Here is a 55236-nt window from a genome sequence, read left to right as displayed (position 1 = left end):
GGTCGGGGCGGGGCGGGTGGGCCGGCAGGGCTGGGAGCGGACGGGAGCGGGATCGCGCGGGACCGGTGGGGTGTGGCGGTCGCGAAGGAGGGGGCCGGGGCGGCCGGGCGGGTCGGCCACGTGCTGCGGCCGGGAAGGTCTGCCGGGCGTCGCGAGCCGGTGAACCTTCCCGGTCGCAGCACTCAGAGCTGCGAACACGATGGGCGCCCGGCTCTCGATGCCCGGCACGCACGCTCGCGGACGCCGCGAGCTGATCGGACTCCCATTCTGTTCGCAGCTCCTAGCCGGGCGGCCCGGTGCGGGACGAAGCGCTGGGCGGAGGCATGGTCCGCGAGGGCGGGGCGTACGTGGCCGGTGGGGGACTCCCGGCCGGGCCCCGCGCGCCGCCCGTCCCGGTCGTCTCCGTCCCGGCCGTCCCGCTCCCTGCCTTCCGCGTCCCTCCCGTCGCCTCGGTCGTCTCCGCCGCGCCCGGCGGCCCGGCGGGGGACGTCGAGGCGGTCCGGCCCGTCGGCGGCGGAGAGGACGGGCCGCCCGGGGTGAAGCCCGGTGCCGGTGACGTCCCCTGGAAGGAAGGCGAGGGCAGCGGGCTGGAGGCCGGGCGCGGCACGGGCGCGGCGGGCTCGACGCCGGCGCGGGTGCCGGGCAGCAGGAAGACCCCGACGCCGACACCGGCGACCGCGAGCAGCGACCCGACGGCCCGTTGCGCCGCCCGGGCCCGGCGGCGGGCCCGCACCCCCGCCCACAGGCGCTCGCGGTGCCGGGCCTCGAAGGGAGTGTGCTCCTCGGCGGCGCGCATCATCCGCGTCAACTGCCGTTCGAAGTGGTCCATGTCTCTCCTTCAGCCCACCGGCTCGCTGACGTCGTCCAGGAGCTGCCGCAGACGGGCCACTCCGCGCGCGGCGTGCGACCTGGCGGTGCCCACCGGGCAGCCCAGCGCGTCCGCCACCTGGCTCTCGGAGAGGTCCTGGTAGTAGCGCAGCACCACCACCGCCCGCTGCCGCGCCGGCAGCCGGGCCAGCGCCGCTTCCAGGCGCGAGCGCTCCGCGACGGTCGCGGACACGTCCCCCGCCTCCGGCAGCTCGGGCACCTGGTCGACGGGACGCTCCCCCCACCAGCGCCGTCGCGCCGAGCGGGCCGCCGCGCGCGCCATCACCGTGCGTACGTACGCCTCGGGCGCCTCATGGGCCACTTTCGGCCACACGAACCAGAGTTTGACGAGCGACTCCTGCACGAGGTCCTCGGCCCGGTGCCGGTCACCGCCGGTGAGCAGCCGGGCGAGATGGAGCAGGACCGACCAGCGGGCCGCCACGAACTCGTCGAACTCACCGCCCTGAGCCTGCCGCATCCACACCGTCCCCGTTCCCGCCGGTCGCCTACACCCGGGGAAAGACTGTGGCAGGCGCCGTTCTATGCACCGATCCGCTGTGATCCGGATCACTGCGGCTGCGGCCCGGTGACTCATCGGGCGGGAACGGCCGCTGGAAGGGTGGCCGCAGCGAGGCCTGACCGTGCCCCACGGCCGTCGATCAGCCGTTGCCCGCGACGACCGCGCGCGGCATGGCCAGGCGGAGGAGATCGCCGTTCAGCGGCTGCCACTGCCCCGGCCCCGTTCGCGTGCCCGGTCCTCGGTCCGGCCACGGCCCGGCAAGCGGTAGCCGGCACCCCGTCAGAACGGACGGGACCCCAGCTCATCGGTGCTCTGAGCTGGGGTCCGGCCGGTAGGCCCTGTGGGACTCGAACCCACAACCAATGGATTAAAAGTCCACTGCTCTGCCAATTGAGCTAAGGGCCCGGGCGATGTTGCATCCCTGAGCATAGCCGTAGGAGGCCGCGTCGCCGATCGGGTATCGGGCGGCGCGGCCGGAAGTGTGGCGTACGGGCGGCGCGCGGGCGGGCTCGTGGGGCGCCCGGGGCCAAAGGGCGTTCAGCGCTGCCGGACGGGCGGTGGCGGGGTGGTGGTGCCGTGGCGGGGGCGGCGGTCGGCGCGGGCCGGGTCGAGGAACCAGTGGCGGGCCGAGGCGAACCACCACAGCGCGGCGAAGCCGAGGACGACCAGGACGGCGGCCGGGGCGTAGTTGAAGGTCTGCCAGGTGACCGGGGAGACCTGGGGCAGCATGAAGAGGACGGTGATGACGCCGACCCAGACCACCGCCACGATCCCGATCGGCCGCGACCAGCGGCCCAGGTGCCAGGGGCCCCGCTCGAAGGCGTCGCCCTTGCGCACCCGCAGCAGGGTGGGGATGACGTAGGCGATGTAGAGGCCGATCACCGCGATCGAGGTCACGGCGGCGTACGCGGTCTCGTTGATCAGGTAGGGCAGGCCGAGGACCAGCGCGCCGAGCGCGGCCAGCCACACCGCGGCCACGGGGGTGCGGGTGCGCGGGCCGACCGTGTGCCACAGGCGGGAGAAGGGCAGCGCGCCGTCGCGCGAGAAGGCGTAGATCATGCGGCTGTTGGCCGTCACGGACGCCATGCCGCAGAACAACTGCGCGCCGATCACCACGAGCAGCAGCAGCTTGCCCGCGCTCGCGCCGAGGGCGTCCAGGAGGATCTGCGCGGGCGGCGCGCCGCTCGGGGAGTCCAGCTCGCGGCCGTAGTCCTGGATGGCGTAGGTGAAGCCGAGCAGCAGGACGAAACCGGCTATCCAGGAGGTCCAGATGGAACGGACGATGCCCTTCGGGCCGGCCGTGGACGCGTCCCGGGTCTCCTCCGTCATGTGGGCCGAGGCGTCGTAGCCGGTGAAGGTGTACTGCGCCATCAGCAGGCCGAGCAGCACGACGTACACCCCGCTGCCCCAGCCGGTGTTGTTCACGTAGTGGGTGAGGACGAAGGACGTCGAGCGGTGGCGGTCGGGCACGAAGGCCAGCGCGGCGACGATCAGCGCCACACCCAGCACGTGCCACCACACGCTGACGCTGTTGAGGAAGGCGACGATGCGCACGCCGAAGGTGTTCAGCAGGCCGTGCAGGAGCAGGATCGCCGCGAAGAGCAGGACCGTGCGGCCCGGGGTGACCCGGAAGCCGAACTGGAGGTTGAGGTAGGCCCCGAGGAAGGACGCCGCGCCGAAGTCGATCCCGGCGGTCACCGCCACCTGTCCCAGGACGTTGAACCAGCCCGTGAACCAGGCCCAGGCGGCCGCCGAGCGCGGTGGCGCCAGCCGGTGCGCCCAGAAGTACAGGCCCGCGGAGGTCGGGTACGCCGAGCAGATCTCGGCCATCGACAGGCCGACGAACAGCGTCATCAGGCCCACGCCCACCCAGCCCCAGGTGATCACGGCCGGGCCGCCGGTGTTCATCCCGAAGAGGTACAGCGTCAGGCAGCCGGACAGGACGGAGATGATCGTGAAGGAGACCGCGTAGTTGGCGAAGGCCGACATGCGGCGGGCGAGGACCTGCGTGTAGCCGAGCTGGGCCAGCCGCTCCTCGTCCGACGGCCCGGCGTTCCCTGGCATCGGCGCCGGCGCTCCGGCGGCACCCTCGTCATCTGTCATGCCCCCAGCAATTCCCCTCCCGGGGGTGTGACATGCATCACGCGGCAACTCGAAAGGGCCCGTACGACGGGTGTCGTACGGGCCCTCTCGGATCAGCTCGCAACAGGCTGTCCGCCGTTGCGCCTCAGCTCACAGGCTGGCTCGAAGGAGCGGGGAGCGCGGTCACCACGGTCCCGGTCGCCGCCGAAGGAACGGTCCCGGTCGTCGCGGCGGAAACCGCCCCGGTCGTCACGCCGCTCGAAGGAGCGGGGAGCGCGGTCACCACGGTCCCGGTCGCCGCCGAAGGAACGGTCCCGGTCGTCGCGGCGGAAACCGCCCCGGTCCTCACGCCGCTCGAACGAACGGCCACCACGGTCACGGTCCCGGTCGAAGGAACGCTCGCGGTCGTCCCGCCGGAAACCGCGCTCGCCCCGGTCACCCCGGTCGTCGCGGCGCTCGCGGCGGTCGTACGACGACGAACCCGCCGTACGCTCCTCGCGCTCGCCCCGTCCGGCGTGCTCCGCCCGGTCGGCGTCCTGCGCCGCGGACTGCTCCGGCAGCGACACCTCGGCGGTCCGCTCGGCCACGGCCTGCGCCTCGGCCACCGCCGCCTCCGGGTCCTCGCCGCGCTCGCGGGCGACCCGGGCGACCAGCCGGTCCGCCTCCTCGCGCAGCTCGGTGGCACGCCGCTGGGCGCGCTCCAGCTCCTTGGTGAGCTGGGCGACCTCGCGCTCGGCCTGCTGCGCGGCGTTGCCCGCGGACTCGGCCTGGACCTCGGTCATCGACCGGGCACCGGTGATCTCGGCGACCTCCGGCTCGAAGGCCGCGCCGCCCTGGATGATGTGGCGCGTGGCGTCGACGCCCGCGTCCTCCATCAGCCGGAAGATCTGACGCCGCTGGTGCGGCAGGGAAAGGGAGACGACCGTGCCGGTGCGGCCGGCGCGGGCCGTGCGGCCGGCGCGGTGCAGGTAGTCCTTGTGGTCACCGGCCGGGTCCACGTTCAGCACCAGGTCGATGCCGTCGACGTGGATGCCGCGCGCGGCGACGTCCGTGGCGACCAGGACGTTGACGTAACCGTCCTTGAAGTCGGCCAGGGTGCGGGTGCGGGCGCCCTGGGTCATGCCGCCGTGCAGCGCGTCGGCCTTCACACCGGCGTCGCGCAGCTGCTCGGCCACGCGGTCCGCGCCGAGCTGCGTGCGCACGAAGATGATGGTGCGGCCCTTGCGGGAGGCGATCGCGGAGGTGACCGGCGCCTTGTCCTTGGGCTTCACGACCAGGATGTGGTGCGACATGGTCGTCACCGCGCCCTGCGCCGCGTCCACCTCGTGGTGGACCGGGTCGGTCAGGTAGCGGTCGACGAGGGTCTTGATCTCGTTCTCCATGGTGGCGGAGAAGAGCATCCGCTGACCGCCCGCCGGGACCTGGTCCAGCAGCTCGGTGACCTCGGGCAGGAAGCCCAGGTCGGACATCTGGTCGGCCTCGTCGAGGACGGCGATCCGCACGTCCTCCAGGGAGCAGGCGCCGCGGTTGATGATGTCGCGCAGCCGGCCCGGGGTGGCGACGAGGATGTCGACGCCCTTCTCCAGGGCGTAGATCTGGTTGCCCATGGACGTACCGCCGCAGACGACCTTCATCTTCAGGCCGAGGACGTCGCCGTAGGGCTGGAGCGCGTCGGCGACCTGCATCGCCAGCTCACGGGTCGGGGTGAGGATGACGGCGCGCGGCTTGTGCTTCTGGGTGCGGCCGCCGGCCAGGGTGGCCAGGGTCGGCAGACCGAAGGAGAGGGTCTTGCCGGAGCCGGTGCGGCCCCGGCCCAGGATGTCCTTGCCGGCCAGGGCGTCCGGGATGGTCGCGGCCTGGATCGGGAAGGGGGTGGTCACGCCGTTCTGCGCGAGCTTGCGCACGACGCCCTCGGGCAGACCGAGGTCGGCGAAGGTGATCTCGGGGGCCTGCTCGGTGCGGTCCTCGGCCGCCCCGGTGACCTCCTCGACGGCCGGGGTCTGCCGGCCGGTCAGGTTCTCGGGGGCGTCCTCGGTGCTCTCGGGCACGACGACGTGATCAGTACTGGCAATGGACATGCGAATGCGAAACCTTCCGGAGTCTCGTCGGCACGCGCCCGTCAACTCCGTGTTTCGCACCACGACCGCCTCGATGCGGTCCGCCACGGCAAAGGAGAGTACGCGCCACACGGCGCGCTCTGCGTGGGCGCCGGGCAAATGGGATCAAACGATCTACCACCATACGCACCTACCACCCCTCAAGGCAAACCGACGCCGTAAGCGCAGGTCAGGACCGTGCACCGGCGGGGCGGCGCAGCCTGCCCGGCTCGGGCGCCGGTTCCCACCGCTCCAGCTGCGGCCCCGGACCCTCGTGCGCCGAGGACGACGGCTCGGCCGGTGTCGGGTCGGGCGAGGCCGGGGCCGTGGGCGTCGAGGGCGGCGGCTCCTGCGGCGGCGCGGAGGTCTGCGGCGGCACGGGCACCACCTCCGTCGGCGTCGGGTCACCCGCCTGGGGCGGCTTGCCCGGCCCGGCCGGCGCCACGGCCGACGCGCTCGGGGCGGCCGAGGGCGGGGCCGAGCCCGACGGCGACCCGCTCGGCGCGCCCGCGTCCTTCCTCCCGCGCCCCCCGTGCCTGCCGTCGCCGGCACCGCCGGCCCGGTCCGCGACACCGCCGGACACCACCGCGCCGCCGTCCGCGGCCTCACCGCCGCCCCGCTGCGCGGAGTGCGACGGCCGGGCCCCGCCGCCGGAGTCCTCCCCCACGCTCACGCACCCGGCGGTGGCGGCCAGTGCGGCGACCGCGGCGGCGAGACGGACGGATACGTACAAGGGGCGCACGGGAGCCACCTCCGGGAGGGAGAAGTCGCCGTGCCCAACTCCTCGCGCCCGCAAGAGGACACGCCGGTCTCCCCGGCCGGTCCTCAGCCGTAGCCCAGGGCGTGCAGCCGGGCGTCACCGATCCCGAAGTGGTGGGCGATCTCGTGCACCACCGTCACCTCGGTCTCCGCGACCACGTCCTCCCGGCTCTCGCACATCCGCAGCGTCGGCCCCCGGTAGACCGTGATCCGGTCGGGCAGCACGCCCGCGTACCACTCCCCGCGCTCGGTCAGCGGCGTGCCCTCGTACAGCCCGAGCAGCTCGGGATCGTCGGCGGGCGGTTCGTCCTCGACGAACACCGCCACGTTGTCCATCAGCCGCGTCAGCTCCGGCGGGATCCGGTCGAGGGCCTCGGCGACCAGTTCCTCGAACTCCTCGCGCGTCATCTCCAGCACAGCCCCATTGTCCGGCACCCGGCCCGTCCGGCACCCCGTCCGCCCGCCCCCTGGGGCCGCCCGGTCCCCCTGCGGAACACGCATGTCCGGCGCCCCCGGCGGGCATACGCGCCCAATGGCTCGCGTCCGCCTCGCCGACCTGAACCTCCTGAAACGCCCGCGCCGGGACGGGACCCGCCCCGGCGGTGCCCCGCGCGGCACCACCCGCGACGGGGACACCGGCCGCAGGACCGTGCGCTCCCGCAGGGCGCTGTCCTCGCGCGGGGCAGTGCGCTCCCGCCGGGCAGTGCGCTCCCGCGAGGAGCCGCGCCCCCTCGCCCTCACCCCCGAACCGCACCCCTGGGTCCGCGCCCTGGGTCTGGTGGCCGTCGTGGTCGCCGGCGCCTGGCTCGGCCTGCTGATCGTCGGCAACGTACGGGTCCCGGTCGGCCCTGTGAACACGACGATGGCCCTGCGCCCCTCCCTGAGCGGCGGCACGAAGATCGACATCGCGCCGCTGGGCGCCCTCGGCCTGGACAGCCACACCGCCCCCGTACGCCTCGACGTGAACGTCGACCGGCTCGACCCGGAACGCGCCCAGGCCCTCGTGGACCACCCCGAACGGCTCTCCGGCCTCCAGGACGAGGTGGTGCACGACGTCGAACACGGCACCCTCGACCTGGCCGTGCGGTCCTGCGTCGCGGTGGTCTTCGGCGCCACGGCCCTCGGCCTGGCCGTCTACCGCCGCCCGCGCCGCGCCCTGGCGGCGGGCGGGCTGGCCCTGACCCTGCTCGCCGCGTCCGGGGCCACCGCCTACGCCACCTGGAACCCGAAGTCGGTGCTGGAGCCCCGGTTCTCCGGGCTGCTCTCCTCGGCGCCCTCGCTGGTGGGCAACGCGCGCAGCATCGTCACCGAGTTCGACGTCTACCAGAGGGAACTGGCCCGCCTGGTGACGAACGTGACCAAGCTCTACGACGTCACCTCCACGCTCCCCGCCTACCAGCCGGACCCGACGACCCTGCGCGTCCTGCACGTGTCCGACATCCACCTCAACCCGGCGAGCTGGAAGATCATCGCCTCGCTCGTGCGGGAGTACAAGGTGGACGTGATCGTCGACTCCGGCGACACGATGGACCACGGCACGGCGGCGGAGAACGGCTTCCTGGACCCGGTGGGCGATCTGGGCGTGCCCTACGTCTGGGTGCGCGGCAACCACGACTCGACGGCCACCCAGCACCGCCTGGAGCGCATGAAGAACGTGCACGTGCTGGACGACGGCCGGGCCGAGACGGTGGCGGGCCTGCGCTTCGCGGGCATCGGCGACCCGCAGTTCACGCCCGACCGTGCGGCCGCGCCCGGCGGCGACGCGGCCGAACGGCTGGCGGGGGCCCGCCTCGCCTCCTCCCTGCGCGACCAGCAGTCCAGGGGCACACCCGTCGACATCGCCGTCGCCCACGAACCGGTGGCGGCCCGCGAGACCGACGGCGCGGTGCCGCTGGTCCTGTGCGGCCACCTGCACCACGAGGGCACGGAGATCCTCAAGTACGGCACCCGGCTGCGCATGGAGGGCTCCACCGGCGGCAGCGGGCTGCGCGCGGTCGAGCACGAGCACCCCGCCCCGGTCGAGGCGTCGGTCCTCTACTTCGACCGGGACAGCCGCCGCCTGCAGGCCTGGGACGCGATCAGGCTGGGCGGCCTGGGCCAGACGACGGCGGAGGTCAGCCGCCACCTGGCCGAGGACAACCGCCCGGGCGCCTCTCCCACCCCGTCGGCACCGCCTTCTCCCGCCACGTCTCCGCCGCTCCCGGCCCGCTCCCCCTCGGGCTCGTGAACGGTTTTGGCGATACCCCCCGCCATCCCATATGCTTCTCACGTCCCCGACGCGCTGAGAAGCGCCCAGGCGGGCCGATAGCCCTCATCGTCTAGCGGCCTAGGACGCCGCCCTTTCAAGGCGGTAGCACGGGTTCGAATCCCGTTGGGGGCACGCAGTACGGTGTGTAAGACTGACTCTCGTCGGTACACATACCGCCACATGGTCCTGTGGAGCAGTTTGGAGTGCTCGCCACCCTGTCAAGGTGGAGGCCGCGGGTTCAAATCCCGTCAGGACCGCTGAGGTTTCACGTGAAACCTCGTGGCTGGGTAGCTCAGTTGGTACGAGCGATCGCCTGAAAAGCGATAGGTCGCCGGTTCGACCCCGGCCCCAGCCACAACCGCCCCCACCAGGGCATCGAGCCCCTCTCCGAGTCATCTCGGAGGGGGGCTCGTTCGTGCGCGAGGAGCCCCGACCGGTGTGAAAGCCCTGCACCCCATCGACCCGACCTTGCCGGCCGACGCCGCCCCGGAGCAGGTCTGGTACACCTCCTACGGCTCGAACATGGACCTCGGCCGGCTCGCCTTCTACCTGCGCGGCGGCCGTCCTCCCGGGGCCGCCAGAGCCACCCCCGGGTGCCGCGACCCCCGGATGCCCGCCCGCTCGGTCCCCGTCGAACTGACCGGCGCCCTGTACTTCGCCACCGAGTCACCGGTGTGGGGCGGCGGCCGGGCCTTCTACGACCCCCGCGTCCAGGGCCGGGTCCTGGCCAGGGCGCACCTGCTGTCGGCCGAACAGTTCTCCGACATCGCCGCCCAGGAGATGTACCGGGAGCCCGGCGGACGGCTCGGCCTGACGGACGTGCTCAGCAGCGGCCGGGCCGTGCTGGGCCGGGGCCGCTACGAGACGCTCGTCTGCCCCGGCCAGGTGGACGGCCTGCCCGTCCTCACGTTCACCGCGCCCTGGGGCCTGGACGACGTGCCCTGGAACCCGCCGTCCGCCCCCTACGTCCGCTTCCTGGGCGGCGGGCTGCTGTCGGCCGGTGTCTGGGACACCGACGCCGTCGCCTCCTACATCGCCGCCTGCCCCGGCGCGACGGGACACTGGTCGCAACCGGCCGTCGCGGACCTGCTGCGTCCCGGGGGGTGACCCCGCCGCCCCCGCCCCTCGCCGCCACCGCGAGCCGCTCCCGGCCGCGACGCCGGGCGACCACCGCGAGCCACCCCACCGCCGCCGCGCCCCCGTCTTTTCCCCTCTCACCGCGCCCGCCGTCACCGGGGTCCGCAGGCCCGGCAGCCCCGCCGGGCCCGGCCCGGTCAAATCATTCGCGCGAGATTTCCCCGAGGTGAGATCCTGGGATGCGTATGTCTACGCATCCCGCCCCCGCCCTGGGCTCTCTCGCCGCCCGTCTGACCGAGCTGTCGCTGCGTGACGCGCACCGGCTCGGGCGCAGACTCGAAGGCGCGCGCAAGATCCGCAAGCCCGAGGCGCGCGCCGCCGTCCTCGCCGAGATCGAGGCCGAGGCCGACAAGGCCGCGCACCGCATGGCCGACCGGCGCGCCCGTGTGCCCGCGGTCACCTACCCAGAGCAACTGCCGGTCAGCCAGAAGAAGGACGAGATCGCGGCGGCCATCCGCGACCACCAGGTCGTCATCGTCGCCGGTGAGACCGGATCCGGTAAGACCACGCAGATCCCGAAGATCTGCATGGAGCTGGGCCGGGGCGTGCGCGGCATGATCGGGCACACCCAGCCGCGCCGGATCGCGGCCCGCACCGTGGCCGAGCGCGTCGCCGACGAGCTGCGCACTCCGCTCGGCGAGGCCGTCGGCTGGAAGGTCCGCTTCACCGACCAGGTGGACCCGGACGCCACCTTCGTGAAGCTGATGACGGACGGCATCCTGCTCGCCGAGATCCAGACCGACCGCGAGCTGCGCGCCTACGACACGATCATCATCGACGAGGCCCACGAGCGGTCCCTGAACATCGACTTCCTGCTCGGCTACCTGGCCCAGCTGCTGCCCAAGCGTCCCGACCTGAAGGTCGTCATCACCTCGGCGACCATCGACCCCGAGCGTTTCTCGCGCCACTTCGGTGACGCGCCGATCGTCGAGGTCAGCGGCCGGACGTACCCCGTGGAGGTGCGGTACCGGCCGCTCCTCGAAGAGGACTCCGAGGACGCCGACCGGGACCAGATCACCGCGATCACCGACGCCGTCGAGGAACTGATGGCCGAGGGCCCGGGGGACATCCTCGTGTTCCTCTCCGGTGAGCGGGAGATCCGGGACACCGCCGACGCCCTCACCAAGAAGCAGTACAGGTCCACGGAGGTGCTGCCGCTGTACGCGCGGCTCTCGCACGCCGAGCAGCACCGCGTCTTCCAGCCGCACACCGGCCGCCGGATCGTGCTGGCCACCAACGTCGCGGAGACGTCGCTGACGGTCCCCGGCATCAAGTACGTCATCGACCCCGGCTTCGCCCGGATCTCCCGCTACAGCCACCGCACCAAGGTGCAGCGGCTGCCCATCGAGCCGGTCTCGCAGGCCAGCGCCAACCAGCGCAAGGGCCGCTGCGGCCGTACGTCGGACGGCGTGTGCATCCGGCTCTACAGCGAGGACGACTTCCTGGCGCGGCCGGAGTTCACCGACGCGGAGATCCTGCGCACCAACCTCGCCTCGGTGATCCTGCAGATGACCGCGGCCGGCCTCGGGGACATCGAGAAGTTCCCCTTCATCGACCCGCCGGACCACCGCAACATCCGCGACGGCGTGCAGCTGCTCCAGGAGCTGGGGGCGCTCGACCCGGCGCAGAAGGATCCGCGCAAGCGGCTCACGCAGACCGGCCGCAAGCTGGCCCAGCTGCCCGTCGACCCCCGGCTGGCCCGCATGGTCCTGGAGGCCGACAAGAACGGCTGTGCGCGCGAGGTCATGGTGATCGCCGCCGCGCTGTCCATCCAGGACCCGCGCGAGCGCCCCGCCGACAAGCAGGCGCAGGCCGACCAGCAGCACGCCCGCTTCCGGGACGAGACCAGCGACTTCCTGGCCTTCCTCAACCTCTGGCGCTACCTGCGGGAGCAGCAGAAGGAGCGCGGCTCCTCGTCCTTCCGCCGCATGTGCAAGCAGGAGTACCTGAACTTCCTGCGCATCCGCGAATGGCAGGACATCTACTCCCAGCTGCGCACGGTGGCCAAGCAGATGGGCATCCACCTCAACGAGGAGGACGCCCCGGGCGACCGCGTCCACGTCTCCCTGCTGGCGGGTCTGCTCTCGCACATCGGCATGAAGGACGTGAAGGACGGCGCCAAGAACGAGTACCTGGGCGCCCGCAACGCCAAGTTCGCGATCTTCCCGGGTTCGGCCCTCTTCAAGAAGACACCGCGTTTCGTGATGTCCGCCGAACTCGTCGAGACGTCGCGGCTGTGGGCGCGGGTCAACGCGAAGATCGAGCCCGAGTGGGTCGAGCCGCTCGCCGGACACCTGCTGAAGCGGACGTACAGCGAACCGCACTGGGAGAAGGACCAGGCCGCGGTGGTGGCGTACGAGAAGGTGACGCTGTACGGCGTGCCGATCGTCGCCCAGCGGAAGGTCAACTACGGCCGGATCGACCCCGAGGCCAGCCGGGAGCTGTTCATCCGCAACGCGCTGGTCGAGGGCGACTGGCGCACGCACCACAAGTTCTTCGCCGACAACCGCAGGCTGCTGAGCGAGGTCGAGGAGCTGGAGCACCGGGCGCGGCGCCGGGACATCGTCGTCGACGACGAGACGCTGTTCGACTTCTACGACCAGCGGGTGCCCGAACACGTCGTCTCCGGTGCCCACTTCGACTCCTGGTGGAAGCACAAGCGGCACGAGCAGCCGGACTTCCTGGACTTCGAGCGGGAGATGCTCGTCCGGGAGTCGGCCCAGGCGGTCACCAAGGCCGACTACCCCGACTCGTGGCGCCAGCGGAACCTGAAGTTCCGGGTGACGTACCAGTTCGAGCCGGGCGCGGACGCGGACGGTGTGACCGTCCACATCCCGCTCCAGGTGCTCAACCAGGTCACCGACGAGGGCTTCGACTGGCAGATCCCGGGCCTGCGCGAGGAGGTCGTGACCGAGCTGATCCGCTCGCTGCCCAAGCCGGTCCGCCGCCACTACGTGCCCGCGCCGAACTACGCGAAGGCGTTCCTGGAGCGGGCGGTGCCCCTCCAGGAGCCGCTGACGGTCACGATGGCGCGTGAGCTGAGGCGCATGGTCGGCGTGCCGTTCGAGGCCGAGGACTTCGACTGGGCCAAGGTCCCCGACCATCTGAAGATCACCTTCCGGATCGTCGACGAGCGGCGCCGCAAGCTGGCCGAGGACAAGGACCTGGAGGCGCTGAAGCTCAGCCTCAGACCGAAGGCGCGCAAGGCCCTCTCGCAGGCCGCGGCGGCGACCGCCGAGCGCGCCGGAGGCGAGTCGCTGGAGCGCAGCGGGCTGACCGACTGGACGATCGGCTCGCTCACCCGGGTCTTCGAGACCCGCAGGGCCGGTCAGCCGGTGAAGGCGTACCCGGCCCTCGTCGACGACGGGCCGGCGGCGGACACCGTCTCGGTACGGCTCTTCGACACCGAGGCCGAGCAGGCCGAGGCCATGTGGAAGGGCACGCGCCGGCTGATCCTGCGCAACATCCCGGTGAGCCCGGCGAAATACGCCAGTGATCACCTGACGAACCAGCAGAAGCTCGGCCTGTCGGCCAATCCGCACGGTTCGGTCCAGGCCCTGTTCGAGGACTGCGCGACGGCGGCGGCGGACCGGCTGATCGCGGACTTCGGCGGGCCGGTCTGGGACGAGGAGTCGTACCGCAAGCTCTACGACAAGGTCCGGTCGGAGATCGTGGACCTGACCGTACGGACCGTGGGCCAGGTCCAGCAGGTGCTGGCCGCCTGGCAGGCCTGCGAGCGCCGTCTGAAGGCCGTGCGGAGCCCCGCGCTGCTGGCGAACCTGGCGGACGTACGGCAGCAGTTGGACGCGTTGGTGAAGCCGGGCTTCGTCACGGAGGCGGGGATACGGCGGCTGCCCGACCTGATGCGCTATCTGGTCGCCGCGGACCGGCGGCTCCAGCAGATGCCGACCAATGTCCAGCGGGACACGACGCGCATGGAGAAGGTCCGGGAGATGCGCGACGAGTACGCGTGGCTGCTGGAGCAGATGCCGCAGGGCCGGCCGGTGCCGCAGCAGGTGCGGGACATCCGCTGGATGCTCGAGGAACTGCGGGTCAGCTACTTCGCCCACGCCCTGGGCACGGCGTACCCCGTCTCGGACAAGAGGATCGTGAAGGCGATCGACGCGGCGGCCCCGTGACCGTGGTGACGGAACCGGCACCCTGAGTGAGTTCGACCAGGCGGCCCGCCTCCTGTAGAGTCTCTTCTCGCAGCGCAACGCAAGATCAGCGCCGCGAAACCAGGTCCTGTGGAGCAGTTTGGAGTGCTCGCCACCCTGTCAAGGTGGAGGCCGCGGGTTCAAATCCCGTCAGGACCGCAAGTGAAGGCCCGCATTCGGCAACGGACGCGGGCCTTTCCCGTACCCGCCCCCGATCTCACCCACCGAGGCCGGCCGGGCCCCCGCCCGAGGACGCGCACCGGCCGCGCCCGCGGCGGCAGCCGCCGTCGGACACAGCAAATCCCGTCAGGACCGCAAGTGAAGGCCCGCATCCGGCAACGGACGCGGGCCTTTCCCATGCCCGACCCCCGTCCCCCGACACCAGCACACGAACCCACGCCACGCCGCCCCCCACCTCACCCACCGAGGCCGGCCGGGCTCCCACCCAAGGACGCGCACCGGCCGCGCCCGCGGCCTCTCGCGTGCCGGTCCCTCCGTCCGCTCCCGGTCCCTTGACGGCGTCACATTCCCTCGGTACCCCAGAAGCAGGGCCCGTTCGGGCGCGGCCCGCTGGAGGTGGCGTATGGCGGCATCGGCCAGGCACGAGACGCGGGCGCTGCTCCGCGCGCACCTCGCGGCCGCCTCGTCGTACGGCCATCTCACCAGTCGCTGTCCCGCCTGCCACCGCCTGCTGCGGCTGGCGATGGAGGCCGCCCCCCGCCCCGTCCCGGCCGCGGCCGCCCCCCAGGCGCCGTGCGCCGGACAGGGGGCGCTGAGCGGCGCTGTGACGGCCCGGGAGCCGCTCGGGGTCCTGGACGTGCCGGAGACCGTGGACGGGGAGCAGCCGTCGACCACGTGAGCGCGCCACCCGGATCCCGAACTCCCGTGTCTGCAGGGGCCGATGGAAGCGCAACCTCCTTTAGCGCACGGCAGCGGCAGGCAACAAGCATCGCGCCATGTGACGGGTGTCACCGCACGAGTTTTTGAAAGCCCTCCCCTTACACCTCTCCTACACGCAGTCAATTTAATATGTGCAATTGCACTGGTCTTCACGGTTGTTCACAGGGGATCCGACACCCCTCCCCAGGCTCGGACAAGCCCGCTCACAGAGTCACCCGCCGGCCCCCGCCGAGCGCACAAAAAAGATCGCGCTGGACCCGGCGGAGTCCAGCGCGATCGACGACGCACCCTGTTCACTTGCCTGCGAAGCTCTGACGGCTTGGGCGTGGGGCCTGTTGGGGCAGGACCCGCGTCGCTTGGAGCTAGGGGTTCGGGCATCCTGGCCGGTTGGGGGACCAGCCGGTTTGCCCGGTTATGGAGTTGTTCAGGCCTCGCTGCGCTGCTGCGGGATGCCCGCGAGCAGAGCGCGGACCTCGGCCTCGCGGTAGCGGCGGTGCCCGCCGAGCGTGCGGATCGACGTGAGCTTGCCGGCCTTCGCCCAGCGCGTGACCGTCTTCGGGTCGACGCGGAACATGGTGGCGACCTCAGCCGGGGTCAGCAGCGGCTCGGCATCAGGGGTGCGAGCGGTCATGAGCGGCCTCCTCGGGAGAACCGAACCTTCTCGGTTCTTTCCTCTAAATTCTGCACCTTGACCCGCGTTGCCCGAAATGGCGGACGCGAGTCGAGTCGGTTATAGGACGAACGGCTTGTCCTCGGCACTACAACTACACCATCTGTCCAGCCGCGTCGGCCAAACCGATGGAATTGCCCTCCCAGGTGTTCATCAGCGACGGAAGCCGATGGACCATGCCATAGCGGACAGTCACACCACTGTGACGATCAGTCACAGGGCGATCAGGAAGTCACCAGACCCCCCAAAGCGTGCAATGCTGAGATTCCGCCCAACATGGAGCATAAGCGGGCGGAAGGAGCCCTCCCCGGACTCCTTGTCCTATTTTGGCATGAGGAGGGGCAAGCAAGGCAAGGGTCTGGTAAGTGCAGTCCATCACCCTTGACACATACGCCCGGATCGGGTCCCTATGTCCCCTCAGCTCCGCAAAGGACGCTTGACCGTACGCTGTTCGACGCCGTTCGAGCCGTGACGCAGATCACTCACTGACGAATCGTCACCACATCGTCAGTTGGCCGAGCGTCGCTCCCGCACCCCGCGCCAGCGCTCCACGAGCCGCCCGTAGGCCTCCGCCGCAGCCGTTCCGTCGCCCTGGCGCAGCGCCTCGATCCCCTCGGCCACGTCGGCCGCCGAATGGTCGCCCTCCAGCTCGCCGGCCGGCAGTACGTGCACCAGTCCGCCGTAGTCCAGCTCCACCAGGGAGCGCGGGTGGAACTCCTCCAGCCAGCGGCCGACGTCCACCAGGCCGTCGACCAGCGGGCCCTCGTCGACGGCGTCCCGCAGCGCGCGCAGGCCCCGCGCCACCCGCCGCCGGGCCTGCACCATCGGCGTCCGGTACCGCAGCGAGGGCGGCTCGTCCCCGAGGCCGCCCGCGGCGCCGAGCCCCTCCCCGGCGGCCGAGTCGCCGCCGCCCTTGCCCGCCGCACCGGCCGCGGCGGCCCCCACGCCCCGGACGTACTCCCGCTCCTCGTCGGAGACGAGCACGAACCAGTTCAGCGGCACCTGCCAGGTCGCCGTGCGGATCCAGGGGCGGGCGTCCGGGTTGCGGGCCAGCCAGCGCTCGTAGTCCTGGGCGGCCTGACGCCGTACGACCGGGGGCAGCACCGCGTCCAGGACCACCGCCGGAAGCTCCTCGGCGAGATCGTCCAGCGCCTGCCAGCCGCGCAGCCGGGTGCGCCAGGGGCAGACGCAGACCACCCCGTCGACGTCGAGCACGAACGCGTCCCGGCTCTCGTGCACCGGGACCACCACCGGCGGGGTGGGCAGCAGGTCGGCCAGCGAGCGGCGCAGTTCGTCCTGGTAGGAGGGGCGGCCCGGACGGCGGGCGTAGCGCGCCCAGTGGCTGCGCTCCGGCTCCGGGAAGGCGGCCAGCGGCTCGTAGACGCGCAGATAGGCCGCGTACGGGACGACCACCGAGGACACCTTGGGCACGCCTGCTCCCTCCCCACCGGACCGGGCCCGAAACCCGCCCGGCCCGCGCCCGGACGGACGGAAAACCACTGCAGATCGTCGCATGGGCGGGCAGGAAGGTACTCCTTGGGAGGGTGATCCGGACCACCGCACCCCGGGCGGACGGGGTCAGGGTCTAGTCTCCTGCCACGGCCCCGCCACCCGCACGGGGACGACACACCACCCGCCGCTACTTACCTGGGAGTCACCACCGTGACCGACGTAACCGGCGCGCACGCTGACGTACTGCACACCCTGTTCCGCTCGGAGCAGGGCGGCCATGAACAGGTCGTGCTCTGTCAGGACCGCGCCAGCGGCCTCAAGGCCGTCATCGCCATCCACTCCACCGCCCTGGGGCCCGCCCTCGGCGGTACCCGCTTCTACCCGTACGCGAGCGAGCAGGAGGCGGTCGCCGACGCGCTGAACCTCGCCCGCGGGATGTCGTACAAGAACGCCATGGCCGGCCTGGACCACGGCGGCGGCAAGGCCGTGATCATCGGCGACCCGGAGCTGGTCAAGTCCGAGGAGCTGCTGCTCGCCTACGGGCGGTGCGTGGCCTCGCTCGGCGGGCGCTACGTCACCGCGTGCGACGTCGGCACGTACGTGGCCGACATGGACGTCGTGGCCCGCGAGTGCCGCTGGACCACCGGCCGCTCCCCCGAGAACGGCGGCGCGGGCGACTCCTCCGTGCTGACCGCCTTCGGTGTCTACCAGGGGATGCGGGCCTCGGCCCAGCACCTGTGGGGCGACCCGACGCTGCGCGGCCGCAGGGTGGGCGTCGCGGGTGTGGGCAAGGTCGGGCACCACCTCGTTGGGCACCTGCTGGACGAGGGCGCCGAGGTCGTGGTCACGGACGTGCGCGAGGAGGCCGTGGACCGCGTGGTCGCCGCGCACCCCGCCGTGCGCCGGGCCGCCGACACCGACGCGCTGATCCGCACCGAGGGGCTCGACATCTACGCCCCCTGCGCGCTCGGCGGCGCCCTGAACGACGACACGGTGCCGGTGCTGACCGCCGGGGTGGTGTGCGGGGCGGCCAACAACCAGCTCGCCCACCCCGGCGTCGAGAAGGACCTCGCCGACCGCGGGATCCTCTACGCGCCGGACTACGTGGTGAACGCCGGCGGGGTCATCCAGGTCGCCGACGAACTGCACGGCTTCGACTTCGACCGGTGCAAGGCGAAGGCCGCGAAGATCTTCGACACCACGCTCGGGATCTTCGCACGTGCGAAGGCGGACGGGATTCCGCCGGCCGCGGCGGCGGACCGGATCGCCGAGCAGCGGATGGCGGAGGCGCGCGCCGCGCACACGCGGTGACGCGCGCGGTGAGCCGCGTGCGCGCGGGGGCCGGCGCGCCCCTCGCGTGATGTCTGACCGGTACCTGCCGGTGGGCAGTTGGAGAGAACTCTCACTTCCACCGGCGGGTCGCTCGCCGATAAGTGGTTAAAATCGCCACTGACCAGCGAGGACAGGGCGCCTCGAAGGCACTGCGCACACGCGCGTCCTACGGGCGACGTACCGTATGGCCGCGGGCTCAGGTACCGTGGAAGCCCTACGGACCGGTCTCTCCGCGGAGAGCCCGTGCCGGATCATGAACGCGTGTCAGACTCTGGGGCCGTTGAGCCCCGTCGTTGAGGGGGTCGAGCCATGGGGCGCGGCCGGGCCAAGGCCAAGCAGACGAAGGTCGCCCGCCAGCTGAAGTACAACAGCGGTGGGACTGACCTCTCACGCCTGGCCGAGGAGCTGGGCGCATCGACGTCGAATCCGTCGCCGACCAACGGCGACCATTTCGAGGACGATGAGCAAGACGACGACCTGTACGCACGGTACGCCGACCTCTATGAGGACGACGACGAGGACGAGCAGGACGGCTCCTCCTCACAACACCGTCGCGGCGCCTGACACCAGCGGCCGGCTCTGCCGTCCCGCGCGCGTCGCAAGGTCCTCCACTTCACCCGGTCCGGTGCTTCCAGCGCCGGACCGGGTTTCGTGCTGTCCTCACCCACACCTCACGCGTGGTCGCCCACCAGGGCCGCTCCCGCGGTGTGCGCGCCGCGCGCGGTGATCTCACCGGCGACCCAGGCGTCGACCCCGCGGTCGGCCAGGGTGGTGAGGGCCGCGTCCGCCGACTCCTGCGGCACGATCGCGATCATGCCGACGCCCATGTTGAGGGTCTTCTCCAGCTCCAGCCGCTCCACGTCACCCGTCCGGCCGACCAGGCCGAAGACCGGGGCCGGGGTCCAGGTGGAGCGGTCGACCACGGCATGCAGGGTGTCCGGGATCACACGGGCCAGGTTGGCGGCGAGTCCGCCGCCGGTGACGTGGCTGAAGGCGTGGACCTCGGTGGTGCGGGTCAGCGCCAGGCAGTCCAGCGAGTAGATCTTGGTCGGCTCCAGCAGCTCCTCACCGAGGGTGCGGCCGAAGTCCTCGACGTGCGCGTCCAGGGACAGGCCCGCCCTCTCCAGCAGCACGTGCCGCACCAGCGAGTACCCGTTGGAGTGAAGACCGGAGGACGCCATGGCGATCACCGCGTCACCCTCGCGGATGCGGTCCGGGCCGAGCAGCCGGTCGGCCTCCACCACGCCCGTACCGGCGCCGGCGACGTCGAAGTCGTCCTCGCCGAGCAGACCGGGGTGCTCGGCGGTCTCACCGCCCACCAGGGCGCAGCCGGCCAGGACACAGCCCTCCGCGATGCCCTTGACGATGGCGGCGACCCGCTCGGGGTGCACCTTGCCGACGCAGATGTAGTCGGTCATGAACAGCGGTTCGGCACCGCAGACCACGATGTCGTCCATGACCATGGCGACCAGGTCGTGGCCGATGGTGTCGTACACGCCCAGCCGGCGGGCGAGGTCGACCTTGGTGCCGACGCCGTCGGTGGCGGAGGCGAGCAGGGGGCGCTCGTAGCGCTTGAGGGCGGAGGCGTCGAAGAGGCCGGCGAAGCCGCCGAGGCCACCGAGGACCTCGGGGCGCTGCGTCTTCTTCACCCACTCCTTCATCAGCTCGACGGCGCGGTCGCCCGCTTCGATGTCGACGCCCGCCGCTGCGTAGCTGGCACCGGTTGTCTCAGACATGACGATGAGAACTTTCGTGTCGTACTGCGGGTGTGGCGGGCTGACTACGGGCGACGGATGGCGTCGGCCGCGGCCGTGGCGGCGGGCCCTGCGGCCAGCTCGGTCTCCAGCAGCTGCTTGCCGAGCAGCTCCGGGTCCGGGAGTTCCATCGGGTACTCGCCGTCGAAGCAGGCACGGCACAGGTTCGGCTTGGCGATGGTGGTCGCCTCGATCATGCCGTCGATGGAGATGTACGCCAGCGAGTCGGCGCCCAGCGAGGTGCCGATCTCGTCGATGCTCATGCCGTTGGCGATCAGCTCGGCGCGGGTGGCGAAGTCGATGCCGAAGAAGCACGGCCACTTCACGGGCGGCGAGGAGATCCGGATGTGGACCTCGGCGGCCCCGGCCTCGCGGAGCATGCGCACCAGGGCGCGCTGGGTGTTGCCGCGGACGATCGAGTCGTCGACGACGACCAGGCGCTTGCCCTTGATGACTTCCTTCAGCGGGTTCAGCTTCAGCCGGATCCCGAGCTGCCGGATGGTCTGCGAGGGCTGGATGAAGGTACGACCGACGTACGCGTTCTTGACCAGGCCGCTGCCGAAGGGGATGCCGGAGGCCTCCGCGTACCCGATGGCGGCGGGGGTGCCGGACTCCGGGGTCGCTATGACGAGGTCGGCCTCGACAGGGGCTTCCTTCGCCAGCTTGCGGCCCATCTCGACGCGCGAGAGGTAGACGTTGCGCCCGGCGATGTCGGTGTCGGGGCGGGCCAGGTAGACGTACTCGAAGACACAGCCCTTCGGCTTCGCCGGTGCGAATCGCGAAGTACGCAGGCCGTTCTCGTCGATGGCGACGAACTCGCCCGGCTCGATCTCGCGCACGAAGCTGGCACCGCAGATGTCGAGCGCGGCGGACTCGGAGGCGACCACCCAGCCGCGCTCCAGCCGGCCGAGGACCAGCGGGCGGATGCCCTGCGGGTCGCGGGCGGCGTACAGGGTGTGCTCGTCCATGAAGACGAGGCTGAAGGCGCCCTTGACCTGTGGGAGGACGGCGTGGGCCCCCTCCTCGATGGTCAGCGGCTTGCCGTCGGCGTCGACCTGGGCGGCCAGCAGGGCCGTCAGCAGGTCGGTGTCGTTGGTGGCCGCCACCCGGGTCGAGCGGCCGTTGGTGTCCTTGGGCAGTTCGGCGACCATCTCGGCGAGCTGCGCCGTGTTGACCAGGTTGCCGTTGTGGCCGAGCGCGATCGAGCCGTGCGCGGTGGCACGGAACGTCGGCTGGGCGTTCTCCCACACGGAGGCGCCGGTGGTCGAGTAGCGGGCGTGTCCGACCGCGATGTGACCCTGGAGCGAACCGAGCGAGGTCTCGTCGAAGACCTGGGACACCAGGCCCATGTCCTTGAAGACGAGGATCTGGGAGCCGTTGCTGACCGCGATACCCGCGGATTCCTGGCCCCGATGCTGGAGGGCGTAGAGCCCGAAGTACGTGAGCTTTGCGACCTCTTCACCCGGAGCCCAGACACCGAAGACGCCGCACGCGTCCTGGGGGCCTTTCTCGCCGGGGAGCAGATCGTGATTGAGTCGACCGTCACCACGTGGCACGCAATCGAGTGTAGGCGAGGTCGACCACTGGTCCGAATTGGGGAATGTCAAAAAAACCCCGCGCGGCCGTGTCACTCCCGCGCGACCACTCCCCGACGCTCTGTATTTCCGCAGGTCAGAGGGGCGACGTCAGGGCGCGGGGCCGGTCCCGGCGCCCGCCGTGTCCCGCGCCGGGTCCCCGCGCACCCCAAGGACGAGTGAGTTGTCGCACACCGCGAGGCGGTCCGGGGCGGTGCGACACGCCGGTGGGCGGGTCAGGCCATCAGGGGCAGCAGCGCGCCGAGGTCCGCCCGTTCCCCGCTCGCGCTGAGCCGTGCGGTCTCCAGGGCGTCGTGCCACGAGAGGCGTCCGGTGGCCAGCCGGACCCAGGTCAGCGGGTCGGTCTCCACCACGTTGGGCGGCGTGCCGCGGGTGTGGCGGGGGCCCTCGACGCACTGGACGACGGCGTAGGGCGGCACGCGCACCTCGGTCGAGCCGCCCGGTGCCCTGGCGGCGAGCGCGTCGGCGAGCAGGCGGGTGGCGGCGGCGAGCGCCTGCCGGTCGTGGGGGACCTCCAGACCCGGCACGGCGGCGTTCAGGTCGTCGGTGTGGACGACGAGTTCGACGGTCCGGGTGACGAGGTAGTCGGCGAGCGGCAGCGCGCCCGCGTTGGTGGCCAGGAGCCGCGTGCCGGGGTGTTCGTCGAGCTGCCGCTCGAGGGTGCGCCCGATGTCCCCGAGGTAGGCGGTGAGGTCCGGGGTCCCGGCGGCGAGCCGGCGGGTGAACTCGTCGATGGCCGCGGCGTAGGGCGCGCTCGCCCGCGGCCAGTCGAGCAGGACGGCGTCCTGCCGCGCGGGCTCGGGCAGGTCGAGGGAGCGGCCGACGGCCGTGACGGCCATGCCGATGTGCGCGACCAGCTCCCGTACCGTCCAGTCCCCTAGCCGCGTGGGCAGCGCCAGTTGGCCGGGCGTCAGGGTGCGCACGGCCTCCCGTACGGCGCCGAGCTGGGCGAGGACCGCCGCACGGGTCCTGGCGGGGTCGTAGGTCCTGGGTCGTTTCCTGGCCGGGGGCATGGGGGTGAGCCTATGCCGTGGCGCGGGGCGGGTGCCGGGTGTTTCCGGGCCCGGAGGCCTGCGGGCGGGTGAGCGGCCCGGCCGTCTCCTCGGCGGAGCGGCCGGGCTGCTCGTCCGGTCTGCGGCGGGGACTTTTCCAAAAAACTACGCCAGCAGCGCCGGGATGGTGCTCTCGTGGGCCTCGCGCAGCTCGGCCAGCGGCAGCGCGAACTCACCCTGGATCTCCACCGCGTCGCCGTCGACGACACCGATGCGGGTGGCGGGCAGGCCCCGCGCGCCGCACATGTCGTTGAAGCGGACCTCCTCGGAGCGCGGCACGGCGACGAGCGCGCGGCCGGCCGACTCCGACAGGAGGAAGGTGAACGCGTCCAGGCCGTCCGGGACGACCAGCCGCGCGCCCTTGCCGCCGAGCAGCGCCGACTCCACGACCGCCTGGATCAGGCCGCCGTCGGACAGGTCGTGCGCGGAGTCGATCATGCCGTCGCGGGAGGCGGAGATCAGGATGTCGGCCAGCAGCCGCTCGCGCTCCAGGTCGACCTTCGGGGGCAGACCGCCGAGGTGGTCGTGGACCACCTGCGACCAGGCCGAGCCGCCGAACTCCTCGCGGGTGTCGCCGAGGAGGTAGAGCAGCTGGCCCTCCTCCTGGAAGGCGACCGGGGTGCGGCGGGCCACGTCGTCGATCACGCCGAGGACGGCGACGACCGGCGTCGGGTGGATGGCGGCCTCACCGGTCTGGTTGTAGAGCGAGACGTTGCCGCCGGTCACCGGGGTGCCGAGCTGGAGGCAGCCGTCCGCCAGACCGCGCACGGCCTCCGCGAACTGCCACATGACCGCCGGGTCCTCGGGCGAGCCGAAGTTCAGGCAGTCGGAGACGGCCAGCGGCTTCGCGCCGGTGGTGGCGACGTTGCGGTACGCCTCCGCCAGGGCGAGCTGGGCGCCGGTGTACGGGTCGAGCTTGGCGTAGCGGCCGTTGCCGTCCGTGGCGAGGGCGACACCGAGGCCGCTCTCCTCGTCGATGCGGATCATGCCGGAGTCCTCGGGCATGGCCAGGACGGTGTTGCCCTGCACGAAGTGGTCGTACTGCTGGGTGATCCACTTCTTGGAGGCCTGGTTCGGGGAGGCGACCAGCTTCAGGACCTGCGCCTTCAGCTCCTCGGCCGTCCGCGGCCTGGGCAGCTTGTTCGCGTCGTCGGCCTGGAGCGCGTCCTGCCACTCGGGGCGGGCGTAGGGGCGCTCGTAGACCGGGCCCTCGTGGGCGACCGTGCGCGGGTCGACGTCGACGATCTTGCCGCCGTGCCAGTAGATCTCCAGCCGGTCGCCGTCGGTCACCTCACCGATGACGGTGGCGATGACGTCCCACTTCTCGCAGATCTCCAGGAACCGGTCGACCTTCTCCGGCTCCACGACCGCGCACATGCGTTCCTGCGACTCGCTCATGAGGATCTCCTCGGGCGAGAGCGTGGAGTCGCGCAGCGGGACGTCGTCCAGGGTGACGCGCATGCCGCCGGAGCCGTTGGAGGCCAGCTCGGAGGTGGCGCAGGACAGGCCCGCCGCGCCGAGGTCCTGGATGCCGACGACCAGCTTCTCGGCGAACGCCTCCAGGGTGCACTCGATGAGCAGCTTCTCCTGGAAGGGGTCGCCGACCTGCACGGCGGGGCGCTTGGAGGGCTTGGCGTCGTCGAAGGTCTCGGAGGCGAGGATCGACGCGCCGCCGATGCCGTCGCCGCCGGTCCGGGCGCCGTACAGGATGACCTTGTTGCCCGCGCCGGACGCCTTGGCGAGGTGGATGTCCTCGTGCCGCATCACGCCGATGGCACCGGCGTTGACCAGCGGGTTGCCCTGGTAGCAGGCGTCGAAGACGACCTCGCCGCCGATGTTGGGCAGGCCCAGGCAGTTGCCGTAGCCGCCGATGCCGGCGACCACGCCGGGCAGCACCCGCTTGGTGTCGGGGTGGTCGGCCGCGCCGAAGCGCAGCGGGTCGACGACGGCGACCGGGCGGGCGCCCATCGCGATGATGTCGCGCACGATGCCGCCCACGCCCGTGGCCGCGCCCTGGTAGGGCTCGACGTAGGACGGGTGGTTGTGCGACTCCACCTTGAAGGTGACGGCGTAGCCGTGGCCGACGTCGACGACACCGGCGTTCTCGCCGATGCCGACGAGCATGGCGTCGTTCTCGGGGGCCTTCTCGCCGAACTGGCGGAGGTGGACCTTGGAGGACTTGTACGAGCAGTGCTCGGACCACATCACGGAGTACATGGCCAGCTCGGCCCCGGTGGGGCGGCGGCCCAGGATCTCCACGACCCGCTCGTACTCGTCCTTCTTCAGGCCGAGTTCGGCCCAGGGCAGCTCGACGTCGGGGGTCGCGGCCGCGTGCTCGACCGTGTCCAGAGGCGTCCTGCTCATGCGGTGACCAGCTTCTTGAGGATCGAGGTGAAGAACGGGAGGCCGTCGGTGCGGCCGGTGCCGATCAGCGGCTCGGTGGCGTGCTCGGGGTGCGGCATGAGGCCCACCACGTTGCCGGCCTCGTTGGTGATGCCGGCGATGTCGCGCAGCGACCCGTTGGGGTTGACGTCCAGGTAGCGGAAGGCGACGCGGCCCTCCGCCTCCAGCTTGTCGAGCGTGTACTCGTCGGCGACGTACCGGCCGTCCATGTTCTTCAGCGGGATGTGGATCTCCTGTCCGGCCGTGTAGTCGGCGGTCCAGGCGGTCTCCGCGTTCTCCACCCGCAGCTTCTGGTCGCGGCAGATGAAGTGGAGGTGGTCGTTGCCGAGCATCGCGCCGGGCAGGAGGTGGGCCTCGGTGAGGACCTGGAAGCCGTTGCAGATGCCGAGGACCGGCAGGCCGGCCTTCGCCTGCTCGATGACGCTGTCCATCACCGGCGAGAAGCGGGAGATGGCGCCGGCCCGCAGATAGTCGCCGTAGGAGAAGCCGCCGGGCAGGACGACCGCGTCGACCTGCTTGAGGTCCTTGTCCTTGTGCCACAGGGCGACGGGTTCGGCGCCCGCGAGGCGGACCGCGCGCTGGGTGTCCCGGTCGTCGAGGCTGCCCGGGAAAGTGACGACGCCGATACGAGCGGTCACTTCGCGGCCCCCGCGACCACGTCGCCGGACTCGACCTTCACGGTGAAGTCCTCGATCACGGTGTTGGCGAGGAAGGATTCGGCAAGATCGTGAATGCGGGCGAGCGCGGCCTCGTCGACGGGCCCGTCCACTTCCAGTTCGAATCGCTTTCCCTGACGGACGTCGGAGATGCCTTCGAAACCCAGCCGCGGCAGTGCGCGCTGCACCGCCTGGCCCTGGGGGTCGAGGATCTCCGGCTTGAGCATGACGTCGACTACGACGCGTGCCACTGGCACTCCCGGTGTGTGGTGCTGAGCAGGTTCCTTCAGACTACCCGCACAAAATTTCTACGCGAGTAGACTGGTAGGAATCTACGTGACGCCCGTCACGATCCCGCCCCGATCGGGGGGCTTCGTGAAAAGTTCTGGAAAAGTTCGGCGTTCCGTCTCGCACCCGGTATTGCAGGGGTGCCACGCCGGGACACGCAGAGAGATTTAGTCGGGGCTTCACTTCGCAATGCCCGGCACTGTACAAATGAATTGGCAACAGCCGATACTTTTCCCGATAACCGGCGGACAGTCGGCACCTGACGAACATCTCCCCACGTCATGGCGGAGTGCACGGGCGCGGGTGCCGCACGAAGGGACCGATATTCGTGGCGCAGCGTGTCGTGGTCACTCTCTTTGACGACATCGACGGCTCGGAAGCGGCGGAGACGATCGCCTTCGGACTCGACGGCAGGTTCTACGAGATCGACCTGAACCAAACCAATGCCAAGAAACTGCGTAAGGCGCTCGCGCCCTACGTCGAGGCGGGCCGCAAGCGGTCCAGGTCGGGCAAGGCGTACCGGCAGACGGAGGTCGCCCCCGACCCGGCGGCCGTCCGGGCCTGGGCCCAGGCCAACAAGATGGACGTGCCGGCGCGCGGCCGCATCCCCAAGAAGGTCTACGAGGCGTTCAGCGCCGCCCAGTGAGGCGTGACCGCCCCGCAAGCTCGTCCGCCCTCGGCCGTGGCGCCTCCGGCGCGTCCGCCGAGGGCACGCCCGTCCGGGCAGGCGGCGGGGGTGCGGGGCGGGCCAAAGCGCCCCCTCGGGGGGCGGCCCAGAGTCCGTCAGCGGGCCCTGGGAGCAGCCGACTTGCGCTACCCCCCTGCTGATCAGCTAATGTCTGGAGCACGCCGAGGGGCGAGGCCGGAAGGCCGAGACCCACGGAGTACATGCGGGTGTAGTTCAGTAGCAGAACATCCCCCTTCCAGGGGGAAGGCGCAGTGTGCAATTCCTGTCACCCGCTCTGCACCGCTGGTCCGACCACGCAAGTGGATCAGGTAGGCTGGTGCTCGCACCGATCGGTGAAAGCCGGTCGGAGGCAATGCGGACGTAGCTCAGTTGGTAGAGCGCAACCTTGCCAAGGTTGAGGTCGCGAGTTCGAGCCTCGTCGTCCGCTCGGGAAAAAGACCCCGGTCCCTCGGACCGGGGTCTTTTCGTGTCCGCCCTCCTGCCTCTCCGGGCGTCGGCTGACATTTGTCATTCCGCTCGATGACACCGCGCACTGCCCGGGGTCCCCGCCTGCCGCGACGCTGATGTCATGGACAGGGACGAACACGAGCGCGTGATAGAGGTCACCGGCCTGCGACGCGTGTACGGGGGCGGGTTCGAAGCCGTACGCGGCATCACGTTTCACGTGAAACGCGGCGAGGTCTTCGCGCTGCTCGGCACCAACGGCGCCGGAAAGACCTCCACGGTCGAACTGCTGGAGGGACTGGCCGCCCCGGCCGCGGGGCGTGTCCGGGTGCTGGGCCACGATCCCTTCACCGACCGCGCCGCCGTACGTCCCCGTACCGGCGTGATGCTCCAGGAAGGCGGCTTCCCCTCCGAACTGACCGTCGCGGAGACCATGCGGATGTGGGCGGGCTGTGTGAGCGGCGCCCGCGATCCGCGGGAGGCACTTGCCCTGGTCGGTCTGGAACGGCGAGGGGCGGTACGGGTCAAGCAGTTGTCCGGCGGGGAGCGGCGCCGGCTCGACCTGGCACTGGCACTGCTCGGTGACCCCGAGGTGCTGTTCCTGGACGAGCCGACCACCGGGCTGGACGCCGAGGGCCGCCGGGACACCTGGGACCTGGTGCGGACCCTGCGGGACGCGGGCACGACCGTGCTGCTCACCACGCACTACCTGGAGGAGGCCGAAGGCCTCGCCGACCGGCTGGCGATCCTGCACGAGGGCCGCATCGCCGCCGCGGGAAGCCCCGCCGAGGTGACGGCCGCTCAGCCCTCCCGGATCTCCTTCGAACTGCCCCGCGGTTACTTCCTGGGGGACCTTCCGCCGCTCGACTCCCTGGGCGTGTGCGGCCACGAGACGGACGGCCGTCTCGTACGGCTGCGCACGCGGGAGTTGCAGCGGACCGCCACGGAACTGCTGCTGTGGGCCCGGCGGGCCGGTATCGGACTGCGCCGCCTGGACGCGCGGTCGGCCTCACTGGAGGAGGCGTTCCTCGGGATCGCGCGGGAGGCCTCCGCACGGGAGGCCGCCACGCGCGGTTCCTCCGCGCCCGAGGAAACGGAGCACGTCGTATGACCGGCAGCGCCCTCACCCCCGGGACGGCCCGCGCGCGGGGCGGCCCCAGCACCGCGCTGAGCCGCATGACCGCGCTCGCCCGCGTGGAACTGACCCTGTTCGTACGGAGCAGGAGCACTCTCGTCGCCGCCGTCTTCGTCCCGCTGGTGCTGCCGTTCAGCCTCCACTCGGCGGCCGGGCAGATGGACCTGGAGGACGCCGGGCTCACCGTGGGGCTCGTCATGCTGCCCGCCGCCATCGGCTTCTCGCTGCTGTTCGCCGTGTACTCCACGCTCGTCGGTGTGTTCGTCGCCCGGCGCGAGCAGCTCGTTCTCAAGCGGCTGCGCACCGGTGAACCGCGGGACGCGGAGATCCTCGCCGGGGCGGCTCTGCCCGCCCTCGCCACCGGCCTGGGGCAGTCGCTGATCCTGACGGCCGCCTGCACGGTCCTGCTGCACGTCCCCGCCCCGCACGCCCCGCACCTCGCCGTGCTCGGACTGCTGCTGGGACTGGTGCTGTGCCTGACCCTGGCGGCGGTCACGGCCGGACTCACCCGGACCACGGAGAGCGCCCAGGTCACCTCGATCCCGCTGATCATGGTGTCGGCGGTGGGCTCGGGTACGGCCGTGCCGCTGGAGGTCCTGCCCGACCGGCTGGCGCGCCTGTGCGAACTGCTGCCGCTGACACCGGCGATCACGCTGGTGCGCGGCGGCTGGACCGGCGAGCTGAGCGGATACGAGGTGCTGCGGGCCCTGGCCGTCGCGCTGGTCTGGTCGGCACTGGCGGTGTTTGCTGTACGGCGGTGGTTCCGCTGGGAACCACGGCGCTGAGCACGGAGGCGGGCGGGACGCCGGGCGAGGGGGTGGGCGCCATGCCGGGCAAGGGCGTGGGCGCCGCCATGCGCACGGTGGCCGCCGCCCTGCGGGGCACCGGCAGCGCCGACCTGCCGGGCACGGGGTACGGCCCGGCGCCGGGCGCACGGACGGGTGCGGCATCGTGTGCGCGGACGGGGGCGGCTCCGGGTGCGGTGACGCGCGCGGTTCCGCGTGCGGTGACGGAACGGACGGACAGGAGGCGCACGGTGTTCGACGGCATCCGCCGGTGGCAGCGGCGGCAGTGGCGGGAGCGCAGCAAGGCGGAACGCGTCGAGCTGCACAGTGTGATCACCCTGTGCGCGGCGGAGTGGGTGTTCATGCTCACCTGGCTGGTCCTGCCGGTCGCCGCGGGAGTGCGGCACCGGCCGCTGCCGCTCGTGCTGGCGGGGCTGGCGCTCCTCGCCGGCGTGCTCCAGTGCGTGGCGGCCAACCGGCTGCCCCGGCCCTCCTTCGGCCACTACCTGGGCCGCGAACGGCTGCCCGGACGCGCGCTGGCCCCCTCGCTCGGCCTGCTGGCGGCCGCCCTCGCCCTGCCCCTCGTGCTGACCGCCCTCGGGGGACTCGCACCGTGGACGGCCCGGCTCGCCCTCGGCGCGGGTCTGGTGTCGTTCGGCCTGGTGTACGCGATGCTCGTCCCCGTCCCTGTGTTCCTGCGCCGCGCCGCCGTGGCGGGGCTGGTCCTCATGGCGGCGGACGCGCTCGCCGTCCGCAGCGCCCCCGACGTCCTGATGGTGGGTCTGCTGGTCGTCTTCGCCACCGGCTTCTCCCTGCTGGCCGCGCGCTGCGGCGCCTGGACCCTGTCCGTGCTGTGGGAGGCCGAGCGGTCCCGCGAGACCGAGGCGCGGCTCGCCGTGGCCGAGGAGCGGCTGCGGTTCGGGCGGGACCTGCACGACGTCCTGGGCCGCAATCTCGCGGTGATCGCGCTGAAGGCCGAGCTGGCCGTGCAGTTGGGCCGGCGCGGGCGGTCCGAGGCGGTGGAGCAGATGACCGAGGTGCAGCGGCTGGCGCAGGAGTCCCAGCGCGAGGTCCGCGCGGTGGTGCGCGGGTACCGGGAGGCCGACCTCGGCGCGGAACTCGCCGGTGCGCAGGGCGTGCTGACCGCGGCGGGCATCGACTGCGCCGTCACCGGCCCGGCCGGCGGCCTTCCCGCCCCGGTGCAGTCCGCACTGGGCTGGGTGGTCCGCGAGGCCGCCACGAACGTGCTGCGCCACGGTGACGCCCGGCAGTGCGCGATCTCCCTGCGCGTGGAGGGCAGCCGGGCCGAGCTGACGGTCGAGAACGACGGGGTGCCCGACGCCCCGGCGGCCGGCCGGCCGGGCTCCGGACTCGCCGGGCTGCGCGAACGCCTCGCGGCCCTCGACGGCCTGCTGCGGGCGGGCCCGGCGGGCCCCGGCCGCTTCCGTCTGACCGCCGAGGTTCCGCTGCCGCCCGCCACCGTGCCGGGGCCCTGCGGCCCGGTGCACGAGATCACTCCCCTGAGCGAGGTCACCCCATGACGACGCCACCGGCTCCCGTCCGGCTGCTGCTGGCCGACGACGAGCACCTCATCCGGGGCGCGCTGGCCGCGCTGCTCTCGCTGGAGGACGACCTGCGGGTCGTCGCGGAGGCGGCGAGCGGGCCCGAGGCGCTGGCGATGGCCCGGGCGCACGAGCCCGACGTCGCCGTCCTGGACCTGCAGATGCCGGGCGCCGACGGTGTGAAGGTCGCCACATCCCTGCGCGCGGAGCTGCCCGGCCGCCGGGTGCTGATCGTGACCAGCCACGGGCGGCCCGGACACCTGAAGCGGGCGCTCGCGGCGGGGGTGCGCGGCTTCGTCCCGAAGACCGTCAGCGCGCAGCGCCTCGCCGAGATCATCCGCACCGTCCACGCCGGGAACCGCTACGTCGACCCGGAGTTGGCCGCCGACGCGATCTCCGCCGGGGACTCCCCGCTGACCGCGCGCGAGGCGGAGGTGCTGGAGCTGGCCGCCGACGGCGCACCGGTCACGGAGATCGCCGAGCGGGCCGCGCTCTCCCCCGGAACCGTCCGCAACTACCTGTCGTCGGCCGTGACGAAGCTGGGCGCGGAGAACCGGCACGCGGCAGTACGGCTCGCACGGGAGCGAGGTTGGGTATAGTTGCTCTCGCGCCACGGCGCAACGCGGACGTAGCTCAGTTGGTAGAGCGCAACCTTGCCAAGGTTGAGGTCGCGAGTTCGAGCCTCGTCGTCCGCTCCGGCGAGAAGCCCCCCGGTCACCACCGGGGGGCTTCTTCATGCGCGGGACCCCTCGGGCCTACGACAGGACCGAGGACCAGCTCGTCCCGGTCAGCCGCTCGTACGCCTCCACGTACTTGCCGCGGGTCGCCTCCACCACCTGCTCGGGCAGCGGCGGCGGGGGCTGCTCGCCGGTGCGGTCCCAGCCGGACTCGGCCGAGGTCAGCCAGTCCCGGACGAACTGCTTGTCGTACGACGGCTGCGCGCGCCCCGGCTGCCACTGGTCGGCCGGCCAGAAACGCGAGGAGTCGGGCGTGAGCACCTCGTCGGCGAGGACGAGCGTCTCCCCGTCGTAGCCGAACTCGAACTTGGTGTCGGCGAGGATGATCCCCCGTTCCCGGGCGATGTCCCGGGCCCGGCCGTAGACGGCGAGGGTCGCCTGGCGCAGCTGGGCGGCCGTCTCGGCGCCGGTCTGCCGGGCCACCTCCTCGTAGGAGACGTTCTCGTCGTGCTCGCCGACCTCCGCCTTGGTGGCCGGGGTGAAGATCGGCGCGGGCAGCTCGGAACCGTCGACCAGGCCTTCGGGCAGGGCCAGGCCGCACACCGTGCGGGAGGCTTCGTACTCGGCCAGGCCCGAGCCGGTGAGGTAGCCGCGGGCCACGCACTCCACCGGGACCATCCGCAGCGACTTGCAGACGAGGGTGCGCCCGGCCCAGTCGGTGGGGGCGCCCTCGGGGACCTCGGTGCTGAGGACGTGGTGGGGGACGAGGTCGGCGAGGCGGTCGAACCACCACAGGGAGAGCTGCGTGAGGATGCGGCCCTTGTCGGGGATCTCCGTGGGCAGCACCCAGTCGTAGGCGGACATGCGGTCGCTGGCGACCATCACGAGGTCGCCCGCCTCGTTCTGGTACAGCTCGCGCACCTTGCCGGTGTGCAGATGCACCAGGCCCGGAACCTGGATCGGCTCGGGCTTTTCGACGAATCCGGACACGGTTCCTCCCCGTGGTTCTGTCCAATGGCTCGATTCTCCCGTATCGGACACGGGCCGCGGACAGCGGGTGGACGGCGGCGCCGGGACGGCCCGGCGGCGGGCCGTCAGGGGACCGGCGAAGGACCGGCGAGGGGCCGGAGGCGGGTCAGTCGCGCTTGCAGATGCGGTCCAGGAGGTTGGCGGTGGCGCGCTGGATCCGGGGGTCCACGTGGCCGGGACGGTCCAGCGCCGGTGACCAGGCGAAGGTCCCGGACGCGAAGACCAGGGCGCCCGAGGGGGCCCGGTACAGGGACGTCTCCTGGTGGCGCGGGGCGCCCTCGCTGTCGGTGTACGGGGAGTGCGCGAGCAGGATGCGGTCCTGGTGGTCGGGGAGCGGGGTGCGCGGGAAGTAGCGGTCGGCCTCGCCGGCGACCAGACCCTCGATCCCGTCGCCCTCCCGTGCCCCGGTGGCCTCCCACAGCCAGTGCCCGGCGTTGCGCACGATCAGCGGGTGCGGCTCGGGGACCCGCCCCGCGTACTGGATGCCGGCCACTTGCTGCTCGGGCCGGTCGATCTCCCGCCACAGCACCGGCCTGCCGGGGCCCTTACGTTTGCGGCAGGTCAGCAGGCGGTCCGGGACCCCGGCCGGGGACGGGCCCAGCTCGACCTGCCAGTACATGGTGTTGGCGGAGAGGAAGACCAGGGAGGTGCCGTGCTCGCGGGCGAGTTCGACGGTACGGCGCATCGGGACCGACCAGTACTCGTCGTGGCCGGGGAAGACCAGGCCGCGGTAACGGGTGGGGTCGACGCGGCCGGCGTGCAGGTCGCGGGCGTCCGCGTAGGCGAGGTCGTAGCCGTAGCGCTCGGCCCAGCGGATGAAGTCGTAGGCGTGGCCGACGTGCAGCGGCAGGCCCGCGCCCGCGTACGGCCGGTCGAAGGAGACCGTGGTCGCCGCGTCCGCCTCGCCGAGCAGCCGGCCCTCCTCGTCCCAGGCGTGGTAGAGGCTGGCTCCGGTGCGGCCGTCCTCCGGGTAGAGGTTGTAGGCCTGCCAGGTGACGTCGGGCAGCAGCAGGAGCAGATCCGCGGGGTGGCTGTCGCGGACCGTGAAGGGGATGTGCGAGCGGTAGCCGTCGGCGGTGGTCAGCACGGCGACGTAGGCGCCGATGCTCCAGTACGACGGGATCTGCAGCCGCCAGGACAGCCACCAGTGGTGGCAGGACACGGTGCGGTCGGCGGTGAGCGGCGGGGGCTGGACGATGCCGGAGAGCCGCGGACTCGTGGTGATCTTGGCGGCGCCGTCGCCGCCGTAGTGCCCGATGCGGTAGACGTCGACGCCGAACTCCTGCGGCGGGTCCACGGTGATGTGGAAGTCGATCGCCTCGCCGGGAGTGACGGCGCCGGTCGAGGCGAAGCCCTTGATCTGGCGGTGGACGTCGTCGGCCGAGCGGAGACCGCCTCCGCCGGCGCGGGGGGCCGGGATGCGGGGCGCACCGGCGCCGCCCGGCGCGGACCGCGGGGCCGGGTCCACGTACCAGGGGACGACGTGGCCGGTGTCGTCGAAGTACGTCTCGCTGCCGCGCAGCCAGGGGACGGGGCCCTGGCCGAACGGGTCCGTGACGGCGTGCGCGAGTGCTCCCGACTCCCAGCGGCGGACACGGTCCGATCCCATGGCTGTCCCCCTCCCTCGTGCCCCCGTGCTCGGCGTGGCGGTGCGGATGTCTCGTCCGGGGCGGCTGTACGGCGGTGCGGATGTGCGGTGGGGGCGGTGTGCCCCGGGGCGGATGCCGGTCGGCGACGCGGCCGGACGTGACTGCGCGGCTGTCGTATGTCGTACGCGCTTGCCACGTGCGCGGTCGGTCCCAGCACATCACATGACGCGCGCATGTTGTCACTAGTCGTTGCGAATTGACCGAAAGTGGAAGGAGTGGATCCGGTAGCTCCTCCTCCGGGTCGGCACCGGCCGGGCTCAGGCCAGCCGCACGGGCTTTTCCGGACGTATGCCCGCATCGACGAGCCAGGCACGCAGCGGGAGCGGGTCGCCGTCCTCGACGAGGGCGAGGACCTTCGGGCCCAGGTCGGCGGCTCTCTCCCCGTCGATCAGGAGGGTGGGGCCGTCGAGCCAGTCGAGGCCCGGGGTGGCGCCCGCGGTGTCCATCGCGGCACAGCAGACCATCGCGGTGACATGGTCGGCGAGGAGTTCACGGCCGGTGCGCGGCGGCTGGAGGGGGAACAGGGGCAGCGCACCCTCGTCCCAGGGGAGCGCGCCGGGCGCCTGGCCGGACGCTTCCGCCGGATCCGGCCGGGCCGCGGGCGCGGTGGCCTCCTCGCGGGCCAGTTCCGCGCTGAGGCCCGCGGCGAGCACCGCGCTCCGCTCGGTGCCCAGGCCGGTCTCCTCGTCCGCTTCCCGGGCCTCGGGAGCGGCGTGGGCCGCGGCCCACGCCGGGGGCGGGTCCTGTTCCCCCCGGGTCCCGGCCGGGGGGTGGGCCCGGTTCGCGCCGTTCTCGTCCTCCGCGTCCGTCGCGTCTGCCGCGGCGGAAAGGGTGCGGGGCCGGTGGTCGGACAGGTGGTCGAGCACCCGGGCCAGGGTCGCGCCGTGCGCGTCGGTGGCCGGGGAGTCCGGGGAACGGCTGACGCCCAGTGTGTCCAGGACGCGGTGCAGCCGGGCGGCGTCCGTGCGCCACTTGCGGTCGACGACCTCGTCCGGGTAGTCCTGCCAGGCCACCGGCGCCCAGTCCGGGCCGCGCTCGGCCGGCCCCCCGTGGAAGAGCCGCGCGGCCAGGAGCGAGGCGGCCTCGTCGACCGCGCCGGGCTCCTCCAGCAGATCGCAGGCGGGCCGCTCGCCCAGCCGGGAGGCGAATCCCTCGGCCAGACGGTCCCGGCGGGACAGCTCCGTGAGCGCCGCGACGACGCCCGCGTCCAGCCGGGACGGCCAGCGGCCCATGCGCCAGGCGGGCAGCGCGACCCGGGTCAGCAGCCGGTCCCAGCCCGCGTACGCCAGGCCCACCTGCTCCTGGGCGACGATGCGCAGACCGTAGTCCACAGCCTGTGCACGCTCGGCGGCGGCGGCCGCAACGCCCCGCTCCATCTGGGCCGCGTCCTCCCGGCAGCCGCGCAGCATCAGGCGGGCCACCCAGCCGACGCCCGCGCACACCACGTGGGAGAGGGGACACCGGCCGGCCGTCGAGGCGGCGGCCACCGCCGCGTCCAGCCCGCGGACGAAGCGCCGGGCCGCGGCTATGTCCGGGTGCGCCGAGGGGCCCGTACCGGCCACCACGGGGGCGAGGACGGCCCGCAGCTCGCCGACGCGCATCCACCACAGGAACGGGGAGCCGATGACGAGGACGGGTGCCGCCGCACGGCGCGGACGGCCCGCGGACGGTCCGCTCACCGCGTCCGGCTCGTCCCGGTCGCTGCCCGCGGGAGGCCCGTGGGCCGGATGGGTGCGGTCCTCCAGCCAGCTGTCGCAGTCCGGGGTGAGCGCTATGGCGGACGGGACGGGCACATCGAGCCGGTCGGCCAGGTCGCGCACCAGGCGGTACAGGTCCGGGGCGGACTCCTCCGGCACCGGGACCGTCGGGCTCATGGCGGGGCGGGCGCGGGCGACGACCAGCCCGACGCCCGCGGCGGCGAGCAGGACGACGACGGCGACGGCGCCCACCACCCACCTCGCGAGGTCCCAGCCCCGGCCCACGAGATGGCCGGTGGAACCGCCCGCGAGCAGGATCACCGCGGCGGCCGCGGGCAGCAGGGCCACAGCCAGCGCACGGCCGCGGACGCGCAGCACGGCCAGCGCCCGGGAGCGCGCCGACAGCGCGCCGACCTCCACACCGGTTCCGGTCACGACCTGACGTCACCCCCTCCCGTCTGTCCTGGACTGCCCTGTGTTGCCCACTCCCCCACTGTGGCACCCGCCACTGACATCGCAATGCCGGTGGGCCAAGTGCCGGAACGCTTGCGCCGCACCCTAGTTGGGGGCTGGGCCCACGTCAGCCGGATGGGGCATTGCTCACTCGATGGAATGGCTTTGGTCAGAGGTGGATGACACACAGCAAAGGTCAGGCCCCGGATCCTGTCCGGGGCCTGACCTTGGGAGACACCGCGCCTACGCGCCCGCGGCCGCCTTCGCGGCGATGTCCGTACGGTGCTGGGAACCGTCGAGGCGGAGGCGGCCGACGGCGGCGTACGCCCGCTCGCGGGCCTCGGTCAGGTCCTTGCCCGTGGCCGTGACGGACAGGACCCGGCCGCCCGCGCTCAGCACGGCGTCCCCGTCGCGCCGGGTGCCGGCGTGCAGCACGTACGCGTGCGGGGCGTCCTGGGCGGCCACCTCGTCGAGGCCGGTGATCGGGTCACCGGTGCGCGGGGTGCCGGGGTAGTTGTGGGAGGCGACGACCACCGTGACGGCCGCGTCGTCGCTCCACCGCAGGGGCGGCAGATCGGCGAGGGTTCCGGTGGCCGCGGCCAGCAGGACGCCCGCGAGGGGGGTCCGCAGGCGGGCCAGCACCACCTGGGTCTCGGGGTCGCCGAAGCGGGCGTTGAACTCGATCACCCGGACACCGCGGCCGGTGAGCGCGAGACCCGCGTAGAGCAGCCCGGAGAACGGGGTGCCCCGGCGGCGCATCTCGTCCACGGTGGGCTGCAGCACGCTCCGCAGCACCTCGTCCACCAGCTTGGGGTCGGCCCAGGGCAGCGGGGAGTACGCCCCCATGCCGCCGGTGTTGGGGCCCTCGTCGCCGTCCAGGGCGCGCTTGAAGTCCTGGGCGGGCTGGAGCGGCAGCACCGTCTCGCCGTCGGTGACGGCGAACAGGGAGACCTCGGGGCCGTCGAGGAACTCCTCGATCACCACCCGGTCGCAGGCGGCGGCGTGCGCGCGGGCGGCCTCCAGGTCGTCGGTGACGACGACGCCCTTCCCGGCGGCGAGTCCGTCGTCCTTGACGACGTAGGGGGCACCGAAGGCGTGGAGCGCGTCGTCGACCTCCTTCGCCGTGGTGCAGACGTAGGACCGGGCGGTGGGGACACCGGCGCCCGCCATCACGTCCTTGGCGAAGGCCTTGGAGCCCTCGAGCCGCGCCGCCTGACCGGACGGGCCGAAGACCGGGATGCCGGCCTCGCGCACGGCGTCGGCGACCCCGGCGACCAGCGGCGCCTCGGGCCCGACGACCACGAGGCCGGCCCCGAGCCGGGTGGCGAGCGCGGCGACGGCCGCGCCGTCGAGGGCGTCGACGGGGTGCAGCTCGGCGACCTCGGCGATGCCGGCGTTGCCGGGCGCGCAGTACAGCGCGGTGACATCGGGGTCGAGGGACAGGGAACGGCACAGGGCGTGCTCACGAGCGCCGCTGCCGATGACGAGGACCTTCACGGGGTCAGCCTAACGGCAGAGCACCGCACCGTTTTGTGCGGGTTGCCGAGAGGACCGGAAGGATCTGCTCGTACGTTTATCCGAAACGGCCTCCGAGGACCTCCTCCGAGCCTCCCCGGGGCTTCCCGGGGCCGGCCTCCGAGCGGCCTCTGCCGCCACTCCCCCTCCGCCGCCGTGCCGCAGCCGCTCAGCGCCCGCTGAGCGGCTACTCCGTCGGGTATTCCTCCACCACGGTCGCGCCCAGCTCCCGCACGATCAGCTCGTGGCCGGACAGGGCGGACTCGTCGAGGTCGGGGTCGTCGTCCTCGGGGGTGTCGTCCTCGGGGGCCACGGGGGCGGGCTCGGGCGCGGGAGGCCGGCCGGGCCGGGCCGCTGCGGCCGGACCGGAGGCGGGACCGGAGGCCGCCCGTGCCGTCGCGGACCGGTCGGTGGCCGGGGCGCCGGGACCGGGAGCCGGGGGCGCGGCCTGGGGAGCCGCCGTGCGCGGCGGGGCCGCGACACCACCCGGGTGGCCACCGCCACCGCTGTAACCGCCGCCCGCGGATCCGCCGTAGCCGCCGCCCGCGGATCCGCCGCCGTAGCCGCCACCGCCTCCGAACGCGCCGGAGGGCTGGGGCGCGGGGGCGCCGCCGCCCGCCGGGTCGACGACCGCCTCGATCTTCCACTGGACGTTGAACTGCTCGGCCAGCGCCTGCCGCAGCACGTCCTCGCTGCCGCTGCTCGCGAAGTTGTCCCGGGCGCCCGCGTTGACGAACCCGACCTGGAGGGTGGTGCCGTCGAAGCCCGTGACCTGGGCGTTCTGACTGAGCAGGATCCAGGTGAAGCGGCGGCGGTTCTTCACCGCCTCCAGGATGTTCGGCCACAACTGGCGCGGGTCGAGCCCTCCACCCGCCGGGGCGGGTGCGGCTGCCGGGGCTGCGGCGGGAGCCGGGGCGGCGGGAGCGCCGGCCGTGCCGCCCGCGCCCGCCTGGACGCCCGACGGACCCGCCGCCGGGCCGGGCCCGGCCGCGGGCTGCCCGCTGCCCGGGGACGCCGCCGTGGGCCACCCTCCGGGCCGCCGGCCACCGGCACCGGCCGGGGCGGCAGCGGGCCAGGCACCGGGCGCGCCCTGGCCGGGCGCCGCGGCGGGGGTGGCCGCCGGGGCGGCGGGGCGCGGGGCCGCGGCGGGCGTGGCTCCGGGCGCGGGCGCCTCCTGGCCGCGGTCACCGGCGGGGGGCGCGGCCGGACCCGAGGGCACCGGCGCCGCGCTCCGCGAGCCGGGCTCCGCGGCTCCGGCTCCCACCGGCGCGGCGGGGCCACCCGGAGCCACCGCGGCGGCCTCCGGCCCCACCGGCGTGCCGGGCGCGCCCTGGGCACCCGGCACACCCGGCACGCCCTGGCCGCCGGGAGCCCGTACCGCCGCCCGGGCCGCCGCGGCACCGGCGCCGGGCGGCACGGGCGCGCCGCCGGCGAGGCCGGCTCCGCCGTGCGCCTCGGGTCCGGGCACGTAGCCCATCGCGGGGGCGCCCGCTCCTGTGCCGAAGCTCACCCCCCGCTCGATCCGGTCGAGGCGGGCCATCACGGACCGCTCGTCGCCGTACGCGGCGGGCAGCAGCACGCGGGCGCAGATCAGCTCGAGCTGGAGACGGGGCGAGGTGGCGCCGCGCATCTCGGTCAGACCCTCGTTGACCAGGTCGGCGGCGCGGCTCAGCTCGGCGGCGCCGAAGGACCGCGCCTGGGCCTGCATGCGCTCGATCACGTCGGCGGGGGCGTCGATGAGCCCCTTCTCGGCCGCGTCGGGCACGGCGGCCAGGATCACCAGGTCCCGCAGCCGCTCCAGCAGGTCGGCGACGAAGCGCCGCGGGTCGTTGCCGCCCTCGATGACGCGGTCGACGACCTCGAAGGCACCGGAGCCGTCCCCGGAGGAGAACGCCTCGACGACCGAGTCGAGCAGCGAACCGTCCGTGTACCCGAGGAGGGAGGTGGCCATGGCGTACGTCACACCGGCTTCACCCGCACCGGCGAGCAGCTGGTCCATGACGGACATGGAGTCACGCACGGAGCCGGCACCGGCCCGCACGACCAGCGGGAGCACGCCCTCCTCGACGGGGATGTCCTCCTTCCGGCACACCTCGCCCAGGTAGTCCCGCAGGGTTCCCGGCGGGACCAGCCGGAAGGGGTAGTGGTGGGTCCGCGAGCGGATCGTCCCGATGACCTTCTCGGGCTCGGTCGTGGCGAAGATGAACTTCAGGTGCTCCGGCGGCTCCTCCACCACCTTGAGCAGCGCGTTGAAACCGGCCGACGTGACCATGTGGGCCTCGTCGATGATGTAGATCTTGTACCGGCTGCGCGCGGGCCCGAAGAAGGCCTTCTCGCGCAGGTCACGGGCGTCGTCCACACCGCCGTGCGAAGCGGCGTCGATCTCGATGACGTCGATGGATCCGGGGCCGTTGCGCGCCAGGTCCCGGCACGAGTCGCACGTACCGCACGGGGTGGGCGTGGGGCCCTGCTCGCAGTTCAGGCAGCGGGCGAGGATCCGGGCGCTGGTCGTCTTGCCGCACCCGCGCGGACCGCTGAACAGGTACGCGTGATTGACCCGGTTGTTCCGCAGCGCCTGCTGCAGCGGGTCGGTGACATGCTCCTGCCCGATGACCTCGGCGAAGGACTCCGGGCGGTAGCGGCGGTACAACGCGAGAGACGACACGCATACGAGGTTATAGGCGCCCACCGACAACCGGCCCGGCCCGCGAGCGCGGCCCGCGGCCGCCGCCCCCCATCAACGCAAGCGCCCCCCACGCACCCGCCAGAGCCGACCTACCCTTGCTGCCTTCCGGCCCTGGGGGAGTTCAGTCAGATAGCGCCGCGTGAGGGGCTGCCGAAAGCCTACCCGATCCAGGGGGCCGGGAACGAGTTCGCGAGCACGGCTCCGCGTCATGTAATGTTTCCGGCGGAGGATTCGCCTAGAGGCCTAGGGCGCACGCTTGGAAAGCGTGTTGGGGGCAACCCCTCACGAGTTCGAATCTCGTATCCTCCGCCAGTGCCTCACCGGGCACGATGTCGAAGGGCCCCACCGCAAGGTGGGGCCCTTCGACGTTGTCCTCGGACCTCGTTGTCCTGGTCTTGGTCCACAGCGGGGTTTTCCGGGGCTCCCCGGACGGCGCTCGGTCTTCCGGGCCGCTTCCCTGAGCATGGGATCGGTCACGCGCGGGTACCGCGCCCGGACACGCACCGGAGCCCGGGACTTCCCGGTCAGGGTTCGGGGAGCCCCGGGCTCACGGGCCCCGGTCTCAGCGGGAGGAGGAGCCGGAGGAGGCGGTGGTGCGGGCGGACGGTGCCCGCTCCTCCCGCACGGCGTCCGGCCGGGAGGTGCGGTGCACGCGGTGGCGCGGAGCGGTGCGGCGCGGCGGCCGGGTCAGGGTGATCTGGCGCACGAGCTGCTGGAAGCAGGCCAGGGACGCCAGTCCCGGCAGGGCCGCCGCCGCCATGTCGACGAGCGTCTTGGGCGCCTGGATGACGCACAGGAGCATCGCGATCGAGGAGAAGAGCAGCACCACGCACCACGAGTGGACGGCCCGCCGCCGGTGCAGCGCGGCGCGCAGGACGGACAGGGACGCCACCAGCCAGGGCCCGTACACCAGCAGCGGCCACCACGAGGCGATGCCGTCCTGCATCCGGGCGACGGCCACGAGGCGCAGGGGGTCGTAGGCGACCATGCCGCCGAAGAAGCTCACCGTGGAGGCGGTCACCGCCGCCAGTGCGCCGATGACGTGGCTCGCGGTGCGCACGCCGCTCCTCCGCCTGCGCGGACGGACCTTGCGGTGACCGTGGGAGCCACGCCGCAGGGGAGGGAGTTCCGCCGTGATCTCCTGGAGGTTCTCCAGGGGCGTGTTCGGCGTGCCGGGAGCGGTGTTCCTCGCGTTCTCCGCCGCACCCGCGCTTTCGGGATCTGCGGCGCTTCCGCTTCTCCGGGTCCTTTCGCCCCTTTCGTCCCTTTCCGTGCGTTCGGCGCGTTCATCCGGTCCGGTTCGATCGGTTCCGCCGATTCTCCCGGTTCTTCCTGGGTCCGCGTAGTCCGCCGCACTGAAATGATCAGCGGGATTCGCATAGTCCGTGAAGCCTGCATAATTCGCGGATCCCGCATGATCCGTGAAGCCTGCGTGATCCGCGGAGCCCGCACGGTCAGCGGAACCGGTATGGGACGTGGAGCCCGGGTGGCCCGTCTGCTGTTCGGCGGGACGGCCGCCGGCCTGCGTCCATTCCCCCTCCACGGGAGGGCGGGACGGCTGCCGTTCCATGGCGTCCCGGAGCATGAAGGCCAGTTCCTCGGCCGGGTCCCACGCGGAGTCCGGGGGGACCAGGGGGCCGAGGGTGCCCGAGAAGAACTGCGTCGGGGCCCGGTGGCGGCCGGTTCCCGTCCGGCGGCGGGGTTCGTCGAAACCTTCCGGTTCCACATACGGATAATCAGCGGAATAGTCCGGGCGTCGGCCGATACGTTCGTCATACATGCCGCGGCCCGGCTATTCGGGACGCGCGAAGACGGGACGGCTGTCCGAGCCGACCCACCGGCGGGCCAGGTCGGCTTCCAGGGCACTCATCGCGTCCAGGAAATCCTGTAGCAGCGACTCGGTCGCCTTCAGTGCGGCCTGTGAGTCGCCCCTGGTCAGGGTGGTGTCGGCGCCGGTCTTCGCGTGCGCGGGCCCGGGTAGGTAGGTGTAGGGTCCCGACGCCACCGCGTGCCCGGCACTCGTGTCCTCGCGCTCGCGGCCCACGAGCAGACCCAAGTACCCTTCCCTGGATGCCTTAGTCATATCCCACCTAACGCCACCCGACTTCCCCGGATGCGCGGCAAACGGGTGAAGGAATTACCCGATGAGGCCTATATTGTGCGATCGGATGCTTCATCCGTTCAGCCGACGAGATGGGCGTCGGGCGAAGGCTCCTCGGCGGCCGGGTCACCTTCGAGCGGGCGGGTATTTTTTTTAAGCACGGCGACCATGTGCCGACGGCGGCGCAATTCCTCTGTGTCGACCCGCCACATACGGCATTGATAGGGTGGTACGAGAATGGACCCCGCGGTGCAGGCGGAAGCACACACGACCAGCATCCAAAGGGTTACATTCCACATTATTTTTTTCTCCCTGGGCGCGGCGGCGCGACACCGGAATAACGCCGTGGAATATGCGAGGTTACGGAAGAGGAACAGAAGTCCTCGGGTGGCCCAACATGAAGCTCGTCTCCGTGCGCCGCCCGTTACGACTGGTTCCCGACGGGTACGGTCCGGCCGCGCGACACGACTGGTTCCTGACCGTTTCCGTCCCGGCGCATCACTCACAGCACCCCGGGACTCACCTGCGCCGCAGACCGTGCGGCCCGTCCTCCGGCAGGCGATCATCGGGACATGAACGTCACCCTGCACCTCGCCCAGGACCCCGACGCCGACGCGCTCCTGGGCCGCAGTCCGCTCGCCGCGCTGGTCGGGATGCTGCTGGACCAGCAGATCCCGATGGAGTGGGCGTTCAAGGGACCGGCGACGATCGCCCACCGCATGGGGACCGACGACCTGGACGCGCACGAGATCGTGGCGTTCGACCCGGAGACCTTCGCGCGGCTGCTGTCGGACAAACCCGCCGTGCACCGTTACCCGGGCTCGATGGCCAAGCGCATCCAGCAGCTGTGCCACTACCTCGTCGAGCACTACGACGGCGACCCCGAGGCCCTGTGGCGGGACGTGGAGGGCGGTCCGGAACTGCTGCGCCGGCTGGAGGAACTGCCCGGCTTCGGCAGGCAGAAGGCGCAGATCTTCCTCGCGCTGCTGGGCAAGCAGCTGGGTGTCCGGCCCGATGGCTGGCGGGAGGCCGCCGGGCCGTACGGCGAGGAGAAGGCCTTCCGGTCCGTGGCCGACATCACCGGCCCCGAGTCACTGGCCAAGGTGCGGGCGCACAAGCAGGAGATGAAGGCCGCCGCCAAGGCGGCGAAGTCCGCCGGGAAGTGAGGCGGCGGGCCGCTCCCCGTCAGCCGGATGGCCTACAGCGGTGGCGGCCGGACCGCGCGCGGTCCAAGCATGGACCATGACCGAGCCACCGAGCAGCGGCCCCGGCGGGCCGGGCTACGACGACCGTCACGTCCACGCCAAACGTGACCCGCGCGATCCCCGGCAGGCATCCGGGACGGGAGCTCCGGGTCCTGGAGGGCCAGAAGGCCCCGGAGGACCGGAAGGCCCCGGCGGGCCCGGTGTCCCGGGAGGACCCGGGAGTCCCGGAGGACCCGGGGATCCAGGAGGACAGGCGGGTCGGACCACGGCCCCGCCGTACTCCGGTCCCCGGTCCGAAGGCCCGCGTCCCGAAGGCCTCCGGACCGAAGGACCCCGTTCCGAAGATGCCGGTCCCGAAGGCTCCCGCTACGAGCCACCGCTGGAGGGGCCCCTGCACCACCTCTCCCGAGCCGCCTGGCAGGCGGTCCTCGCCACCGGCGTGGCCGCCCTCGTCCTGGGCGTCCTCGTCCTGCTGTGGCCGAGCGCCTCCCTGCTGGCCGCCGGGATCCTCTTCGGCGTCTACCTGGTGGTCAGCGGAGTGCTCCAGCTGGTCTCCGCCTTCGGCACACACAAGTCGACGGCGCTGCGCGTGCTGGCCTTCGCCAGCGGTGCCCTGTCCATCCTGCTGGGCCTGTTCTGCTTCCGCGGCGCCATGCAGTCGATCCTGCTGCTGGCCCTCTGGATCGGCATCGGCTGGCTGATCCGCGGGATCACGCAGACGCTCGCCGCGCTCCACGACCGGACGGCACCGGCCCGCGGCTGGCAGATCTTCCTCGGCGTCCTCACCTTCATCGCCGGGATCGTCCTGATCGACTCGCCGCTGGCGTCGGTCGCCGTCCTCACCCTGCTCGGCGGCTGGTGGCTGGTCGTGGTCGGCGTGATGGAGATCGTCACCGCCTTCCGCATCCGCGGCCACGCCCGGCACATCCCGCGCACCGTGTGAACGACGGCGTCAACACGGCGACCGCCGTCTACCCCGTGCGGGCGGTTCCACCGGCCGGTGCGATGGGGGGCGTACCTCCGCCGGGGAGACAACCGTCGTGAGCACCGTGCCGGCCCGGCACCCCGGGGACCGCGCCGTACGCCGCCCCGCGCGACGTGCGGCGCGGCGGGGTGTCCGGCCGCGCACGCGGCTGCCGGCTCGGGGACCGGTGTCCGTGCTGTCGCCGGTGGCGGCGCTGCTGCTGGGGCTGCTGCCGGGAGTGCTGCTGGTGCTGGTGCCGCTGCTCGCCCTGGGCGGGCCGGGCGGACACACGGCGGGCTACCCGGGCCCGGCCGCCGGGACGGCACCCGCCGCGGGCCCAGGGCCCGCAACCGTCGGGGGCGTGAGCGGAAGCGGGGGCCCGGAGGACGGCGGGGGCCGGAACCCCGGGCCGGGCCCTGGTGGCAGCGGGGGCTGGAACGGTGCGGGCGGTCAGGGAGGGGGCGCGGCCGAGGAGGAGATCCCCTGTGCGGCCCCGGCACCCCGGTCGGCGGTGCGCGGCGGCGGACGCCCGGGCGTGCCGCTGCGGCGCGCGCCGCTCACCGCGACGGCAGGTGGCACCGCGGCGGTCTCGGCCGCGGTGGCGGACGGCTGCCGCTCCGGCCGCGTCCGGCTCGCGCCGCCGCTCCCGCCCCACCGCCTGAACGCGCTGCGCTGCGTGGTCCTGCGCTGCTGAGCCGGCCGGAGGGCCGCCCCACCGGGCCGCCCTCCGCAGGCAGTCAGCCCGACCGGACCCGACCGTCGAGAAAGTGAAGCGCAGCCATGCCCAGCGACCCGTACGCGGTCCTGCGCGCCCTCGTGCGCGCGGAGGCCGCCCGCCGTACCCCTGTGCCCGAGCCTCCGTCCCCGCCCCCGTCCCCGCTCTCCCCGTCGCCGTCGCCGTCGCGGGAGCCCGTCACCGAGCCGCACCGCTCGGAGCCGCCCTGCTCCGAGCAGGCCGCCTCCCGCCGGGCCCGCGCCGCCAGCGGCGAGCCGGAAGGCGACTGACCCCGCGGCACCTCCCGCGGGCCGGGCGCCGAGGCGTCGGCGCCCGGCCTCACCGCCTCCGGCGGGCCGTACCGAAGAGGGACCGGGTGATCTCCCTGCCGAGCTGAGTGCCCACCGAACGCGCCAGGGACCTGAACGCCCCGCTGTTGACCACCTGTTCGATGACCGACGGTTCCTCCGCGGGGCCCCGGCCCCGGCCCCCTGCCTGTCCCCGGTCCCCTTCCCCGGCCCGAGCCCCGGCAGCGGAGCGCCGCCCGGCCCCGGCGGCCTGAGCCGCCTGAGCCGCCTGAGCCGCCTGAGCCGCCTGAGCCGCCGTCAGTTTCTCGTACGCAGATTCGCGGTCCACAGCCTGTGCATAACGTTCGTAGAGAGGGGACGCCCGCACCGCGCGGTCCAGACCGGGGCCGTCGACCGGGCCCATCAGGGACTCGGGCGCCCGCAGCCGGGTGACCGCGACGGGGGTCGGCGCACCGCTCTCGCCGAGCACCGTCACAACCGCCTCGCCGATGCCGAGCCCGGTCAGGACCTCCTCCAGGTCGTAGGCCGAGTCCGGGAAGGTCCTCACCGTCGCCTTCAGGGCCTTCTGGTCGTCCGGGGTGAAGGCGCGCAGGGCGTGCTGGACGCGGTTGCCGAGCTGGCCGAGGACGTCGGCGGGCACGTCCTTCGGGGTCTGGGTCACGAAGAAGACCCCGACGCCCTTGGAGCGGATGAGGCGCACGGTCTGCGTGATCGCCTCCAGGAACGCCTTCGAGGCGTCGTCGAAGAGCAGGTGCGCCTCGTCGAAGAAGAACACCAGTTTGGGCCTGTCCGCGTCACCGACCTCGGGCAGGTCGTGGAAGAGGTCGGCCAGCAGCCACATCAGAAAGGTCGAGAAGAGCCGCGGCCGGTCCTGCACCGCGGGCAGTTCGAGGACGGAGACGACCCCGCGGCCGTCGCCCGCCGTGCGCAGGAACTCGCTCGTGTCGAACTCGGGCTCGCCGAAGAAGTCCGCCATGCCCTGCGCCTCGAAAGCGGTCAGGGACCGCAGGATCACCCCGGCGGTGGCGGTCGACAGGCCGCCGATGCCCCTCAGTTCCTGCTTCCCCTCCTCGGAGGCGAGGAACGCGACCACCGCCCTGAGATCCTTGAGGTCGATCAGCTCCAGGCCCTTGGTGTCGGCGTAGTGGAAGATCAGGCCGAGCGACTGCTCCTGGGTCCGGTTGAGTTCGAGGACCTTGGACAGCAGGACCGGGCCGAAACTGGTGACGGTGGCGCGCAGCGGCACACCGTGTCCCATGCCGCCCAGCGCGTAGAACTCGGCGGGGAGAGAGACCGGGGCCCACTCCTGGCGCACCTCGGCGGCCCGCGACCTGATCCGGTCGTCCGCCACGCCGGGCGCCGCGATCCCGGACAGGTCGCCCTTGATGTCGGCGAGGAAGACGGGCACACCCTGTGCCGAGAGCTGTTCGGCGACGAGTTGGAGCGTCTTGGTCTTGCCGGTTCCCGTGGCGCCGGCGACCAGTCCGTGGCGGTTGAGCATCGCCAGCGGGATGCGGATCCGCGCGCCGGGCAGACAGTGGCCGTCCTGGACGAGGGCTCCCAGTTCGAGGACGGGACCGGTGAAGGCGTAGCCGGAGGCGATCTGCCGGGCGCCGGGCGGGAGCGCCGGGTCGTTCCCCGCTGTCCCCGGCGCGGTCTCGCTGTCGCTCATCTCAAGCCCCTGTTCAGCCCCTGTTCCCGATTCGCCCGGTTTGCCGCGGCATTTCCAGCGTGGCACTGCGCTGCCGAGGCTGCGCCCGGAAGCTCTGGGCCGGTAGGCTTTCCGTGTGATCTTCAAGCGCATCGGAAACGGCCGGCCGTACCCCGACCACGGCCGGGAGAGCACCCGGCAGTGGGCGGACGTCGCGCCGCGCCCGGTCCGCCTCGATCAGCTCGTGACGACCAAACAGCAGCTCGACCTGGAAACCCTGCTGGCGGAGGACTCGACCTTCTACGGCGACCTCTTCGCGCACGTCGTGAAGTGGCAGGGCGACCTCTACCTGGAGGACGGCCTGCACCGCGCGGTGCGGGCGGCGCTGCAGCAGCGTCAGGTGCTGCACGCGCGCGTGCTCGAGCTGGGCTGAGCCGGGTCCCCGGCCCCGGGCTCGGGCTCGGCAGCCGTGCGCGGACAGGCCGTGCGCGCCGAGCCGTACGCCCGCGCGGGCCGGTCCGGGCTTCCCGCCGGACCGGGCAGAGCCACGCGGCCAGGCCGGTCCGGCCCCCACGGATGCGCCACGAAGAACCCGCAGGCGGGCGGATCCGGCCCCCGGTCGCGGTCCGACGGGTAACGGTTCGGACCTGTAACGGCTTGGACCTTTCGGGTTCTACTGGGCGATATCCAATGATCATCTAGTAGGAATCGCCGCCCCGGCGCACTACGCTGCGCCCATGAGCATGCTGACTCCCCCCGGCATGGGCGGGAAGTACCGGATCACGGGGAACAAGTACCCGCGGATGCGCCGGCCCCGGCGGCACGGCAGGCTCGTGTTCGTGGCCGCCGCCTCCGTCGTCGTCCTGGGGGTGACCGGGTGGGGCACGCTGCAGCTCATCGACGTCTTCACCGGGAGCGACACCAAGGCCTCGGCGGCCGGCACCAGGACGCACTGCGCGACCGGTGCGGCGGCCCGGTCCGGTCCCTCCCCGGCGGCCTCCGCCCGGACGCCGCCCAAGCCGGGCGCGATCACGGTCAACGTCCTCAACGCCACGGCGCGCGGCGGGCTGGCCAAGCAGACCGCGGACGAGCTGAAGAAGCGCGGCTTCCGCATCGGTCACGTGGGCAACGCGACCAAGGAGTTCGACAAGAAGGTCAAGGGAGCCGGGCTGCTCCTGGGTCCCGCGTCGGCCCGCGACACCTCGCTGCCCGTGCTCGCCACCCAGCTCCCGGGGGCCGGGAGCCGTACCGACACCCGCAAGGGCACCGACGTCGACCTGATCATCGGCGACGGGTTCAAGCAGCTCGCGTCGCGGCCGGCGGCCGAGAAGGCACTGGCCGCCCTGTCCGCCCCGCAGACGGCGGCCGGCACCCCGCAGAAGGGGTGCTGAGGCGGGCGGGCGGCTGCCCGCCCGCACCCCGGCCGCCGGTTACTCGGCCGCCCCGTACATCCGGTCGCCCGCGTCGCCCAGGCCCGGGATGATGTAGCCCTGCTCGTTCAGGTGTTCGTCGACCGACGCGGTCACGACCGTCACCGGCGTGCCCGCGAGGTCGCGTTCCATGACCGCGACGCCCTCGGGGGCGGCCAGCAGCACCACCGCCGTCACGTCGTCGGCGCCGCGCTTGATCAGCTCCTGGATCGCCGCGACCAGCGTGCCCCCGGTGGCGAGCATCGGGTCGAGGACGTACACCTGACGGCCGGAGAGGTCCTCCGGCATGCGCGTGGCGTACGTCGAGGCCTGCAGTGTCTCCTCGTTGCGGATCATGCCCAGGAAGCCCACCTCGGCGGTCGGCAGCAGCCGCACCATGCCGTCCAGCATGCCGAGTCCGGCGCGCAGGATCGGCACCACCAGCGGGCGCGGGTGGGAGAGCTTGACGCCGGTGGTCTGCGCGACCGGCGTGGAGATGTCGACCTGCTCGGTCCGCACGTCCCGCGTCGCCTCGTAGGCGAGCAGGGTGACCAGCTCGTCGGCGAGCCGGCGGAAGGTCGCGGAGTCGGTGCGCCGGTCGCGCAGCGTGGTGAGCTTGTGGGCGACCAAGGGGTGGTCGACGACGTGGAGACGCATGTGCCAACAGTAACCGGGCGGCGAAGGCACCCGCCCGCCCGCACCGTCCTCGCGCCGGCGGCCGCCGCACCCGCCCGGTCCCGCGCCGCCGTGGCATCAAACCCGCCGTCCGGGGGAAGGTGGGAGGGACGGACTGGGGTGGTGGACCGATGCCTGACCGGCGATCCCGCAAGCATCCGTCACCGGGCGAGCGGCCCGGCAGGACGGACGAGACGGAGACCACGGCTGCCGCGGGGGCCGCGAGGGCCACGACGCCCGCGAGGGTCACGGCGGACGCGGCGGGCGGGAGCGACCGGGAACCGGGGGACCCCCGGCGCGCCGGCGACCGCCGGGACACGGGCCCGCGCACCGGCCCCGGCGCGGGCACCGGCTCGGACCAGGACCCGGACGGGGAGCGCCGCCGGCGCCGGGCCCAGTTCCTGCGCGATCTCGCCGAGGCCCGTGAACTGCGCGACCGCGTCCAGCCCCGGCGGGCCAAGGCCGCCCGGCTGCGGCACGCGATGCGCATGCGCACGTTCCGCTGGTAGGAGGCGCGGACCGGCGGCCCCGGGCCGGACCGGACGGCGCCGGCAGGGCGGCGGAACACACCGGGGAAGAGGGGAAGAAAGGAAAGGCGCGCCGACGTTCCGATGCGGGCCTGCGTGGCCGTGGGCCAAAGCCGCGTACGATCCGCAGGTGGCGGCAACGAGTGCGCTGGTGAGTCCTTTACCGACGAGCCGCAAAACTGCCGGACACAGGGAGCCGAAGACGTCCCCTGAGCGCCTTGTTTCTGCCACGATTCCGAGTGGGTGGGGCTCGGAGCCCAGCTCTTCCCGCCCAGAACCTCCGCCGGGGGGACCCCCAACCGGCACGCCTATGACCAGTGGGAGAGTCACGGTGTACTTCGCCGCACTGCTCGCGCGCACCGAAGACGGGTGGGAAGCGAGCGACACGGAGCTCGACGATGTGGAGACGCTGTCCGACCTGGCCGACCTGGCCCGGGAGGCCTCGGCCGAGGACGACACCGTGCTCGTCCTCATCGAACAGGAGGACGCGTGGTTCGGCGTCGTCCGCGTGGACGGCGAGGACGACCCTCGCATCTACGTCTCGGACGCCGCCGCGGCGGCCCGCAGCTCGTACGGGGAGATCCTGCTCACCGACGAACTGCTCGGCCGTGAGCCCGGTGACGACGCCACCGATCTCGACGCCCTCGACCTCGACGGCACGGAGGACGGCGAGCCCTCCTCCGCCGTGGACGACGACGAGGAGGAGGAGTCCGGTGCCGCCGAGGCCATCACGCACAGCCCGCTGGGCGACGGCGAGATCCTCGACGACCTGGGCATCAGCGAGAAGGAGCTGCGCGCCCTGGACGCGGACGACGCGCTGAGCGCGATCGCCGAGGTCCTGGGCGCCGCGGAGGTGCTGGAGACCGTCCGCTGACCCCGCCCCCGACCGACGACACGACCCGCCCGGCCGAGCCGCACCGCCCGGCGGGCGCGCCGGGCTGCCCCGGCGCCGTCGGGCCGGGAGGGGACGGGGGTGCCGGCGACCCCGTCCGCGACCGCTGGCGGGACGCGATGCGGCTCGCCCTGGAACAGGCCGAACTGGCGGTCCGGGGCGGGGACGTGCCGGTCGGCGCCATCGTGCTGTCGGACGACGGCAGGACCGTGCTCGGCGCCGCGCACAACGAGCGGGAGGCGACGGGTGATCCGACCGCGCACGCGGAGGTCCTCGCCGTCCGGCGGGCCGCCGAGCGGGTGGGGCAGTGGCGGCTGTCCGGCTGCACCCTGGTGGTGACGCTGGAGCCGTGCACGATGTGCGCGGGGGCCGCCGTCCTCTCCCGCGTTGACCGGATTGTCTACGGCGCCCGTGACGAGAAGGCGGGCGCCGCGGGCTCGCTGTGGGACGTCGTACGCGACCGGCGGCTCAACCACCGGCCCGAGGTGATCGAGGGCGTGCTCGCCGAGGACTGCGCCGCGGCCCTCACCGCCTTCTTCCGCGCCCGCTGACCCCCGCCGGTCCGTCTTCCTCCCCCACCGCGGGACGGGCCGGGAAACGGATTTCGGACCTCGGCCCCCGGTGTTGTAGGGTCTCTCTCGGTAGCGTGTCCGAGCGGCCGAAGGAGCTCGCCTCGAAAGCGAGTGTGGCGCAAGTCACCGAGGGTTCAAATCCCTCCGCTACCGCTTGTGAAGGGCTCCGTCCACCGGACGGGGCCCTTCGTGCGATCATCATGCGATCATCTACAGCGATCGACCGCGCTCGGCTCGCAGCGCTCGACGACGGGGGAGCCGGCGCCAGGGGCAACCAGCGACAGGGGGAGACCGCGATGGCGGTGAACGCCAAGAAGATCGTCGTCTACGTGCTCGTGGTCTTCGTGCTGTACGTGATCATCACCGACCCGGCCAAGGCCGCCGACTACGTCCAGATAGGCTTCGAGGGCATATCCAACGCTGCCAAGGCCATCGGCGACTTCATGACGTGGGCCGCGAACGGAGGAAAGTGATGATCCGCCACCTGGTCCTCTTCAAGCTCAACGAGGGCGTGGAGCGCGACGACCCGCGCGTCGTGGAGGGCGTCCGGGCGTTCAGGGCCCTGGGCGGCCAGATCGATGACCTGCGCTTCTGGGAGTGCGGCTGGAACATCAGCGACCGGCCCGTCGCCCACGACTTCGCGATCAACTCGGCGGTCGAGGACGCGGACGCCCTGAAGCGGTACCTGGAGCACCCGGCCCACCAGGCGGGCGTGGCCCTGTGGCGGGAGTTCGCCACCTGGGTGATCGCGGACTACGAGTTCTAGTCATACGGCCGTACGGCCGTATGGCCGCATGCCCGGCCCCGTACCGGAACGGTGCGGGGCTCTGTCGCGTCTCGAAGCACCTTGAGCGCTTATTGATCCCTCAACACGTGCATATGCGGTGCTTGAACACTTAGCGCCTGTCTTGTGATGCTATGACCGCTTTTGACGGATGAGTTGATCGACGAAGAGGTGGCGTTGACCGTGTCGGCCAGTACTGCGCCACCCCAGGAGGACGCTCCCGTTCAGACCCCGGACCAGACCCAGGCCCCGACCCCGCCGCAGAGCCAGGCGCAGAGCCGCCCCCAGCCCCAGAGCCCGGACTCCGCGCCGGCTCCCGCCGCCGCCCCCGAGAAGCGGCGCGGCGCCGACACCCGGGCCCTCACGCAGGTGCTCTTCACCCAGCTGAAGGAGCTGGAGCCGGGCAGCCCCGAGTACGCCCGCGTGCGCGGGGCGCTCATCGAGGCGAACCTCCCGCTGGTGCGCTACGCCGCCGCCCGCTTCCGCTCCCGCAACGAGCCGATGGAGGACGTCGTCCAGGTCGGCACCATCGGACTCATCAACGCCATCGACCGCTTCGACCCCGACCGGGGCGTGCAGTTCCCCACCTTCGCCATGCCCACGGTCGTCGGGGAGATCAAGCGGTACTTCCGCGACAACGTCCGCACCGTCCACGTCCCGCGCCGGCTGCACGAGCTGTGGGTGCAGGTCAACAGCGCGACGGAGGACCTGACGACCGCCTTCGGGCGCTCCCCCTCGACCGCCGAGATCGCCGAGCGGCTGCGCATCGGCGAGGACGAGGTGCTGTCCTGCATCGAGGCCGGACGGTCGTACCACGCGACCTCCCTGGAGGCCGCCCAGGAGGGCGACGGGCTGCCCGGGCTGCTCGACCGGCTCGGCTACGAGGACCCGGCGCTCGACGGCGTCGAGCACCGCGACCTGGTCCGCCATCTCCTGGTCCAGCTCCCCGAACGCGAACAGAGAATCCTGCTGCTGCGCTACTACAGCAATCTCACCCAGTCGCAGATCAGTGCGGAACTCGGCGTCTCCCAGATGCACGTCTCGCGGCTACTCGCGCGTAGCTTCCAGCGGCTGCGATCCGCAAACAGGATCGAGGCGTAACCGTCACGAGCGAATCGCTCACCAGGGCCGATCCCGGCCGCTTCGGCCCGAAAGACCGTCAGACCCCTTTCCGCCAGGGCTGATTCACGTATCCGATGTCGACATGTCACTACAGCGTGTTGCCGACATGTGACATTCTGCGGGAAGCGCGTTTGCCGGGGCTTCGGCTCCGGTATTCAGGTGAAGGCTGAGTTCTCCTCGTCAGAGAACGCGGCCACGACCGTCCCGCGACCCAGAGGGGGTGGCATGTCCGCAGAACAGGGCAGCTCCGAGGTGCTGATGCTCACCAAGAGCGAGGCGCCTTCCCCGGCGCTCGAGCCGATCGACGCCCTCGACGACGTGGCGGCCCTTCCGGCCGTCCCGGCTCCGGCCCCGGCGTCCGAGGCCTCGGAAGCCATCGACACCCGCACCCTGTCCCGCTCCCTGTTCCTGCGGCTCGCCGCGCTCGACGAGAACAGCCCCGAGCGTGCCTACGTCCGGGACACCCTGATCGAACTGAACCTCCCGCTGGTGCGCTACGCCGCCGCCCGCTTCCGCTCGCGCAACGAGCCGATGGAGGACATCGTCCAGGTCGGCACCATCGGCCTGATCAAGGCGATCGACCGCTTCGACTGCGAACGCGGCGTGGAGTTCCCGACCTTCGCGATGCCGACGGTGGTCGGCGAGATCAAGCGCTTCTTCCGGGACACCTCGTGGTCGGTGCGGGTGCCCCGGCGGCTGCAGGAGCTGCGGCTGGCGCTGACGAAGGCCAGCGACGAGCTGTCGCAGCGGCTGGACCGGTCGCCGACCGTCGGTGAACTCGCCGCGGTGCTCGGGGTGTCGGAGGAGGACGTCGTCGACGGCCTCGCCGTGGGCAACGCGTACACGGCCTCCTCGCTCGACTCCCCGGCCCCCGAGGACGACGGCGGCGAGGGATCGCTCGCCGACCGCCTCGGCTACGAGGACACGGCACTGGAGGGCGTGGAGTACCGCGAGTCGCTCAAGCCGCTGCTCGCCAAGCTGCCGCCCCGCGAGCGCCGGATCATCATGCTGCGCTTCTTCGCCAACATGACGCAGTCGCAGATCGGCGAGGAGGTCGGCATCTCGCAGATGCACGTCTCCCGGCTGCTGACGCGGACCCTGGCCCAGCTCCGCGACGGACTCATCTCCGACTGAGTCCGAGCACCCCCGGCGCGCCGACGGCCGCCGAGGCGCCCGCACGGCGCTTCGGCGGCCGTCGTGCTGTCCAGCCGCGTCCTCGGCGCCGCTCGGCGCCCTTCTCCCCGCCGCGGTCCCGCTCGGACCGCTCCGACCGCTCCGTGTCCGCTCGGACCGCTCTGTTCCTACTTGAACGCGAGCCAGGCGACGGCCGCGACGACGATCACGGCGACGACGACACCGACGATCAGGCCGACCCGCGGACCGGCGGGCGCCGCCTGCTGCTGCGTCGCCTGGGGAGCGGCCTCGTCGACGAACGCGCGGAACATCTGGGTGCTGCCGGCGGGGTCGTGGTTGCCCTGGGGGCCCTGGGTGTTAGCCATGGCCCGAGACCCTAGCGAAAGCGCCCGCCCCTGCCCAAGTGGGGGCCCGGTTCCTGCTGTTGCGCCGGGCGCGGCCGAGGGGGCGGCACCCGCCCGGGCGGCCGGTTTGCCCCGCCCTGGACGGAAGGGTGCGCCCCGGCGGCCCCCGCACCCCGCGCCACCTGCATATTTACACTAGCAATACTTGCCTTTGCCAAGTTTTTGCGTCGCGAGCCGCCGATTTGTTTGCCTGCAGCAACCAACCGAACCTATGGTTGCCCCAAGCAACGATTACGGGAGGTGCGATGGCCGAGCGGGCGCAGTACGAGGAGCTTGCGCGTCAGCTCAGCGCCGTCGGCGCCGTGAAACGGGACCTGGGGCGGATCCTGCCGTCCGACTGCCCGGCCGGCTCCGCCGCCGTGCTGACCCTGCTGGGGCGCCACGGCGAGATGCGCATGAGCAAGCTCGCCGAGCTGCTCGCCGTGGACCTGTCGGTGACCAGCCGGCACGTCGCGCACGTCGCCGCCCGCGGCTGGATCGACCGG

49 protein-coding genes, 10 tRNA genes, 1 other RNA gene and 1 pseudogene are annotated in these 55236 nt (G+C 72.6%); 34 read left to right on the top strand and 27 right to left on the bottom strand.

What is annotated here, in order from left to right; genetic code table 11:
- Positions 1-280 precede the first annotated feature (280 nt).
- From IG64_RS32410 to IG64_RS32380, 7 genes are all read right to left on the bottom strand, one after another.
- Positions 281-829, bottom strand: coding sequence for a hypothetical protein (locus tag IG64_RS32410; protein ID WP_063758858.1), 549 nt, complete (start codon positions 827-829; stop codon positions 281-283).
- A 9-nt stretch (positions 830-838) separates the two neighbouring features.
- Positions 839-1345, bottom strand: a complete 507-nt coding sequence (locus IG64_RS32405; RefSeq protein WP_037862811.1) for a SigE family RNA polymerase sigma factor — start codon at positions 1343-1345, stop codon at positions 839-841.
- Between the two features lie 374 nt (positions 1346-1719).
- Positions 1720-1792: transfer RNA gene (locus IG64_RS32400), tRNA-Lys, on the bottom strand.
- A 132-nt stretch (positions 1793-1924) separates the two neighbouring features.
- On the bottom strand, positions 1925-3490 hold the full coding sequence (locus IG64_RS32395; protein ID WP_051813568.1) for an amino acid permease: 1566 nt from the start codon (positions 3488-3490) through the stop codon (positions 1925-1927).
- A 92-nt stretch (positions 3491-3582) separates the two neighbouring features.
- Entirely contained in the window at positions 3583-5547 is a 1965-nt protein-coding gene (locus tag IG64_RS32390; RefSeq protein ID WP_234438684.1) for a DEAD/DEAH box helicase, read from the bottom strand.
- Between the two features lie 208 nt (positions 5548-5755).
- Positions 5756-6307: a hypothetical protein gene (locus tag IG64_RS32385; RefSeq protein WP_037862783.1), complete on the bottom strand. Its 552-nt coding sequence runs from the start codon at positions 6305-6307 to the stop codon at positions 5756-5758.
- A gap of 83 nt (positions 6308-6390) precedes the next feature.
- Positions 6391-6741 (bottom strand): metallopeptidase family protein, encoded by a 351-nt coding sequence (locus tag IG64_RS32380; RefSeq protein ID WP_037862781.1) that lies wholly within the window; start codon positions 6739-6741, stop codon positions 6391-6393.
- A 115-nt stretch (positions 6742-6856) separates the two neighbouring features.
- Here IG64_RS32380 and IG64_RS32375 point away from each other — a divergent pair, with 115 nt between their 5' ends.
- The 8 genes from IG64_RS32375 (at position 6857) to IG64_RS32340 (ending at position 14725) form a co-directional block, all read left to right on the top strand.
- Positions 6857-8551, top strand: a complete 1695-nt coding sequence (locus IG64_RS32375) for a metallophosphoesterase family protein (RefSeq protein ID WP_234438683.1) — start codon at positions 6857-6859, stop codon at positions 8549-8551.
- Positions 8552-8631: 80 nt separating this feature from the next.
- Positions 8632-8704: transfer RNA gene (locus tag IG64_RS32370), tRNA-Glu, on the top strand.
- Between the two features lie 50 nt (positions 8705-8754).
- Positions 8755-8829 (top strand) — tRNA-Asp (locus IG64_RS32365).
- 24 nt (positions 8830-8853) lie between these two features.
- Positions 8854-8927: transfer RNA gene (locus IG64_RS32360), tRNA-Phe, on the top strand.
- A gap of 83 nt (positions 8928-9010) precedes the next feature.
- Positions 9011-9679: a histone deacetylase gene (locus IG64_RS32355; RefSeq protein ID WP_199811693.1), complete on the top strand. Its 669-nt coding sequence runs from the start codon at positions 9011-9013 to the stop codon at positions 9677-9679.
- Between the two features lie 215 nt (positions 9680-9894).
- Positions 9895-13848, top strand: coding sequence for an ATP-dependent RNA helicase HrpA (hrpA, locus tag IG64_RS32350; protein ID WP_037862779.1), 3954 nt, complete (start codon positions 9895-9897; stop codon positions 13846-13848).
- Between the two features lie 102 nt (positions 13849-13950).
- Positions 13951-14025, top strand: a tRNA-Asp gene (locus tag IG64_RS32345).
- Between the two features lie 424 nt (positions 14026-14449).
- Positions 14450-14725: a DUF6274 family protein gene (locus IG64_RS32340; protein ID WP_037862777.1), complete on the top strand. Its 276-nt coding sequence runs from the start codon at positions 14450-14452 to the stop codon at positions 14723-14725.
- A 465-nt stretch (positions 14726-15190) separates the two neighbouring features.
- Here IG64_RS32340 and bldC read toward each other — a convergent pair whose 3' ends face one another.
- A complete protein-coding gene (bldC, locus tag IG64_RS32335; protein ID WP_003949541.1) occupies positions 15191-15397 on the bottom strand; it encodes a developmental transcriptional regulator BldC in 207 nt (68 codons plus the stop codon).
- 546 nt (positions 15398-15943) lie between these two features.
- Entirely contained in the window at positions 15944-16867 is a 924-nt protein-coding gene (locus IG64_RS32330) for a hypothetical protein (protein ID WP_037862774.1), read from the bottom strand.
- Positions 16868-17098: 231 nt separating this feature from the next.
- Between IG64_RS32330 and IG64_RS32325 the strand changes: the two genes are divergently transcribed.
- Together IG64_RS32325 and IG64_RS32320 are read left to right on the top strand one after the other, a co-directional pair.
- Complete coding sequence (locus IG64_RS32325; protein WP_037862771.1) at positions 17099-18199, top strand: Leu/Phe/Val dehydrogenase; 1101 nt, start codon at positions 17099-17101, stop codon at positions 18197-18199.
- Between the two features lie 330 nt (positions 18200-18529).
- Positions 18530-18784 (top strand): DUF3073 domain-containing protein, encoded by a 255-nt coding sequence (locus tag IG64_RS32320; RefSeq protein WP_037862768.1) that lies wholly within the window; start codon positions 18530-18532, stop codon positions 18782-18784.
- A gap of 107 nt (positions 18785-18891) precedes the next feature.
- On the opposite strand, the gene purM is transcribed toward IG64_RS32320, so the two are convergent.
- The 6 genes from purM to purS form a co-directional block, all read right to left on the bottom strand.
- Positions 18892-19956, bottom strand: coding sequence for a phosphoribosylformylglycinamidine cyclo-ligase (purM, locus tag IG64_RS32315; RefSeq protein WP_037862766.1), 1065 nt, complete (start codon positions 19954-19956; stop codon positions 18892-18894).
- A 44-nt stretch (positions 19957-20000) separates the two neighbouring features.
- Complete coding sequence (gene purF, locus IG64_RS32310) at positions 20001-21530, bottom strand: amidophosphoribosyltransferase (RefSeq protein WP_037862764.1); 1530 nt, start codon at positions 21528-21530, stop codon at positions 20001-20003.
- Positions 21531-21784: 254 nt separating this feature from the next.
- Complete coding sequence (locus IG64_RS32305) at positions 21785-22582, bottom strand: maleylpyruvate isomerase family mycothiol-dependent enzyme (RefSeq protein ID WP_037862760.1); 798 nt, start codon at positions 22580-22582, stop codon at positions 21785-21787.
- 144 nt (positions 22583-22726) lie between these two features.
- Positions 22727-24985 (bottom strand): phosphoribosylformylglycinamidine synthase subunit PurL, encoded by a 2259-nt coding sequence (gene purL, locus IG64_RS32300; RefSeq protein WP_037862758.1) that lies wholly within the window; start codon positions 24983-24985, stop codon positions 22727-22729.
- The gene (purQ, locus tag IG64_RS32295) at positions 24982-25662 is read right to left on the bottom strand and encodes a phosphoribosylformylglycinamidine synthase subunit PurQ (RefSeq protein WP_037862756.1); all 681 of its coding nucleotides are present in this window, start codon (positions 25660-25662) and stop codon (positions 24982-24984) included. The genes purL and purQ overlap by 4 nt, the downstream gene beginning before the upstream one ends.
- Complete coding sequence (purS, locus tag IG64_RS32290) at positions 25659-25931, bottom strand: phosphoribosylformylglycinamidine synthase subunit PurS (protein ID WP_037862753.1); 273 nt, start codon at positions 25929-25931, stop codon at positions 25659-25661. The genes purQ and purS overlap by 4 nt, the downstream gene beginning before the upstream one ends.
- 365 nt (positions 25932-26296) lie before the next feature.
- Here purS and IG64_RS32285 point away from each other — a divergent pair, with 365 nt between their 5' ends.
- From IG64_RS32285 to IG64_RS32250, 8 genes are all read left to right on the top strand, one after another.
- Entirely contained in the window at positions 26297-26614 is a 318-nt protein-coding gene (locus IG64_RS32285; protein ID WP_037862750.1) for a histone-like nucleoid-structuring protein Lsr2, read from the top strand.
- Between the two features lie 244 nt (positions 26615-26858).
- A tRNA-Gly gene (locus tag IG64_RS32280) sits at positions 26859-26930 on the top strand.
- A gap of 80 nt (positions 26931-27010) precedes the next feature.
- A tRNA-Gly gene (locus tag IG64_RS32275) sits at positions 27011-27083 on the top strand.
- A gap of 141 nt (positions 27084-27224) precedes the next feature.
- Complete coding sequence (locus IG64_RS32270; protein ID WP_037862747.1) at positions 27225-28211, top strand: ABC transporter ATP-binding protein; 987 nt, start codon at positions 27225-27227, stop codon at positions 28209-28211.
- On the top strand, positions 28208-29020 hold the full coding sequence (locus tag IG64_RS32265) for an ABC transporter permease (RefSeq protein ID WP_037862744.1): 813 nt from the start codon (positions 28208-28210) through the stop codon (positions 29018-29020). Before IG64_RS32270 ends, IG64_RS32265 begins: the two co-directional genes overlap by 4 nt.
- Entirely contained in the window at positions 28993-30561 is a 1569-nt protein-coding gene (locus tag IG64_RS32260; RefSeq protein ID WP_234438682.1) for a sensor histidine kinase, read from the top strand. The genes IG64_RS32265 and IG64_RS32260 overlap by 28 nt, the downstream gene beginning before the upstream one ends.
- A complete protein-coding gene (locus IG64_RS32255; RefSeq protein WP_037862741.1) occupies positions 30558-31181 on the top strand; it encodes a response regulator transcription factor in 624 nt (207 codons plus the stop codon). Before IG64_RS32260 ends, IG64_RS32255 begins: the two co-directional genes overlap by 4 nt.
- A gap of 23 nt (positions 31182-31204) precedes the next feature.
- Positions 31205-31277, top strand: a tRNA-Gly gene (locus IG64_RS32250).
- A gap of 60 nt (positions 31278-31337) precedes the next feature.
- On the opposite strand, the gene IG64_RS32245 is transcribed toward IG64_RS32250, so the two are convergent.
- The 6 genes from IG64_RS32245 to ffs form a co-directional block, all read right to left on the bottom strand.
- Positions 31338-32249 (bottom strand): phosphoribosylaminoimidazolesuccinocarboxamide synthase, encoded by a 912-nt coding sequence (locus IG64_RS32245; protein ID WP_037862739.1) that lies wholly within the window; start codon positions 32247-32249, stop codon positions 31338-31340.
- A 145-nt stretch (positions 32250-32394) separates the two neighbouring features.
- Positions 32395-33897, bottom strand: a complete 1503-nt coding sequence (locus IG64_RS32240; RefSeq protein WP_037862736.1) for a N,N-dimethylformamidase beta subunit family domain-containing protein — start codon at positions 33895-33897, stop codon at positions 32395-32397.
- Between the two features lie 297 nt (positions 33898-34194).
- Positions 34195-36069 (bottom strand): membrane protein, encoded by a 1875-nt coding sequence (locus IG64_RS32235; protein WP_037862734.1) that lies wholly within the window; start codon positions 36067-36069, stop codon positions 34195-34197.
- Positions 36070-36330: 261 nt separating this feature from the next.
- A complete protein-coding gene (purD, locus tag IG64_RS32230; protein ID WP_037862732.1) occupies positions 36331-37584 on the bottom strand; it encodes a phosphoribosylamine--glycine ligase in 1254 nt (417 codons plus the stop codon).
- A gap of 205 nt (positions 37585-37789) precedes the next feature.
- Complete coding sequence (locus tag IG64_RS32225; protein WP_037862729.1) at positions 37790-40267, bottom strand: DNA polymerase III subunit gamma and tau; 2478 nt, start codon at positions 40265-40267, stop codon at positions 37790-37792.
- A gap of 74 nt (positions 40268-40341) precedes the next feature.
- An RNA gene (gene ffs / locus IG64_RS38010) (signal recognition particle sRNA small type) lies at positions 40342-40440 on the bottom strand.
- Positions 40441-40512: 72 nt separating this feature from the next.
- Here ffs and IG64_RS32220 point away from each other — a divergent pair.
- Positions 40513-40600 (top strand) — tRNA-Ser (locus IG64_RS32220).
- Between the two features lie 319 nt (positions 40601-40919).
- Here the strand turns inward: IG64_RS32220 and IG64_RS32215 are convergent.
- The 3 genes and pseudogenes from IG64_RS32215 to IG64_RS42940 form a co-directional block, all read right to left on the bottom strand.
- Positions 40920-41606: pseudogene (locus IG64_RS32215) on the bottom strand (DUF2637 domain-containing protein); the annotation flags it as partial.
- Positions 41607-42080: 474 nt separating this feature from the next.
- Positions 42081-42344, bottom strand: a complete 264-nt coding sequence (locus IG64_RS32210; RefSeq protein WP_234438681.1) for a hypothetical protein — start codon at positions 42342-42344, stop codon at positions 42081-42083.
- A gap of 125 nt (positions 42345-42469) precedes the next feature.
- Positions 42470-42601 (bottom strand): hypothetical protein, encoded by a 132-nt coding sequence (locus IG64_RS42940; RefSeq protein ID WP_267883423.1) that lies wholly within the window; start codon positions 42599-42601, stop codon positions 42470-42472.
- A gap of 360 nt (positions 42602-42961) precedes the next feature.
- On the opposite strand from IG64_RS42940, the gene IG64_RS32205 reads away from it, so the two are divergent.
- From IG64_RS32205 to IG64_RS32190, 4 genes are all read left to right on the top strand, one after another.
- Positions 42962-43555 (top strand): HhH-GPD-type base excision DNA repair protein, encoded by a 594-nt coding sequence (locus tag IG64_RS32205; RefSeq protein WP_037862724.1) that lies wholly within the window; start codon positions 42962-42964, stop codon positions 43553-43555.
- 418 nt (positions 43556-43973) lie between these two features.
- On the top strand, positions 43974-44537 hold the full coding sequence (locus tag IG64_RS32200; RefSeq protein ID WP_037862793.1) for an HdeD family acid-resistance protein: 564 nt from the start codon (positions 43974-43976) through the stop codon (positions 44535-44537).
- 208 nt (positions 44538-44745) lie between these two features.
- Entirely contained in the window at positions 44746-45252 is a 507-nt protein-coding gene (locus IG64_RS41320; RefSeq protein WP_037862722.1) for a hypothetical protein, read from the top strand.
- A gap of 86 nt (positions 45253-45338) precedes the next feature.
- Positions 45339-45563, top strand: coding sequence for a hypothetical protein (locus tag IG64_RS32190; protein WP_037862720.1), 225 nt, complete (start codon positions 45339-45341; stop codon positions 45561-45563).
- A 49-nt stretch (positions 45564-45612) separates the two neighbouring features.
- Here the strand turns inward: IG64_RS32190 and IG64_RS32185 are convergent, their stop codons facing one another.
- On the bottom strand, positions 45613-47253 hold the full coding sequence (locus IG64_RS32185; RefSeq protein WP_037862718.1) for a helicase HerA-like domain-containing protein: 1641 nt from the start codon (positions 47251-47253) through the stop codon (positions 45613-45615).
- A 115-nt stretch (positions 47254-47368) separates the two neighbouring features.
- Between IG64_RS32185 and IG64_RS32180 the strand changes: the two genes are divergently transcribed.
- Together IG64_RS32180 and IG64_RS32175 are read left to right on the top strand one after the other, a co-directional pair.
- On the top strand, positions 47369-47665 hold the full coding sequence (locus IG64_RS32180; protein WP_003986294.1) for a type II toxin-antitoxin system VapB family antitoxin: 297 nt from the start codon (positions 47369-47371) through the stop codon (positions 47663-47665).
- A 328-nt stretch (positions 47666-47993) separates the two neighbouring features.
- The gene (locus tag IG64_RS32175; RefSeq protein ID WP_037862791.1) at positions 47994-48623 is read left to right on the top strand and encodes a LytR C-terminal domain-containing protein; all 630 of its coding nucleotides are present in this window, start codon (positions 47994-47996) and stop codon (positions 48621-48623) included.
- Between the two features lie 39 nt (positions 48624-48662).
- Here the strand turns inward: IG64_RS32175 and upp are convergent, their stop codons facing one another.
- Positions 48663-49298: a uracil phosphoribosyltransferase gene (upp, locus tag IG64_RS32170; RefSeq protein WP_037862716.1), complete on the bottom strand. Its 636-nt coding sequence runs from the start codon at positions 49296-49298 to the stop codon at positions 48663-48665.
- Positions 49299-49447: 149 nt separating this feature from the next.
- Here upp and IG64_RS32165 point away from each other — a divergent pair, with 149 nt between their 5' ends.
- The 8 genes from IG64_RS32165 (at position 49448) to IG64_RS32130 (ending at position 54347) form a co-directional block, all read left to right on the top strand.
- Positions 49448-49825 (top strand): hypothetical protein, encoded by a 378-nt coding sequence (locus IG64_RS32165; RefSeq protein ID WP_037862713.1) that lies wholly within the window; start codon positions 49448-49450, stop codon positions 49823-49825.
- A gap of 349 nt (positions 49826-50174) precedes the next feature.
- A complete protein-coding gene (locus IG64_RS32160; protein WP_037862710.1) occupies positions 50175-50717 on the top strand; it encodes a hypothetical protein in 543 nt (180 codons plus the stop codon).
- A 137-nt stretch (positions 50718-50854) separates the two neighbouring features.
- Positions 50855-51286, top strand: a complete 432-nt coding sequence (gene tadA, locus IG64_RS32155) for a tRNA adenosine(34) deaminase TadA (RefSeq protein WP_037862708.1) — start codon at positions 50855-50857, stop codon at positions 51284-51286.
- Positions 51287-51375: 89 nt separating this feature from the next.
- Positions 51376-51460, top strand: a tRNA-Ser gene (locus IG64_RS32150).
- 47 nt (positions 51461-51507) lie between these two features.
- A complete protein-coding gene (locus IG64_RS41730; RefSeq protein ID WP_199811694.1) occupies positions 51508-51780 on the top strand; it encodes a hypothetical protein in 273 nt (90 codons plus the stop codon).
- Entirely contained in the window at positions 51780-52073 is a 294-nt protein-coding gene (locus IG64_RS32140) for a Dabb family protein (RefSeq protein WP_037862706.1), read from the top strand. The genes IG64_RS41730 and IG64_RS32140 overlap by 1 nt, the downstream gene beginning before the upstream one ends.
- A gap of 195 nt (positions 52074-52268) precedes the next feature.
- Positions 52269-53192 (top strand): RNA polymerase sigma factor SigF, encoded by a 924-nt coding sequence (locus IG64_RS32135; RefSeq protein ID WP_037862787.1) that lies wholly within the window; start codon positions 52269-52271, stop codon positions 53190-53192.
- Positions 53193-53438: 246 nt separating this feature from the next.
- Complete coding sequence (locus tag IG64_RS32130) at positions 53439-54347, top strand: RNA polymerase sigma factor SigF (protein WP_037862705.1); 909 nt, start codon at positions 53439-53441, stop codon at positions 54345-54347.
- A 167-nt stretch (positions 54348-54514) separates the two neighbouring features.
- Here IG64_RS32130 and IG64_RS32125 read toward each other — a convergent pair whose 3' ends face one another.
- The gene (locus IG64_RS32125; protein WP_037862704.1) at positions 54515-54712 is read right to left on the bottom strand and encodes a hypothetical protein; all 198 of its coding nucleotides are present in this window, start codon (positions 54710-54712) and stop codon (positions 54515-54517) included.
- 284 nt (positions 54713-54996) lie between these two features.
- Here IG64_RS32125 and IG64_RS32120 point away from each other — a divergent pair.
- On the top strand, positions 54997-55236 hold a 240-nt coding region (locus tag IG64_RS32120), incomplete at its 3' end, for a MarR family transcriptional regulator (RefSeq protein WP_037855550.1).

It is taken from the genome of Streptomyces sp. NRRL S-340 (assembly GCF_000720185.1).
Lineage (GTDB): Bacteria > Actinomycetota > Actinomycetes > Streptomycetales > Streptomycetaceae > Streptomyces.
The sequence above is the reverse complement of the archived record's forward strand: the minus strand, read 5'-3'. Positions and strand labels throughout refer to the sequence as shown.

What these genes read in the sequence shown, in the direction of transcription:
- IG64_RS32405 (WP_037862811.1), bottom strand. Translation starts at nt 1,345, where the DNA reads ATGCGGCAGGCTCAGGGCGGTGAGTTCGACGAGTTCGTGGCGGCCCGC.
- IG64_RS32165 (WP_037862713.1), top strand. Translation starts at nt 49,448, where the DNA reads ATGCCTGACCGGCGATCCCGCAAGCATCCGTCACCGGGCGAGCGGCCC.
- IG64_RS32340 (WP_037862777.1), top strand. Translation starts at nt 14,450, where the DNA reads ATGGCGGCATCGGCCAGGCACGAGACGCGGGCGCTGCTCCGCGCGCAC.
- bldC (WP_003949541.1), bottom strand. Translation starts at nt 15,397, where the DNA reads ATGACCGCTCGCACCCCTGATGCCGAGCCGCTGCTGACCCCGGCTGAG.
- purM (WP_037862766.1), bottom strand. Translation starts at nt 19,956, where the DNA reads ATGTCTGAGACAACCGGTGCCAGCTACGCAGCGGCGGGCGTCGACATC.
- IG64_RS32175 (WP_037862791.1), top strand. Translation starts at nt 47,994, where the DNA reads ATGGGCGGGAAGTACCGGATCACGGGGAACAAGTACCCGCGGATGCGC.
- IG64_RS32410 (WP_063758858.1), bottom strand. Translation starts at nt 829, where the DNA reads ATGGACCACTTCGAACGGCAGTTGACGCGGATGATGCGCGCCGCCGAG.
- upp (WP_037862716.1), bottom strand. Translation starts at nt 49,298, where the DNA reads ATGCGTCTCCACGTCGTCGACCACCCCTTGGTCGCCCACAAGCTCACC.
- tadA (WP_037862708.1), top strand. Translation starts at nt 50,855, where the DNA reads ATGCGGCTCGCCCTGGAACAGGCCGAACTGGCGGTCCGGGGCGGGGAC.
- IG64_RS32375 (WP_234438683.1), top strand. Translation starts at nt 6,857, where the DNA reads ATGGCTCGCGTCCGCCTCGCCGACCTGAACCTCCTGAAACGCCCGCGC.
- IG64_RS42940 (WP_267883423.1), bottom strand. Translation starts at nt 42,601, where the DNA reads ATGTGGCGGGTCGACACAGAGGAATTGCGCCGCCGTCGGCACATGGTC.
- purL (WP_037862758.1), bottom strand. Translation starts at nt 24,985, where the DNA reads ATGAGCAGGACGCCTCTGGACACGGTCGAGCACGCGGCCGCGACCCCC.
- IG64_RS32240 (WP_037862736.1), bottom strand. Translation starts at nt 33,897, where the DNA reads ATGGGATCGGACCGTGTCCGCCGCTGGGAGTCGGGAGCACTCGCGCAC.
- IG64_RS32125 (WP_037862704.1), bottom strand. Translation starts at nt 54,712, where the DNA reads ATGGCTAACACCCAGGGCCCCCAGGGCAACCACGACCCCGCCGGCAGC.
- IG64_RS32205 (WP_037862724.1), top strand. Translation starts at nt 42,962, where the DNA reads ATGAACGTCACCCTGCACCTCGCCCAGGACCCCGACGCCGACGCGCTC.
- IG64_RS32190 (WP_037862720.1), top strand. Translation starts at nt 45,339, where the DNA reads ATGCCCAGCGACCCGTACGCGGTCCTGCGCGCCCTCGTGCGCGCGGAG.
- IG64_RS32270 (WP_037862747.1), top strand. Translation starts at nt 27,225, where the DNA reads ATGGACAGGGACGAACACGAGCGCGTGATAGAGGTCACCGGCCTGCGA.
- IG64_RS32320 (WP_037862768.1), top strand. Translation starts at nt 18,530, where the DNA reads ATGGGGCGCGGCCGGGCCAAGGCCAAGCAGACGAAGGTCGCCCGCCAG.
- IG64_RS32395 (WP_051813568.1), bottom strand. Translation starts at nt 3,490, where the DNA reads ATGACAGATGACGAGGGTGCCGCCGGAGCGCCGGCGCCGATGCCAGGG.
- IG64_RS32390 (WP_234438684.1), bottom strand. Translation starts at nt 5,547, where the DNA reads ATGTCCATTGCCAGTACTGATCACGTCGTCGTGCCCGAGAGCACCGAG.
- IG64_RS32130 (WP_037862705.1), top strand. Translation starts at nt 53,439, where the DNA reads ATGTCCGCAGAACAGGGCAGCTCCGAGGTGCTGATGCTCACCAAGAGC.
- IG64_RS32140 (WP_037862706.1), top strand. Translation starts at nt 51,780, where the DNA reads ATGATCCGCCACCTGGTCCTCTTCAAGCTCAACGAGGGCGTGGAGCGC.
- IG64_RS32265 (WP_037862744.1), top strand. Translation starts at nt 28,208, where the DNA reads ATGACCGGCAGCGCCCTCACCCCCGGGACGGCCCGCGCGCGGGGCGGC.
- hrpA (WP_037862779.1), top strand. Translation starts at nt 9,895, where the DNA reads ATGTCTACGCATCCCGCCCCCGCCCTGGGCTCTCTCGCCGCCCGTCTG.
- IG64_RS41730 (WP_199811694.1), top strand. Translation starts at nt 51,508, where the DNA reads ATGCGATCATCTACAGCGATCGACCGCGCTCGGCTCGCAGCGCTCGAC.
- IG64_RS32305 (WP_037862760.1), bottom strand. Translation starts at nt 22,582, where the DNA reads ATGCCCCCGGCCAGGAAACGACCCAGGACCTACGACCCCGCCAGGACC.
- IG64_RS32185 (WP_037862718.1), bottom strand. Translation starts at nt 47,253, where the DNA reads ATGAGCGACAGCGAGACCGCGCCGGGGACAGCGGGGAACGACCCGGCG.
- IG64_RS32255 (WP_037862741.1), top strand. Translation starts at nt 30,558, where the DNA reads ATGACGACGCCACCGGCTCCCGTCCGGCTGCTGCTGGCCGACGACGAG.